Raw genomic sequence first — 56,463 nt, forward strand, 5'->3', positions numbered from 1 at the left:
ATTTCGGCCAGAGTGTCGGAAAAACTCACCGAGCGCCCGGCCTTTTGCAGCTCCTCGAAGCGCCGGCGCGCGCGCTCGCGCAGCGAGGCGTCGAGAAAGATTTTCACCTCGGCTTCGGGAAATACCACCGTGCCGACGTCGCGGCCCTCGGCCACCACGTTGCCGCGCATGCCCAATGCACGCTGCAACTCAAGCATGCGCTGGCGGACAATTTTTAACGCCGATGCTTTGGAAGCCATCTGACTGACTTCGGGAGTGCGAATCAGCCCTGAAACCTCTTCGCCATCCAGGTACACTTCGAGCCGGCCGTCCCGTTCGGCCAAATCGATGGAGGAATCCGCCACCAGTTGGGTCATGGCCCCATCATCCGCCAAATCCACACCTCGACGCAACACTTGCAATGCCAGAGCGCGATACATGGCGCCGGTGTCGAGATAGATAAACCCCAACTCCCTGGCTAATCGCTTTGCCAACGTGCTCTTGCCCGCCCCTGAAGGACCGTCGATTGCGACAATCAAGCTCGCACCTTTTCCGCAGGGACTATCCTCTGTATCTCGGTTTATTGCAAACAAATCTGCCCCAGCAAATCGAAAAATGTCGGAAACGAAATATCGGCGCAGGCGGCATCGTCGATCGCCACCGCGTCTTGCGCAACCAAAGCGGCGATGGCGAAAGACATCGCCACGCGATGGTCGGCAAAGCTGCGCACCGCGCCGCCGCGCACCGATTCCGCGCCATGTATGGTCATGGCATCTTCGCGTTCATCGACTTGCACGCCCAGCCGGCGCAGCCCCTCGGTCATGGCGGCAATGCGATCCGATTCCTTGTAGCGCAGCTCATGAATATCCGAGAACGTCGTCTTGCCCCTGGCCAGCGCGGCGGCGATGGCGAGTATCGGATATTCATCGATGGTGCGCGCGACATAGTCGGCACCGACGTCGATGCCGTGCAGCGCGCTGCCGATCACGCGCAGATCGGCGACCGCTTCGCCGGCGGCGCTGCGGACGTTTTGCTTTTCGACTTTTGCGCCCATCTGCTGCAAGAGCTCCAGCACACCGTCGCGGGTCGGATTACAGCCGACGTTGGTAATCGTCACATCGGAGCCCGGCACCAAAGCAGCGGCGACGAGAAAAAACGCCGCCGAAGAGATATCGCCGGGGATGCGCACCTCCTGGCCCGTCAACTCTTGCCCACCAGCCAAAGTAATGACCTTGCCCTCGACGCCTAGCTGCGCGCCAAAACCGCGCAGCATGACTTCGGTGTGATCGCGCGAGCGCAGCGGCTCCTGCACGACGGTGGTCCCGGCGGCTTGCAGCGCCGCCAGCAAAAGCGCCGACTTTACCTGCGCGCTGGCGATCGGCATAGGATATTCGATGCCGCGCAGGCCGCCGCCGTCGATCTCCAGCGGCGCCAGACCGTTAGCGGTCTTGCTGCGAATCTTCGCACCCATGCGCGATAGTGGATCGATCACCCGCTGCATCGGCCGTTGGCGCAACGAGCCGTCGCCGTCCAGTTCGCTGTGAAAGGGCCGCCCGGCCAGCAGGCCCGACATGAGCCGCATGGTCGTGCCGGAGTTGCCGCAGTCGATCGCCGCCGCAGGCGGGCGCAGGCCGCCCCAGCCTTTGCCTTCGATGACTAGCGCTTCACCTTGCCGCTCGATCGCCACACCCATCCGGCGAAACGCCTTGACCGTGCGCGAGTTGTCGTCGCCGCCGGACAGATTGAAAACCCGCGTCGCGCCCTTGGCGATGCTGCCCAAGATTACCGCGCGGTGGGCGATGGACTTATCGCCCGGCACTGTGATCGTGCCGCGCAGCGGTTTCTTGATTGGCTCGATGCGCTTCATTTAGCCAATACTTTCCCGCACTGTTTGCGCCCGGGCGAAAACCTTCTCCAGGACTGCGCCTCTGCCACCATCGATGGCACGCTTCAACTTTTCCAAGTTGCGAATGTAATTGCCCAAGGACTGTGACACCGCCTTGCGATTCGACAAACAGATGTCGCGCCACAGCTCGGGCCGGCTGCCGGCGATGCGCGTGATGTCTTTGAAGCCGCCAGCGCAATAGGTTTTTAGATCGATGCCATCGATCTTGGTCTGGTCAAGGGCGTTCACCAAAGCGTAGGCGACCACATGGGGCAAGTGGCTGACAATCCCCAAAACCTTGTCGTGCTGCACCGCGTCCATGGTTTGCACTTTAGCACCGACGCGGCGCCATAGAAGCTCCATTTTTTTTAAAGCCGCAGGATCGGTGCGGCGCGTCGGCGTTAGAATACAACGCTTATTGACGTAGAGATCGGCGCGCGCCGCCTGGGCACCCCACTGCTCGCTGCCGGCGATCGGATGGGCGCCAACAAAGTGAATGTCCGGCGGCAGAATCTTTTCCATGCCGCGCACGATCTCCGCCTTGACGCTGCCGACGTCGCTGACGATGCATCCTGGCTGCAATCTCGGCAGAAACGCTTCGGTCAACGGCACGATGGTTTGCACCGGCGTACCGAGCATTAGGAAATCGGTATCGGTCGGAATCTCCGCCTCACGCAGAAAATAGCTGTCGATCAAACGCGCCTTCTTGGCGACCTTGAGATTCTCTTCGGTGCGGCCGTAGCCGACGACTTGTTTGACCAATTTGCGCCGGCGCATATCCAGCGCCAGCGAGCCGCCGATCAGCCCGACCCCCGCCACGACCATTTTGCGAAACATGACAGCCAACGAAAACTCCTAGCTCGCCTTGATAATCTGCGCCAATGCGTCAATAAACTTGCGATTCTCTACTTCGGTGCCGACGGTAACGCGCACATGTTCAGGAAATTTGTAGCCGCCCATGGGCCGCACAATCACACCGCGCTTGAGCAGCGCGGTGAAAACCTCTTGGCCCTTGCCGACCCGCACCAGCACAAAGTTGCCATGGCTCGGCACATAATCGAGACCGAGCCGCTTGAATTCACCCGCCAAAAACTGCAACCCCTTGGCGTTTACTTCGAGACTGCGCTGCACATGCTCGCCGTCATCCAACGCCGCTAAGGCGGCCCACTGCGCCACCGCGTTGACATTGAAGGGCTGGCGCACCCGCTGCATCATGGCGATAATTTCTTTGGGCGCCACGCCGTAGCCAACCCGCAGACCCGCAAGGCCGTAGAGCTTAGAGAAAGTTCGCAGCGTCAGGATCGCCCGCCCGGCTTCGTGATAGCGCAGCGAGTCGGGATACTCCGAATCTTGGACATATTCAAAATAGGCTTCATCGACGATCAACAAAATGTCCGGCGAAACTCTTTTCAGAAACGCTTCCCACTCGGTGCGGCGAACAATCGTCCCGGTGGGATTGTTCGGATTGGCCAGAAACACAATTCGAGTGTTAGCTGTGATCGCATCGGCAATGCCTGCTAAATCGTGGGTGAAATTCTTCAGCGGCACCTGTTTGCTCTTGCCGCCCACCGCTTGCACGATGAGCTGATAGACCACGAACGCCTGTGCCGCCATCACCGCTTCGTCGCCGGCGCGTAGAAAGGTCCGCACCGCCAGCTCGATGATCTCATTGGAGCCGTTGCCGAACATCAACGTCTCCGGTGCAACCCCGAGTTTCCGCGCCAAGCCCTGCTTCAAATAGAAACAATCTCCGTCGGGATAAAGATGCAGTTGCTCGAGCTTGGCGCGCATAGCGGCTAGAGCTTTGGGCGAAGGGCCCAAGGGATTTTCGTTGGACGCCAGCTTAACCGAGTGGGCAATGCCGTATTCGCGCTCGACCTCTTCGATCGGCTTGCCGGGCTCGTAGGGAATCAACGAGCGGATGTATTCGGGTACTTGTTCGATGATCTTCATACACCGCTCGGATAGGAACCTAAGATTTTCAAGAACGTGCAGTTTTTTTCCAACGTCGCGATCGCGCGCTTCACCGTTCCCTGCTCGCGATGGCCGCGCATGTCGAGGAAGAACATATATTCCCAAGGTTTGTTCTTGAGCGGCCGCGATTCGATCTTGCTCAGATTGATGCGGCTTTTGGCGAAGGGCTGAAGCATGCGATAGAGCACCCCCGGCTTGTCCTTCACCGAAAAGACCAGCGAAGTCTTGTCGTCGCGGCTCGGGCTCGTCTGCATTTTGCCGATGACGAGAAAGCGCGTGATGTTGTTGCTGCGGTCCTCGATATTGGCCGCCACCGCTTTCAGATCGTAGACTTCCTTCGCCATCGCGCTAGCGACCGCAGCCACCGCGCCGTCCTGCGCCGCCGTTTGCGCGGCGTGCGCCGTGCTGGCAACTTCTTCCACCGCAACGTTGGGAAAACGGCTGGTCAACCAACCGCGGCATTGCGCCAGCGCCTGCGGATGGGACAGAATCCGCCGCACGTCTTCGGCGCGGCCGCTCTTTGACAGCAGATTGTGGTGAATGTCGAGAAAAATCTCGGCGCAGATCTGCAGCTCGGAATCGACCAAGCAATCGAGCGTGTGCGCGACCACACCTTCGGTGGAATTTTCGATCGGCACCACGCCAAAAGCGGTGCGTCCCTGGGTCACTTCCTGAAACACCTGCGGTATGCTCGCCGTCGGCAACAACGTCGTCGAAGCACCGAACTTCTCCCGCGCGGCCAAATGGCTGTAGGTCGCCTCGGCACCGAAAAATGCCACTTTCATCGGCGCTTCGAGGGAGCGGCAGCCGGAAACGATTTCGCGAAAGACGGAACGAATGGCGGTGGCAGAGAGCGGGCCGCGGCTCAACTCGGCGGCGTGTTGTAAGACTTCTTGTTCGCGATGAGGAACGTAGACAGGAGCGTTGCTTAAACTCTTGGTCTGACCAATCCTGCGGGCCAGGCTGGCCCGGTCGTTTAGCAGGGCGACTATCTTTCCATCAATCTGATCGATCTTTTTTCGAAGGGCATCGACCGACTCATTACGGCTCAATGACAACCTCACCAAGGCACACCGCAAGATGTGCCCACAAACTAGTACGCTGCGGCCGTAACTTATCTTAATCCCTAAAGAATTGCAAATATGGCCAAACTTTCCCTTGCCCCCAATGGGGCCACCAGCTATGACTTTAGTGCGATGCGCCAAATCGAGATCACGCCCGCCGACAACGGCAAGAAACTAGAGAATTTTCTCAAGAAAGAATTTCCCATCGGTTACGTCAGAAAATTGTTTCGCAAAAACGCTGTCCGCGTCAATGGTCAAAGAGTCAGGCCGAATTGCCTAGTCCGCTCAGGCGACAGCGTGCAACTCTACATTCAGTTCGAAGCCCAGACCAAATCCGGCCGCTCCGTTGCAGTGAAAACGCCACTGCCGATCGTCTTCGAAGACAACGAGATTCTCATCATCGACAAGCCTGCCGGGCTGGCGGTGCACGAAGCGAGCGGTATCCAGCGCCGCGACACCGTGATCGGCATCTTGGAAGCGCAATATCGCGCGCAGCCTATGCGACCGCGGCTGGTGCACCGCATCGATCAAGATACTTCCGGGCTATTGCTAGTAGCCAAAAATGACCAATCCAAAGAGACCCTTGAAGGACTCTTCGAGACGAAGAGAGTTGAGAAAATCTATATCGCGCTGGTGTCCGGTCGGCTGCCACAGCCCTCGGGAACCATCGACTTCCCGCTGCCGGGCCGCGACGACCAGCCGGTGCATGCGGTCACCCATTACAAGACAATTCAAAAATTCGCTGAAACGACACTGGTGGAAGCTCGGATCGACACCGGCAGAATGCATCAGATTCGCCTCCACTTCGCCAAGCTGGGCTATCCGGTGGTCATGGACGAGCGCCACGGCGACTTCGCCTTCAACCGCCGATTTCGCAAAGACTATGGTTTGAAGCGCCAGTTCCTGCACGCGGCGAATTTGTCGCTGGCTTATGGCGGAAAGAAAAAGAATTGGCACGCTTCGCTGCCGGAAGACTTAACCGATGTGCTGACGCAGCTATCCAAGGAAAACCGGGCGCGCTGAATCGCGCCCTTACCGCAGATTTCCGCAACGGCTGGAACAGCTGGAACGAGTTAACCCGTTAGACTTTGTACACCAGCATCAAGCCGTCGCGCACGGGCAATAAGACATTCTCCACCCGCGCATCGTCGCGAATCTTTTTATTCAGTGCATTGACTTCAGCCACCCCCGGATCTCTGGGGTCGAGGACCTTGCCGCTTTGGACCATGTTGTCGATGACGATCAAGCCGCGCGGCCGCACCAAGTCGACACAGGCATCGTAGTAGGCGCCGTAGTTCTCGCGATCGGCGTTAATGTGGCAGATGTCGAAAGGCCCGGTGACAACCTTGAGGAAGGTGAGCGCCGGCAGCAGTTTCAGTTGAATCTTCTCGCCGTGCTGGGTTTCGGCGAAATAGTGCTTGGCAAAGTCGGTGGTCTCGCGATTGGTATCGCAGGCGATCACCGTGCCGCCGCGCGGCAGCGCTTCGGCAAATGCCAGCGCGCTGAAACCCGTGAACAGCCCGAGCTGCATGATGCGCCGCGCGCCGGTCATTAGCACGAGCATCTTGAGAAACTCGGCTTCCAAGGCCCAGCCCATCATCTTCGTGCTGTGCCCCATATTGAAGGTTTCAAGCCAGAGTTTTTCCAAGGAGCTTGAGAGTGGCTTGCTGTAACGCTCAACGTAGTCTTCGATGCCTAAAGGTCGGAGCTCGATCATTGCCTCTTCCTACACCAATTACCGCGCAAGGGTTGCAAGCATCCGTTTTACCGAAACATTCGTTTCCGATTTTTTCCCGTTGCCAATTTTTCGGTCCTGCCTACGGTCCCATCAAGCGCTGTCCGCCGTCCACCGGCAGGATGGCGGCAGTGACGAACGAGGCCTCATCCGATGCCAGATAAACCGCGGCGTACGCAACATCCTCCGGCTCGCCGATGCGGCCCAGCGGCACGCGGGTTTTGTAGCGCGCCAGCTTCTCCGGCGTCGACGTATCCACCATCGGCGTGCGCGTCGGGCCGGGACAGATGCAGTTCACTCTAATCTTGTCCTTGGCGTGGTCGCCGGCCATCGCTTCAGTCAATCGCACCAAGCCCCCTTTTGATGCACAGTAGGCGGCGCGCCCCGCCTGGCCAAGCATGCCCGAGCGCGCCGCGATATGGAGGATCACCCCGCCGCCACGCTGCTGCATATACGGAATGGCGATGCGCGAGGTGACAAACGCGCCTTTCAAATTGGCATCGAGGGTTCGGTCCCAATCGTCTTCGGTAATGTCGGTGATGCTGCCGTTGGTGCGCACGCCGGCGCTGTTGACGAGAATGTCTAGACCGCCAAATCGCTGCGCGGTTTCGTCGATAAACGATTGCATTTGTTTGTAATTGCCCACGTTGCCAGCCCGGAAGAAGGCTTTGCCGCCGGCGCGTTCGATCAGCGCCACGGTTTCCAGCCCCTTCGATTCGGTCGTCGAAGTGCCACCTACGGCGGCGCCCTCTTTGGCAAACATCAGCGCGATCGCCTGACCCAGACCTGAACCAAAACCGGTGACGAAAGCGACTTTGCCTTTGAGTTTCATGCCGCCGAACCTCCGTTGGAAGACCTTGATATACAATCGTATCAAAGTTGACTCAACCGAAAGGCGTTGTTATTTTTTCGGCAACTAGGAGAAAAACATTCTATGGCTGAAGACCAACGTGTACCTGTAACCGTGCTGACCGGGTTTCTTGGCGCCGGCAAGACAACTCTGCTCAACCGCATCCTCACGGCTGACCACGGGCGGCGCGTCGCCGTGATCGTCAACGAGTTTGGCGAGGTCGGCATCGACCACCATCTTTTGATTTCTTCTGATCAGGAAGTCGTCGAAATGAGCAACGGCTGCATCTGCTGCAGCGTGCGCGGCGATTTACTGAAAAGCCTCTTTCAGCTCTTGGAGCACCGGGAGAAGTTCGACACGCTGATGATCGAAACCACCGGTCTCGCCGACCCGGCGCCGGTGGTGCAAAGCTTTTTTGTCGACGACCAGATCAAGAGCGAATATGCGCTCAACGGCGTCGTCACGGTGGTGGACGCCAAGCATATTTTTCAGCAGCTCGGCACCAACCCTGAGGCCAAGGAACAGATCGCCTTCGCCGACATGGTGCTGCTCAACAAGATCGATCTCATCAACCCCGAAGATCTGCCGGAATTAGAATTCAAACTGCGCAACTTAAACGGCGCGGCGCGCGTCTGCCAGACGCGCAATTCCGACATCGACATCAACTTGGTGCTCGATCTGCGCGCCCTGGACCTGGAGATCAAAGCCGCCAAGCACGACCACCATCACGCCCACACCGAAGACATCGAAACCGTCGCCATCGAGGTGCCGGGCGATTTAGACGGCGTCAAAATCAGCCAATGGTTCCGCGAGCTGCTCGCCGAATTCGGCGAGCGCATCATGCGCATGAAGGGCATTTTGAATCTGCGCAAAGACCCCGATCAGTTCGTTTTCCAAGGCGTGCATTTGCTTTTTGAAGGCCGCCCAGGGAGAGCGTGGGCCGAAACCGAAGACCGCGTGAACCGCCTGGTCTTCATCGGCCGCGACCTCGACAAAGAAAAAATCACCAAGGGTTTCATGGATTGCATCACCAACGACGGCGAATACGCCTCGGCGGACGACGTCGACCCATACGGCAAGAAACAAGATGTCTCGAAGTTTACCCTCGATCAGATTCGCTATTGGGTGCAGACGATCCTCACCTTCCCACCCGACGCCCCCATCGTCGTCAAAGAAGTCCCCTGCGTGAAGGCCGGCTGCCCGCCGGTGGAAACCGCGCTGATGGTGTTTCTGAAAAACGAGCCGCCCAAGACTTTCAAAATCCTGGCGCGCATCAACGACGTGACTTTCGATCATGTTTATAACTTGATCGAAAATCCGCTGCCGTGCTGTTAGTCAATAAACGCCGACGGCGGTGGCGCTAACAATCCCGCGGGATCTAACGCGTGTCCAGTGCTTTTCAAATATGCGCTCATCGCGTTCTCTGCGTCCTTGTTGTGCCAACGATCCAAATTTGGTCGTTTTCCGGCACGTGTTCGTACCCAAAGCGTTTCCGGCCTCCAGACGGGGTCCGAGTTGGCCAATGTGACAAACTATAGTTCAACTCCTCCACCGTGCGTACCCCTGCGACTTAGTCAACTAAATCACGTCCGTCCCGGATCGGTGCCCCGGATTTGCGCCCCGGCGTCGGACAGTGAGCCTCCGTTCGGCGAATTCCCGGGCTGCACGACAAACGCAAGCTTCGCCGCGGCACCTCGATTGTGGTTTGCGCGTTGTGAAGTTGAACGACTAGCCGAGAATCTTCTCGACGGCGACAACCAGACCGGGCACGCTGCTGGATGCTATCGTGTCGCTGCGGCGAAATTTTTCGATTTTGCGATAAACCCCGTCAACGGGATCAGTATGCTTTTCGATGCATTCGGCGGGAAGATCGGCCAGCCATGCTTCGGCAATGCCGGCACGGGCGTAAGCAGGAAATTTTGTTTCGCGGTCATACGTAACAGTTGTGTCGGCTACTTCAACGACTAGCAGGACATCCGCAACCTTCGACAACTCGCTTGCATAAAAATCGTCACGCGGTTGGAGAACGGCGATGTCAGGCTGCGGTTCCGAGAAATCATTGAGCAAAATTGGATTTTGGCCGCTGACAATCGCCCGATCACCGAGCTGGCGGTCAAACTCTCTGTGCGTACGATTTACTACCGCGACATGAAGGCTACCTATGGGGCTCATTTTCAGGATTTCACCTTCGATCAATTCAACGCGATCATCCTCGGAAAAAATTCCCGCCGCGCCCATGCGGTGGTATTCCTCTACAGAAAAACATCGGCGTGCGGGTTGAACTGACATGGCTAAACCTTAAACCTCATCGCTTTGTCAATTATACGCAACGCTGTATCAAAAAACTACCCGTCTCAGCGCGCCGGTAGCGGCCCGGCACCGACGAGCTTCTTAAACAATTCGACCACCTCGGGCTCACGCGGAATCGCCTTGATCGCCTTCTCGTGGTTCTCCGGCAAGAGCGGCGTCGGGTCGTCGCCAGTTAATTTCTTGTACTCGCGGAAGAACTCCTTGTCTTGAAAGGTTTTGCGGAAAGCCGCCTGAATGATTTCAATGCGGTCTTTCGGAACGCCTGGCGGCAGTACGAAGGGCGTGCCGGCGATGCGGAACGAACGCGACATGTTAATCACTTTCCGATCCAGGTCGGTTTTAGCGAAGGTATCCAGCTCTTGGAGTTTAGGGAAGTCTGGATTCTTGTCGCCCTTGGGCACTTCGATGATCGCATGAAAATCCACCGGCGAATTGGCGCCAAGCCAATCGCGGTTGGCCTGCACGATCGAATCGACGCCGGTGGCGCGGGCGTCGATCTCGCCGCGCAGCAGCGCCGGGTCCATTTCGGCACCGCTGTAGGAGGCAATGAAGCGCGGTTCTCTCAAACCGAGTATGTAGGCAAACAAGCGCCCTTCGTTGTAAGTGACAAACCCCACCGACTGGGCGCCGATGCGCACGCCGGTGGCGGCCTGCAATTTTGCGACGGTGTTTAAGCCGGCCTCTTTGCGCGTGAGAAAAACTGCGTGGTAGGTGCTGTAGGGCGAGCCCAGGTAGGAAAACTTGTCGATGTCATACTGCACGCCGGAATCGCCCAGGATGGCGCTCGAAATCGTGCCGATACTCGGGTTGCCGATAACAGTAGCATCGGCGCGCGCCACTTTGAAAAGATGATTGGCCGCTTTGCGCCCACCGGCACCGGGCATGTATTCCATAATAATAGTCGGATTGCCGGGAATGTACTTTTGCAGAAACGGCACCAACGACTTGGTGCGAAGATCGCCGGTGCCGCCAGGCTCGCGGCCCTGAATCAGAGTAATAGTCTTACCCTGAAAAAATGACTGCTGCGCTTGAGCAGAAGCGAATCCCAAGCAAGTCAGAAGTATCGTTGCCAACGTTGACTCTATGACCTGCAGTTTCATATTCATCCCTCTTACCTTTGCGTCCTTTGCGCCTTTGCGCGAGGCATATCTTCTACTACTCTACCACCAATTTCCGCACGATCTCATACATCGCGCGCACGCCCGACTTCAAACTCTCCACCGACATGCGCTCGTCGATGCCGTGCACCATTCCCTCGTTCACCGAACTCGCGCGATTGGGCAAAAAGCCTAAACAGGGAATCGCTTTCTCGCGAAAAAAATGGCAATCGGTAAAGCCGCTACCCATCGACTCGATGACCGGCGTGCCCGGGTCGGTGGCATTGGCATAATCCGTAATGACTTTCATCGCTTCCGGGCTATGGGGCGTCTTGGCCGCGTTGCGCGAAAGCATAATTTCGACTTTGATCGAATCGTCGCCAATCACCTTGCGCAAGTCCGCGATGAACGCCTGCGGGTCTTCGCCGGGCAGCAAGCGCACGTCGATCTCGGCGGCGGCAAATGCCGGTATGACGTTGATCTTGTCCGAGCCCTTGAGGCCGGTGATCGAAATCGTGTTGCGCACCCGGGCATTGTTCGAGCGATCTTTGACGAACTCAGCTAACACCGCCGGATCTTCCAGCGATTTGCGCAGATCGCGATAGCGCTCACGCCACGGTTGCGGCGCGGTTGCCGCGCTGTCGGCATAGAACTTTTGCACCTCGGGCACGACTTTGATCGGCGTCTGATAACTTGCGACGCGCTGCAGCGCGCCAATCAATCGCAGCACTGCTTGATTGGGCCCCGGCGACGCCGCATGCCCTGGCGCGCCCACCGCCGTTAGCTTCAACCAGAGCGGCACTTTCTCCGAAACCCCAACGCTGTAAACCCTCGCTGTTCCCTTCTCATCAACGCGAATACTGCCGCCCTCATTCAATACCACACCGACGTTCTTGAAAAGGTCCGCATGATTCTCGACCAAGAATCCAGCACCGAAAACACCGCCGGCTTCTTCGTCGGCCGTGCCCAGGAGAATCACATCGCCTTTGAGCGCGGTGTTCTGACGTTTCAGCCCCACGACGGTCATCAACCCGAGCACACCGCCGCCCTTGTTGTCGATGGCGCCGCGTCCCCAGACCGCGCCGTCTTTGACGACCCCGCTAAAAGCGGTTTCTTTCCAGAGCCGGCTCTCTGCGGGCACGACGTCCATGTGGTGCATGAGCACCAGGGCCTTCTTCGAACCGTCGCCGGGCAGCCGCGCGTAAAAATTGGCCCGGCCCGGCGCCGATTCGATCACGCGGTTCTCGATGCCTTCCTTGTCGAAGATGGCTTTGAGAAATTGCGCGGCTTTCATTTCGTTGCCCGGCGGATTGGTCGTGTCGATCTGCACGTAGCGGCTGAGCAAGCTCACCGCTTCGTCTTCCAGCGCTTTCCAGTTGAGGGTTTCGGCGCTATGCGCTTGACCCGTTAACGCTGCCAACAGCAGCGCCGCGCCAGCGAAATACTTTTTCATGCCGCCTCCTGCTTCGCCAAAAACTTTTGCGCTGCCGTGCGGATCTCCGCGCGCGCGCCGGGATGAAACCAGCGGACCTCGTTGACGCCGCGAAACCAGGTGAGCTGCCGCTTGGCAAGATGACGCGTATCTTGTTTCATCATCTCTAAGCCGCTCTCCGGCAACACTTCGCCGCTCAAAATCAAGCCCGCGTGGCGGTAGCCAACGCTTTGCAGCGGCTTAAGATTCAAGACATAGCCGCGCTGCACGAGGCTCGCAACCTCTTCGACCAGTCCCCGCGCCATCATCTCCCCGCAGCGTTGATTGATCGCTTCGTAAAGCGCCTTGCGGTCGCGGTCCAGACCGATGAGCAGATAATCGAGAGGGTTCTCGGCAAAAGCATGTTCCTTTTGCCATTCGCTCATGGGCCGTCCGGTCAGCTCAAACACTTCCAGAGCGCGCAGGATCCGTTGGCGATCGTTGGGATGAATCCACGAAGTCGCGGCGGCGTCGACGGCGGCAAGCCGCTGGTACAGCACCGGGAGCCCCTGCCGGTCGGCTTGCTCCGAAAGTCGCGCGCGGATTGGCTCATCCCGCGCCGGGCCGACAAACAAACCCTTCGTCAAAGCTTTGATGTAAAGCCCGGTCCCGCCGCAGACGATGACCGAGTGGCCGCGCTGCTGAATTTGCACAATCGCTGCCATCGCCAGGCTGCGAAAACGCGCCGCGCTGAATTCTTCATCGGGATTGACGACATCGATCAGATGATGGGAAATCCGCTGGCGCTCGGCCGGCGACGGTTTTGCCGTGCCGATGTCCATGTAGCGGTAGACCTGCTGCGAGTCGGCGTTGACGATCTCGGCGCCTAACACGCCAGCTAGATCGAGTGCGACTTCGCTTTTGCCTACTGCTGTGGGACCGACGACGATAATTATTTTTGGCTTCATAAAACTATGAAAAGCCTGAACACCATAGGCTGACAGCCTGTTCGGAGCCCTTCGACTGGGCTCAGGGCGAACGGATCGGAGGTCCGAATGGCTGGGGGAATCATCCGTTCATGCTGAGCTTGTCGAAGCATTCTTCCGAGTTCTTAGCGGCCTGCTAGACTATGCGCTTAAACAGCCGCTCCAGCTGCTCGCTGCTAAACTCGACCAGCACCGGCCGGCCATGCGGGCATTGAGTGGCAAACTCGATTTTGTCCAGCTCGGCGAGCAGCGCGCGCATCTCGGTCATCTCCAGTTTACGATTCGCTCTGATTACGCTGTGACAGGCAATTGTCGCCAGGCGATCTTCGAGATGTTGCCGCAACCGGTCCGACGCATCCACCTCCGCCAGCTCGGCAACCATCTGCTTGACCACTTGGGTGTAGTCGTCCTCTGGCAAGAGCGCAGGCGCGCTCTTGATGGCGTAGGAACCGGGGCCAAAAGGTTCGAGCACAAAACCGTAGCGTTCGAGCAGCGGCAGCTTTTGTTCCAACAGCATCATTTCACCCCCGGATAGATCCACCAGCTGCGATACCAGTAGGCGCTGTTTATCGATCGATCCGTGCGCGAGTTGAGCGCGTAGCTTCTCGAACGCGACCCGCTCGTGGGCGGCGTGTTGGTCCACCAAAGTCAGGCCGCGCGCCGAGACGCAGACCAAGTAGCAGCCGAGAATTTGCCCGAGCACGTGCAACGATGAAAAGAATCCCGACTGGTAGCGTTCCGGGGCTTCAGATGTTGGCTGTGTTGCCAGAGCGACACCGGCTGCCCCATCCGGCAAATCTACTCTGGGCCGCGCTGGTGGAATGAAATAAGGCAGCGGCGCTTCGCGCACAGCCCCCCAAGAAGCCATTGCAGTTGCCGCATACGGCGCCGGCGCGCGCGCCTCGACTTTGAGCGCCTGGCGCACTGCCCCGACCACCGCTTCGTGAATTTCCGACTGCCGGCGAAAGCGCACTTCATACTTTGCCGGATGAACATTCACATCAACGTCGGCAAACGGCACGTCGAGAAACAGCACGACGGCGGGGTACTGCCCTTTCATCAGCAATGTGTCATAGCCTTGCAGCACGGCGTGGGTGACGACTTTGTCGCGCACATAGCGCTGGTTCACGAAGCTAAAAAGATAGCGGGTGTTGGGAAAAGAAGTGGGTGCCGAGCTCAGATAGCCGGAGATCGTCAAATCGCCGCGCTGCCAGGAAAACGGCTTTAGCCCCCGGGCGACATCGCGCCCCAAAACTTGCTGGAGGCGATCCAGCGGATCTTTAACGGCAACGTAGTCGGCGACGTTGCGGCCGTCGTGCTGCAGGCGAAAATGCACCAGCGGATGGCCGAGGGCCATACGATTGACCACGTCGCAGATATGGTTCAACTCGGTTGCCGGCGATTTAAGAAACTTGCGCCGCGCCGGCGTATTGAAAAAAATCTCCCGGATATCAATCGTCGTGCCCTTGGCGGCGGCCGCCGCGTGCACTTCGCTCTTCTTGCCGCCATCGACGCGCAAGGAGAAACCGGCTTGATTGTGCGGCTCGCGGCTGACGATCTCCATTTTGGCGATGGAGCCGATGCTCGGCAGCGCTTCACCACGAAACCCTAAGGTGCCGATGCGAAACAGATCCTCGTCCTTCTTGATCTTGCTGGTGGCGTGGCGTTCGACCGCAAGTGACAGATCCTCCGCGGACATACCGGCACCGTTGTCCGTGATCCGAATCGATGCCGTGCCGCTCTTCTCGATGGCGATAAAGACTTCGCTGGCGCCGGCGTCAATGGAGTTCTCGATTAGCTCCTTGACGACGGATGCCGGGCGTTCGACCACCTCACCCGCCGCAATGCGGCTCGCCATCACTTCGGAGAGAATTTGAATTTTTGGCGGCAAGAGAAACCTCCAGCTTCAAACCATACCGACGCACTCAATGACGGTCAACAACGCCACAAACCGGGAATCGATCGCCCCAGGTGCATGCTGTCGTTAGTGCTAGCCCGGATTATTCACGCGGCGGGGACAAGCTGCGACACTGTGTCGGTCGAGGTGGAACTCTGGAGGAGCGAAGGCATCAGCGCAAATCGTTCGGTTTCATTCGCCAACGCGTGGTACCGCCTTCGACCCTTTCACTGCCATTCGCAGGGCAGGGCGACCAGCCGGTCGCCCCTAAAAGGCTGCGTCGGGGCGTAGGTCTGTCGCCTTCGCTCCGGAAGAGTTTCACCTCGACCGCGCCGCAGCCACGAATGATCCGGGCTAGCGCAGGATCGGCTTTTTCGCAGGGCCACAGTAGCAGATTCTTCGTCGCTGCTCTCCTCATCAGAATGACAATGCGGAAGATTCACCCAATCCAATCGCCAAAGTTTTTCTTGCTTTCGCCGCAAGCTTCTGCAAGAACCGGAGGAATCCTGTCGTAACCGAGGCCCCGCTGAACTTCTCTCTCAAATCTTTTTCACAACTCTTCTACGGCTGGCGCATGGTCGGCTTGGTTTCGGCGCTGCGCGTCCTGGGCGGGGGGTTGCACAACTACGGCTTCACCGTGTTCTTTTTGCCGATCAGCCATGACTTGGGTCTCAGCCGCGCCGAAACGTCCTTGGCGTTTTCCTTAGCACGCGCCCAGGGTGCCATCGAAGGCCCTTTTGTTGGCTATTTCATCGATCGCTTCGGGCCGCGCCCGATGATCCTGATCGCCACGCTGCTCTGCGGGCTCGGCTACATCGCTCTCGGTTGGGTGACCGACTACAAGACGTTTCTGATCGTTTATCTCGGCATCATTTCTCTAGCCTTCAACCCCGGATTTGTCCACGCGCCGATGGCGATAGGCAACACCTGGTTCATCCGCTGGCGCGCCCGAGCGATGACGGTGATCAGCTCCGCCGTGCCGATCGGCGGCACCATAATCACGCCTTTCCTCGCTCTCGCCGTGCAGCATTGGGGCTGGCGTTGGGGCGCGATCTTGGGCGGCATTTTGTTTTTGCTGCTCGGTATTCCACTGGCCATCGGCGTGCGCCACTCGCCCGAGAGCATGGGGCTGCTGCCCGACGGCGAACCGCCTCCAAAGCCCACCGAAGTTTCCGACACCAAGTCAAAATCCTCCTCGGAAGATCCCAGCGCCAGCAACGACCCAACTCTCAAAGAAGCGATGAAGACCTACATCTTCTGGCTCTTCGTCGTTGCGATGACCGTGCGTGTGCTGGCCTATAGCACCATCAGCGTGCACTTCGTGCCGATCATGGTTTGGAAGGGCATGGCCGAGGAAAACGCGGCGTTCTTGCTGGCGAGCTTCGCGTTTTTAAATTGGGCCGCCCACTACGTCATCGGCTGGTTCGCCGACAACACCAATCGGCCCAAATTGCTGGCGCATTGCTTGGTGATCGCGGCGCTGTCCGTGTTGGTTTTGATTTGGGGCAATGGCGCGCTCGCTCTCTGGGCGTTTACCATTGGCTTCACCGTCATCGATTCGTCCTTCCCCATCGTTTGGGCAACCATTGGCGACTTCTATGGTCGACAACACTTCGCCACTATTCGTGGCATGATGTCGTTTTTTTACACCTGGGGCAGCGTGCTGGGGCCGGTCATCGCCGGCGCAGCCTACGACCGCAGCCAAAGCTACTATGAAACTCTTTGGGGTCTGATGGTCATCTTAGCGCTAGGCGCGGCTCTCACAGCACTCACAATCGGTCCGTGGAAGAAGCTGCAGCCAATCACCGCCGCCGATGGTTAGCGATTGTTCGACAATTTCGGATCGAGCGCATCGCGCAATGCATCGCCGAGCAGATTGAAGCTCATCAGCGCGAAAAAAATAAACAGCCCGGGCAAAAAGACCTGCAGCGGCGCGATAAAAATATTGGTCGCCGCGTTGGTCAGCAGATTGCCCCAGCTCGGCGTCGGCGGCTGAATGCCGAGACCGAGAAAGCTAAGCGTGGTTTCGGCGCGAATCGCCGCGCCGGCATCGAGAGTGGCCGACACGATCAAAGGGCCCAACGAATTTGGCAACAAGTGACGCAGCATCACACGCCAGCGCGAGGCGCCCAGGCACCGCGCCGCCAAGACAAACTCCTGCTCTCGAAATGACAGCACCGCGCTGCGCGCCAAGCGCGCCGCGTTGGTCCACTCCAGCGCGACCAGAATGATAACGATGTTAAGCAGGCCCGGCCCGGCGAGCTTCGACAAAACCAACAACAACACGATGCGCGGAATCGTGTAAATCGTGTCGACCAGCCGCATCAAGGCATTGTCCAGCACGCCGCCAACGTAGCCGGCGAGTATGCCAATCAAGCCGCCGATGAGCACCGTGCTCAGCCCAACCACGAGCCCCACCGTCAAAGACACCCGCCCGCCATGCATGATGCGCACCCAGGTGTCGCGCCCCAACTCGTCGGTGCCGAACCAATGCTTTGCCGACGGCAAATGCATGCGCTCGGTGAGCGAAACCTGATCCAACGAGTACGGCGCCATGTAAGGTCCGGCGATTACCAGAAACAGCAGCAGCAAAAAGAAAAACGAACCGACGTAGGCGACCCGATGCTGCTTGAAACGGCGCCAGACCATCCGCCAATAGCCCGGCGAAGCGTCGGCGGTGTCGAGTGCGGCAATGTTAAGCGTATCGGTGGTCATAGACGGATACCTTTCACCACGAACGCACGAAGAGCACGAAGTTCGGAGAAAAGAACTCTTGTTCTTTGTTTTCTCGTCCCTTCGTGCTCTTCGTGCCTTCGTGGTGAATCATTCTTTTCCGAACTTTGCGCCTTTGCGCGGGATATCCTGACCGATTTCAACTGTGGTATCTAATGCGCGGGTCGAGCCAGCCGTAAATCACGTCGGCCAGCAGGTTAAAAAACACCACCGTCGCGGCGATGATCATCACCACGGTCATCGCGACCACGTAGTCGTTGCCCATGATTGACGTATAGAGCAGCCGGCCCATGCCGGGATAGGCAAAGACCGTCTCGACTACCGTGGAACCGCCGACCACCCGCGGCATAGTAACGGCAATAATCGTCACCACCGGGATCAACCCGTTCTTTAACGCATGGCGCCCGATCACCGCGCTCTCGCTCAATCCTTTGGCACGCGCTGTCGTCAAATAATCCTGGCGCAAGACTTCGAGCAGACTCGAACGCATGAAGCGCTGCACCTGGATAATTTCCGAGATCGCCAACACGGCCACCGGCAGGATCAGATGCTTGATCCAATCCCAGGTTGCCTCCCAGGTGCCGGGCGTAAGCTCGCTGTTGACGATGCCCGACGTCGGCAGCCAGCCCAGCTTGACCGAGAACACCACGATCAACATCAAGCCGAGCCAAAATGCTGGCACCGAATAGGCCACAAATGTGGTGGCGGTCAAAAAATAATCGCCGAATGAATATTGCCGCACCGCGGAGAAGATACCGAGCGCGATGGCGATCAGCTTGCCGATGATCACCGCCGAAATCGTCAAGATCAAAGTATTCTTGAGCGCCGGTAAGATGATATCGATGACCGGCTGGCCATACTCGCGCGAGTATCCCGGATTCAACTGCAGCAACTGCCAAAGCCATTTGCCGTATTGCACGACAATCGGATCGTCAAAACCGTAGAGCTTGCGCAGCCGATCATAGTCCTGCGGCCGCAAGTTGGGAATGCCTTCGAGCATCCGATAGAGCGGATCGCCGGGCATCAGTTGAAGCAAAGAAAAAATCAGCGCCGATATGACCAGCAGCAGCGGCACGGTCTGCAATAGTCGGCGGATGACGTAGAGCAGCATGATCGTTCGTTGCCCGTGCTCGTGACTCGTGTTCGTTCCAGTCCGTCACGAGCGCGAACCACGAGCTACGAGCACGGCTAAGCCTTGTCCCACCTATGGGTATTCCAGCTGCTCGAATTCTGTCCGCCGCTCTCCTGGCGCGGCGTCAGCCCCGTCAAGCCGCGCTTGGAGACCAACACTTCCGGCGAGTAGTAAATCGGCAGATGCGGCAGCTGATCGCTGAACATTTTGCAAAATTCGATCTGCAATTTTTCCGATTGCTGGTCGGTGATGATCGAATTGATATCGTCAAGAATCGCGTCTTTCTTCGGGTCCTTCCAACCCGAGACATTCTCGGGGGCGTATTTGTTTTCCGCCGTCGGAATATTCTTCGAGTGGAAGCGCTCGGGCCACTCCTCGACTGTGACGTTGTGCGAGCCGATGAAGGCGCCGGGCCAACGGCTGCGGTTCTCGGCCGAGTTGAGCAACCGGTTCGGCATGTTCTTGATATTCGTGCGCACGCCGATCTTCTTCCAATAGTCGGCGATGATCGCTTGGGCTTGTTCGTGATCGCGCCGCTCGGCGGTGACGCGAAATTCAAACTCGAGCTTCTCCCCTTTGTCGTTGGTCAAGACGCCATCGGGCCCCGGCTTCCAGCCGGCGTCGGCGAGCAGTTTCTTGGCGCGCTCGGCATCGTATTTATAGACGGTCGAGGCGGCCAGCGCTTTGTTGTAGGTCTTACGCGTGCGCGACAGCGGCAGATGGGAGACGACCTTCTCGCCCTTGAACATGTTTTGCACCATGGCGTCGCGGTCGATGGCGTGCAGCAACGCGCGCCGCACGCGCACGTCGTTGAACCAAGCATTGTCACGGCTCAGGCTGAGCCAGCTCCACGACGCCGGGCTGATGTGCACTTTGCCTTTGCCCTGCTTCTCCCACTGCTCGCGCAGAATCATCGCACCGTCGAAAGAAATCGTGCTGCGCATGCACAGATCGACTTCGCCGGCGAGCACAGCGGCAAGATTGGTGTTGGTGTCTTCGACGGTCTTCTAGGTCATGCGATCGATCTTGGGCCGGCCCAGGGCAAAATCGTTAAACGCCTCCAACTCCATGCGGCTGCCTTGATCCCATTCGACCACTTTGAAGGCGCCGGCGCCGACGAAGTTTTTGTTCCAGTAGGGCAGATTGGCAAAGGCTTTCATGTCGCCGCCGTTGAAAGCGTCGAGCAACAGATGGCGCGGAAAGGCGCGCACATGGGTGTACTGAATCGCGTGCGCCTCGCTATAGAGATCGTTCCAATGGATGACGATGGTGCGGTCGTCGGGGGTTTCGATCTTAGAAATCATCTCCGGCACTAAACGGTCCGGCATCGGAAACTGCGGGTGCTTGGCGATCTGCCAACCGAACTCGAAGTCCTGCGACGTGTAGGGCTTGCCGTCGTGCCATTTGAGGTTGGGGCGCAGCTTATAGACCGTCACCATGGTCTTTTTCTGCATATCGATTTTCCAGGTGCCCTTTTTCACCGACGGCAGTTCTTCAGCGAGCACCGGTACGCGCTCGAGGGTGACGGGATTTTGTGTCACTAGGCCAGCATCCACCATGGAAACATGCTCGGTTTCGCGCCGGTTGTGATATCCCAAACTGGTCACCTGCCGTTCGCCGTGAATGACGATGCGCTTGCGCCCGGCCTGGGCGGCAAACACCCGCGTCCATGGAACTGTCGCCGCGGCGGCACCCACGCCCGCAAGGGTAACGAACCGCCGCCGGCCCGGATTGAAAGTCTTCGCGATACGTTTTGGCATCTTGACACTCCTTCGTGGATCGAGTGACCCAACATCGGTATAACCGGCGAAAACCTTGGCTGTCAAATTAACGATGTTCCGATAAGGTTCCTTGACAAGCCGTCGAGCGTCCAGTTACATGAGGCACATATTGCATAAGGAGGCACGCCATGGCCGCTGATTTCGAAGATCATTGTTGGAAAGACATCGTCACGCCGGAGATACTGACAACCTACGTCCCCTATCACCGTGAAACCTACATCGGCCAGCGCCCCGCGCTGTTGGCCATCGACCTTTATAATCTCGCCTACGAAGGCGGCGCCAAATATCCGCACGAGCTGGTCGATACCTACAAGAGCTCCTGCGGCATCTACGCGCACCAGGCGATCAAACCAACAGAGGAATTGTTCGCCCTGGCACGCTCGCTGAAGATTCCCGTTTTCTATACGACAACGGAGACCCGCAAAGAGGCCAAGCCGGATTACATCTACGCGACCAACCGCCAGCGGGTGAAGATCGACCCCGAAGCCTTCGAGATCAAAGAAGAGTTCAAGCCGCAGCAAGGCGACGTGGTGATTTTTAAAGAACGCGCCAGCGGCTTTTTCGGCACGCCGTTAGTTGCCCACTTGACTCAGCTCGGCTGCGACAGCCTGATCGTCTGCGGCGAGAGCACCAGCGGCTGCGTGCGCGCCAGCTGCGTCGACGGCTATTCGCTCGGCTATCATGTGTCGATCGTCGAAGAATGCGTCTTCGACCGCAGCATCCTGTCGCACAAAGTGAACCTGTTCGACATGCATCACAAGTATACTGACGTGATGAAACTCGACGAAGTCAAAGAGAAGATCAAGCAGGAACGGCCAAGGGCGAAGAACTAAATTGTCATTTCGAGCCGAAGGCGAGAAATCTTCTCTTCGAAAGTGCGTGAAAAGAAAGATCTCTCGCTACGCTCGAGATGACAATCCGAGTTTTTTGCGCACAGCGACCCAATCTCGCGGACTTAGAACGCGCTGGGCTCAAAGCCGTTCCATCGCCTCCGCCAGCGTGCCGCGATAGGCGCGGTCGATCTCCATACAATCGTGCGCCGCTGCAAGCACCGCGCGCTGGGCTTCATCGGTATTGGCGTGGTTTTCGAAAACTTCCCACATCATGTCGGCGTGCTCGACGTCGGCGACGGAATGGACCTTCAATGACGGCGCTTTTTCGATCGACACGCCCAAATCTTCGACCCAGCGTCTGGCGATGCGCGCCGACAGGCCGCCGCCTTTGATGATCTCACCGTTATTGCGCCGCTCGAGCATGGTCGAGCTCGTGAACGCTTCGAGCCATGGCCGGTTGCGCGCGATGTGGAGCCAGGCGTACTGGGCCGCCCGCGCTCCGGGAATGGGCTCGCCGTTTTCAATCTTCTCGCGCGTCACACCGATCATCTGGGCCTGGCGCACCACCAGTGAATAGTGATCTTCTCCTTCGCGCTTGTCGGTGATCAACTCGTCCTCCTCATGTTTCCAGACGAGTTTCTTGACATCCAACGGCGCCGCACCCAGGACAAAGCCCCAACAGTCACGCCGATTCTTGTTGTAGTAGGCGTTGTGGATGATATAGAGGCGCGCCCGCGGCAGCGTAAAGCGACAGGATAACAAGCGCTGAAACTCCGGCGTTTCAAACTGCGCGTTGGCCATGCGGTTTAGCTCATCGCGCAAAGTCATTAGCGACCCCATAGCAAAAGTTCCTTTCGATTCGATCGCGCTTCTTCGAAGCCTTTGCGCGCTTTGCGCCTTTGCGCGAGAACGACCCCTGCCTAATCAAACATCGGCATCTGCGCCTTGGCGCCACGCCGTGGACTTTATTGCTTAGCGCATGCCGAGCTCTTTTTGCGCCTCGCGCAAAAGAGTGTAATCGCGCACTTCGTCCAACGGCCGTTTTTTTTCGGTGAGGAGCTCCATGTCGGCGTCGGGAATCTCGCCGTTGCGCGATAGAAACAACAGGGCCAGGTCGTAGGAGCGCGCCGCCACCTCGGGCGGCTGGCTGAGCCACTGCATCATTACGCGCGTGGTCTCTTGCTTGTTGTCGAAAATAAATCGGTGCGCCTTCAGCACGGCGCGCAGCGTGCGCTTGATCATCGCCGGCTTTTCCTTGAGCAGACTGTCTTTCAGTGCCAGGCCGGCCAAGGGCAATGAGCGCCTGAGGTCCTGCGGCCCGGCGAGGACGTTGTAGCCGCTTTTCATCAGCGCCATGTCGTGGGGCGCGTTCATGGCGATGGCTTCGACCAGTCCCGAGCGCAGCGCTTGCACCCGCACCGGCGCGTCGCCGAGCGCCACCGCCTGCATCGAGCTCGGGTCAAAGCCCTTACTGCGCATCATGTCTTCGGCAGCCAATTGGTCGGTGCCAAACAACGTCGAAATACCAAGCCGTTTGCCGCGCAGCTCCTGCACCGATTTGATCTCCGGCTTGGTGATCAAGAAGTGATCGGTCTTGCGCACCGAGATAGCGGCAAACTTGATCGGCAGACCGCTGACGATGCCGCGCAGGGTGCTTCCGAAGGTGGTGGTGAATTCGATGTCGCCGTTCATGACTGCCAGGCCGCCCAAGCGCGGATTCATCTGGATCATCTCCGGATCGAGCCCCTCTTCCTTGAAGAAACCGCGGGCGAGGGCAACTTGATAAACCGTCGTCGAATTGCTCCGACTAGAATAGGAAATGCGAATCTTCTGTAACTCCTGGCCAGAGACAGGGATCGTTGGCCAGCAAAGCATGACCAGACAGAAAATACCGAGCCGTTTACCCATGCGGCATGCTCTATCAAAACTTATCTCCGGATAGCAAGCCAAACTCAGCGGATAACCACTTTGGTCGCTTTGCTTGACAACAAAACGCCGCAGCGGATAGAAAAATCTATGCCTTACACCAATTCCAACGGCGTCAAAATCTATTACGAAATCTCCGGCGAGGGCTTCCCGTTTGTGATGGTCCACGCCAACCCCTTCGACCACAATTTGTGGATGTACCAGATCGCCCACTTCTCGACCTACTTCAAAGTGGTCGGCATCGACATTCGCGGCTACGGGCGCTCGGATAAACCGGAGACACCCTTCTCGTTGGCGCAAATGGCCGACGACGTGCTGGCGGTTTGCCGCGATTTGAATATCAAAGAGGCGATCCTCGGCGGTGTCAGCGTTGGCTCGGGCATGGCGCTGCTGCTCGGACTCGATCACCCCGAAATGTTCAAAGCGATCATTCTGGTCGGCGGCAGCAGCGGCCCCGGCGGTTCCATCGACGAGCGCATTCGCGGCTATACCAAAGACGGCATCGCACAGTATCACATCAAACACCTGCGCGAGTTGGTGGCACCGGAATTTGCCGATTCCAAGCTCGGCAGGTATCTGCTCAACACCTTTGTCGAGCGCGACCCATGGTTGTCGGGCGAATCCATCGGCCAGATCTTTCGCGCCCGCGGCGGCCTCGACATGACGCCGCGTTTGCCTACCATGAAAGTGCCAACGCTGGTGGTCAACGGCGAGTACGACAATTCACTCGCCGGCGGCAAGAAAACCGCCTCGCTGATTCCCGGCGCAGTGCACAAAGTGCTGCCCAAGACCGGCCACGCCTGTAACATCGAAGACCCGGCGACATTCGATGGCTTTGTTGTCGATTTTCTGCGGGCGAATAATCTCATGCCTTCGCGACCGTCGTAGAGAGGCAGGCTTGGCTTGCGCGTGCTGGTTGCGGATAAAACTTAAACTTCACCACGAAGGAGCACAGGAAGGGACCCGCAGTTCGGAGGCAAATTTTTCGATTTTCTTCTCTTAACTTCGTGAGCTTCGTGTCCTTCGTGAGCTCAGACTCCGGGAGCCAGCACACTAGAATGGGAAACTGCCATGGCCGTTAACATCGAAAAACTAAAAAGCATGGCGCCGCCCAAGGGCATGGAATTTCACATCGCCAAGGTCGGCCATGTCGTTTTGCAAGTCACCGAGCTTGAGCGCGCCACCGACTTTTACACCCGCGTGCTGGGCTTCAAAGTCTCCGATGTTTACCCGGAAGAGATGATGCCCGGTGGCATGGTGTTTTTGCGCTGCAACAGCGATCACCATTGCCTGGCTCTGGTCGGCCAAGGCGACGGCAAGAACAATCATCGCGAGCTGCACCATCTCGCCTTTGAAGTGCCGACGCTCGGCGAAGTGCTGCGGGCGCGCGATCGGCTGCGGGAGTACGGCGCCAAGATCGATTTCGAAGGCCGGCGCCGCGCCGGCTGCCAAATCGCGGTCGAGTTCCGCGACCCCGATAACAATTCACTGGAGATCTACTGGGGCGTCGATCAAGTCGGCAGCGACGGCCGCGTGCGCCCGCCGCACGAATGGCATGGGGTGACGTCGCTCGACGAGGCGATTGCCAAGCCCGTGCCTGGGCAAGACACGCACATTCCGAAATAGACTTTTCTCCACGAAGGAGACACGCAGATCACGAAGGTAAACAAAGAAAATAAAACCTTTTCCGAACTTCGTTTCCTTCGTGTCTTAGGGGTGAAACATCCCCCGACCTTCACGCACACTCTAACCCCACACACATGAAAGCAACAACAACCAGCGAATCTCTTGAAGATCTCATCCGCGCTTCCAAGCGCGTCCTCGTTATCGGTGTCGGCGGTGGCGGCGACGTGGTCGGCGCGCTAGCCGCCGCACGTTTTTTGGAATTCTGCGGCCTGGAATTTTCCCTCGGCGGCCTTTCCTGGGAGCGCAACGTTTACGATCCGATTCCTGGGCCACGCAAGCTGAGCGAAACCCGCAACGTAAAACCGCTGCATGAATTTGCCTGGCTCGCCAACGCGCAGAGTCAAACCAGCACCGGGGTTCCCTTCGCCGAAGCGAAGATGGCAGCGGTGCTAAGTCGCGAAGCACTGCTCGTCGACATCAACGGCGGCGCCGCGGGAGTAGTCGCGGGGCTCGAAGTGGCGATGAAAGAATTAAAGACCGACTTCTTGGTCGGCCTCGACGTCGGCGGCGATTCGCTGGCGCAAGGGCATGAGCCCGGTTTGCGCAGCCCGTTGGCGGACTCGATCATGCTTGCCGCGTTCGCGGAGCTGGAAAGGCGCGGTCACCGGACGATCTGGAGTGTGTTCGGCTACGGCAGCGACGGCGAGTTGAGCGTCGACGAAATCGAGTTAGCGTTGGCCCAATTGGCCAAAGCGGATGGACTGCTGGGCGCCTGGTCGCTGACGCCAAAGATCGCCGCCGAACTTACTGAGGTCATCAAGACTGTGCCCACCGAAGCGAGCGCCATTCCGGTCGAGTGTTTTCACGGTGCCTGGGGCGAACGACAGATTCGCCGCGGCGAACGAAGCCTCAAAATGACGCCCCTGACGGCGCTGACTTTCTTCATGTCAACCGCGAAACTTTATGCTACATTGGCCCGGCCCGCTCACGCCGTGCGCCCGAGCACGTCACTGGATCAAGCCAACGACGCCCTCCACGCCATCGGCATCCGCACCGAGTTGGATTACGAGCGCGAGTACTACGAAAAGAACCGAGCTAAATGATCCAGCGCCTCTTCGGCAATCTGCAGCGCGATGTCCTCGTGCTCATGACTTCGCGCGGCATCCGCGCCTTCGCATTCTCCTATCTCGGCGTCATCTTCGCGATCTATCTCAGTCAGCTCGGCTACTCGACGGTCACCGTCGGCCTGATTATCTCCACCGCCTACGGCAGCAGCGCCGTCATGACCGCGGTTTGGGGTTATCTTTCGGATCGCTACGGCCGCAAAAAGATTCTTATGCTCTTGGCCGTGCTGACGATTGTCTCCAATTTGATTTACATTTTTTTCAGCCATCTAATTTTTATCTTTGCCGCGGTGATCATCGCCAACGTCGGCGCCGGCGGCTCAGGCGGCGGCGGCCAGGGCGGCGGGCCGATGAACCCGGTGGAGCTCGCGTTGCTAGCTGAAAAATGCACGCCGGAAGAACGCAATAAAGTTTTCAGCACCAACTCTTTTGTCGGCTCGATCATGGGCTCGTTGGGCGCGCTGGTCAGCGGCCTGCCGCATTATCTGCAACAGAGTTGGGGCTGGCAGCCGATCGCTTCCTACAAGCCGCTGTTTGTTCTAACCGCGCTTTTTAGCGTCGTCCTGCTGCTCGCCTACAGCACCATCGAAGAGCACCATGTGCCCCAGGCGCGGGTGAAAAAAACCGCCACCGTGCGCACCCGCTTCGGCTTCGTCACCAGGATGTCGCTCCTCGGTATGATCGACAATCTGGGCGCCGGCATGATCGGCCCGCTCTTGTCCTACTGGTTTTTCATTCGCTACGGCGTCGAGCTCACGTCGCTGGGCTTCATGTTTTTTCTCTCTTATTTGCTGGCCGCCATGTCCTTTCTTGCCGCGCCGGTCATCGCGCGCAGGGTCGGCGTGGTGCGCACCATGGCAGGGTCCCATGGCTTAGCCTCGCTGCTCTATCTTTGTCTGCCGCTGGCACCGACGTTTACCGTGGCTGCGGCCATGATGGTGCTGCGCTCGTTTTTCGCCTACATGGACAATCCGCTGCGCAGCTCTTTTATTATGGGTGTGGTCCGGCCCGAAGACCGCGCCTCAGCGGCAGGCATCACAACCCTGTCGCGTCACGTGCCGGTATCGATTAGCCCAACGCTGTCGGCCTACATGATGCAAGCGTTTTCGCTGAACGTCCCGATCGCCTTGGGTGGCTTTTTGCAGCTGGCCCATGACGGCATCTTCTACTATCTATTCCGCAATGTCCGGCCGCCCGAAGAACAGGCCAAAGCCGCAGCTGCGTGACCATGAACCTCCTCGCTGAGCTACACCGCGACGCCAAGCTGTTGATGGCCTCGCGCGGCATCCGCGCCTTCGCCTTCTCCTATCTCAACGTCGTTTTCGCGATCTATCTCGACCGCTTGGGCTACTCGACCATCACCATCGGCGTCATCTTTTCGGTTGCGTATCTGAGCGGCGCTTTGCTGACGGCGGTCTGGGGCTATCTGTCCGACCGCTATGGCCGGCGAAAAATTCTCATGCTGCTCGCCGTGCTGACGATCGTCTCCAACGCGATATTTGTCTTCTTTAGCAGCCTGTTTTTTATCTTGTTGGCCGTAATCATCGCCAACGTCGGCGCCGGCGGATCGGGTGGCGGCGGCTCCGGCGGCGGGCCGTTCAACCCAGTCGAAGAAGCCCTGCTCGCGGAGAAATGCCGGCCGGAAAATCGCAATCAGATCTTCGCCTTCAACTCCTTCGTCGGCTCGGTCATGGGCTCGCTCGGCGCTTTGGCGGCGGGCTTGCCGCAGTATCTGCAAGAAAAATGGTCCTGGGACGCGGTGGCTTCCTACAAGCCGCTGTTCATTTTCACGATCCTTTTTAGCGTCGTGCTGCTGTTGGTCTACAGCAAGATCAGCGAACAAGTGCAGGTGCGCACCGCCGAGAAAAAAATCTCCAAGGCTACCGGCGTCTTCGTCACCAAGATGTCGATCCTCGCCTTCGTCGATAACTTCGGCGCAGGCTTAGCCGGCTCGCTGGTGGCCTATTGGTTTTTTCTGCGCTTCGGCGTCGAGCTCAAATCCCTTGGCTTCATGTTTTTCATCGCAAATTTTTTGGCCGCCCTATCGTTCCTCAGCGCGCCGATCATTGCCCGCTACATCGGCATCGTGCGCACCATGGCCTTTTCCCACGGCCTGGCTTCGATCATTTATCTTTCCATCCCCTTCGCGCCGACATTCTTTAGCGCCGCAGTCTTGTTGTCGATCCGTTCCTACTTCGCCTACATGGACAATCCGCTGCGCGCTTCGTTCACCATGGCCATGGTGCAGTCAAACGAGCGCGGCTCGGCAGCCGGGGTCACCAGTCTCGCGCGCGTGGTCCCGTTTGGCATTAGCCCAACCATCGCGACCTATCTGATGCAAAGCGGCCTACTGGCCCTTCCCTTGTTCATCGGCGGCGGGTTACAATTGGTCAACGATGTGGCGTTCTTCTTGATGTTCCGCCATGTGAAACCGCCGGAAGAAATGAACCCGAAATAATGCCTACCCGACGCTTCAACCCGCCCACTGGCGCCGTCGGCTTCATCGAACGGCTCGCCGAGCAGCGCATTCAAGAAGCCCAACGCAACGGCAAGTTCGACAACCTCGCCGGCAAGGGTAGACCCCTGGAGATCGAGGACTACAGCAATCTCCCGGAAGATTTGCGGATGGCCTATCACGTTCTCAAGAACGCCCGCGTCCTGCCGCCCGAAGCCGAACTGATGAATGACATCCACATCCTCGAAGATCTGCTCAAGCATGTCGAAGACGAGGGCGAGCGCCAATCGCTAGCCAAAAGCCTGCAATGGAAGATGATCCGCCTCGATATGATGAAGCGGCGCTCGCTCGACGAGAACAGCTTGCGCGGCTACGGGCGCAAGCTGTTGGCGAAGTTTGGTCGGAGATAAATCAAGGCAACAGGCGAGAGGCAACAGGCAACAATTCGGAACATCGAATGAGTTTTGGCGCCTTTCCGAATCTGTTGCCTGCTGCCTAGTGCCTCTCGTCGATTTCGCCTCCTTTGCCTTGCCCATGCCCTCCGTGGTAAAAGTGCTTCACATTTAGCCGCTTTTGCGGTCGAACAAGCTGAAAGGAGCCAAGTTATGGCAAGTGAAAAATCCCCGATCAATGTCAAAAAAATCGGTCATGTGGTCTACGCGTGCAGCGACATCGAGCGCACCGCGAAGTTCTGGACCGAGATCATGAACTTTAAGTTCTCCGACAAGAACGAGATCGGCATGGTCTTTTTCCGTAACGCCACCGACCATCACACCATCGCGCTCATCCAGGCGACCGAGAAAAACCAGCTTCCCAAGCGCGGCCAGGTCGGCTTCGATCACATGGCGTTGGAAGTCGCCAGCGTCTCCGAGCTGTTCAAGATTCGTGACTTTTTGAAATCAAAAGGCGTGGAGATCTTCTACGAAGGCCGCCGTGGCCCCGGCGGCAACCCCGGCGTCGAATTTTACGATCCTGATGGTTACAAGGTTGAAATCTATGCCGCCATGGATCAAATCGGCACCGACGGCCGCAGCCGCCCCGCCAACGAGTGGAGCCGGGCGACCACGTTGGAAGACGTGGTGAAGAATCCGCTGCCTAACTCGGACTACCATTAATCCAATGGTTTTGAGTTTCGGGTTTCGTGTTGCGGGTTTGTCGAATTAACCCGCAACACGGAACTCGAAACCCGAAATATTTCTGCGCCGTAACCTACCGATCACATGCCCAGCCGCACGCCGCCAGATTGATATCCTAGGCAACCGATGATTTCGATCCGCCGTCTGCAAAAACGTTTTACGGTCAGCGACGGCGTCGTGGCGGCGATCCAATCCCTCGATCTGGAAATCGCCGAGGGCGAGCTGTTCGTCATCGTCGGCGCCAGTGGTTCGGGCAAGACTACTCTATTGCGCTGTATCGCCGGGCTCGAAGTGCCGGACGGCGGCGCGATCGCCATCGGCGGCAAAACGGTTTCATCGGATCAGCCGCCCGTCTGGATACCGCCGCAGCAGCGCGGCTTGGGGATGGTGTTTCAGTCCTACGCCGTTTGGCCCCATCTCACCGTCTCTGAAAACATCGCCTTGCCGTTGGCCGAAGGAGCGCAGCGCATCCCGAAGAGCGAAGTTGCCAGCCGAGTAAAAGAAGCGTTGCGCCTAGTGCAGCTCGAAGAACAAGCCGACCGTCCGGCGACGCTTTTAAGCGGCGGCCAGCAACAGCGCGTCGCCTTGGCGCGCGCCATCGCCGTCAGCTCGAAGTTATTGTTGATGGACGAGCCGCTCAGCAACCTCGACGCGCGTCTGCGCGAGGACGTGCGCGGCCGCATTCGCGACCTCGCCAAGCAGCTTCATTCGACGGTCCTCTACGTCACCCACGATCAGATCGAAGCGATGGCGATTGCCGATAAGATCGCCCTCATGCAAGCGGGAGAGCTTTTGCAAGTCGGCACGCCGGCCGAGATCTATCACAAGCCTAAGAGCGCCGATGTCGCCGATTTCTTCGGCTCGGTCAACTGGCTCGACGGCGAGATCCTCGAGCGAGGCATGGTCGCGTCGCCCATCGGCAAACTAAGAATTGAAACTTCAAGCGTTTACGGAAAGCAAATTAAACTCGGCTTTCGCCCGGAATCGTTGTTGATCGCCAACGGTGCCGCCACCGACAACACGTTCGTTGGCAAGATTACTTCGAGCACATTTCTCGGCGATCAGTTCACTTTCAACGCCGAAGTGAATGGCCAGCTGCTCTGGGGCAAGAACCGCTCCTTGCCGCAGTCTAACGACGGTGTGCTGAGGTTTCGAGTCGAACCGGCGGATATTATGGTCTTTGCACGTTAAACGATGGGAGGTTTTATGAAGGTCGTTAGAGTTTTGGCAGGCGCGCTAAGCCTACTCACGCTGGCATCTTATGCTCGGGCAGCCACTTTGGCTGAGCTGATCGAAGGCGCCAAGAAAGAAGGCGTGCTGCGCGGTCAGTGGGGACAGGCGAGCTTTGGCGGCAGCGAAGGCTTCAAAGAGATCGTCTCCGCTATGAACAAGAAATACAAGACCGATATCAAAGGTCAGTACACCCCGGGCCCTGACATGCAGGCGCTCATGCTGCGCGTGATCCAAGAAAACGCCGCGGGACAACCCGCTAGCACCGACGTTTATCTGGGCAACGCCCAGGCGATGCTCGACGGCTTGAACGCCAAGGTCATGAGGCCGACGACCTACAATCAATTTATTCAAGACAAGCCGGCCACCGAAGGCAAGTTCAACCCGATCGCGGCGGACGGCACCCACGTGGCCTTTGCCACCGCCGTCGTCGGCGTGCAGTACAACACCAACTTCGTCAAGGGCAATGACATTCCGAAAAAGATCGAAGATGTGTTGAACCCCAAATGGAAAGGCAAGATCGCCTCGACGCCTTATGCTGCCGGCATCCGTGAGTTTGCCACGCCGGATTTTCTCGGCCGCGAAAAGGTCGTCGACTTTACCCGCAAGCTCTCCAAACAGATCGCCGGTCTGATGCGCTGCGGCGAAGTCGAGCGCATCACCAGCGGCGAGTTCATCATGCTGGCCTTTACCTGCGGCGGCAACGACGTCAACGTCGCGCGCCGCACCGGCGCGCCGGTGGGCCATGCAGTCATGGAAGAAGGCACCGTGCTGCACATGCGCTACGCGGCCATACCGAAAAACTCTCGCTCGCCCAACGCCGCCGGCCTGTTTATTCATTTCCTGATGAGCGCCGAGGGCCAGGAACTGCTCTGGCGCATGGACGGTTTGGACTTGCACCTTTTCCCCGGCTCCCAGACCAAGCGCGAGCTCGATCGCGTGCGCGCTGCCAAGGGCAAGGTGATCATCAACTCGCCCGAGTGGCTGGCGTCGTTCAAGGACTACACGGCGATCCAGAAGGAGTTGGAAAACATACTGAGGCAGAAGTAGAAAAATTCCAGATTACAAATTACAAATTATCCAGATCCCTAAGCTGTAATCTGGAATTTTGAATCTGGAATTATCATTCCTATGACCTCCCGCATTCGCGGTCTTTTCAGCGGCGGTACTTCCCCGGCGCTGCTCTCGCTCGCCGCCCTGCCGATGGCGGTAATCCTTGTGCTGGTCATCGCCATGTTCTGGGTCAGTGTGCAAAAAGGCGCCCTCGGCACACCGAGCGCGGTCTATACGCTCACCAACTACAGCGCAGTCTTTGGCGATCCCTTTGTTGTCAGCGTGGTTGTCAACACCCTGATCTTTACCATCAGCGCAACGCTGGTGGCCTTAGCCATCGGTCTACCGATCGCCTGGTTGGTGGAGCGCACGACGCTGCCGGGGAAAACTTTTCTCTATGCGATCATGACGCTGGGCTTATTGATCCCAGGTATCTATACGGCCATGGGCTGGACGCTGATCGCCCATCCGCGCATCGGTCTGTTAAACCGCTGGTTGGTCGATCTTTTTGGTCTCGACGACGGGCCGATCAATATCGCCACGCCCATCGGCATGGGCTTTGTCCAAGGTCTGAGCCTGGCCGCCCTCGCCTTCATTCTAACTTCCCAAATGTTTCGCGCCATGAATCCGTCGCTGGAAGAAGCGGCGCGCGTGCACGGCATGGGCTATGGCAAAATTATTCGGCGCGTGACATTGCCGCTGGCGCGGCCAGGCATTCTTGCTGCAGTGATCTATATTTTCACCATCGGCATCGCCACATTCGACATCCCGGCGATACTCGGCCTGGGCAATCGTGTCTACCTGCTCAGCACCTTTATCTATCTGAAAGTCCACCCCCAGGGCGCTGGCTTGCCAGAATACGGCATCACCGGTGTGGTCGGCGCTTTCATGATCGTTGTCGCAGGCATGCTGACTCTCTGGTACGGCCAAGTGCTGCGCCAAGGCCATCGCTTCGAAGTCGTCACCGGCAAAGGCTACAAGCCGGCGCTGATTCCGCTCGGGCGCTGGTCGATCTTCGCCTGGGCTTTGATTCTTGGATACGCTCTCATCTCCAAGCTCATCCCGCTCCTGCTCATCGCCTACGCCGCGCTCATGCCCTACTTCGTGCCGCCGTCGCTCGAAGCGATGCAGCAGTTTTCCATGACCCACTTTTACGGCATGGATTGGGAGCTGGTTTCGCGCGGGCTAAAAAACACGGTGGTGTTGGTGGCGGTCGTGCCGCTGGCGGTTTTACTGTTGGCCTTCACGATTTCTTGGCTGATCGTGCGCTCGCGCAGCCGGGTCCGCTATCTGCTCGAGTTCGGCGCGTTCCTACCCCAGGCGCTGCCGGAAGTAATTCTCGCGATTGGCGCACTGCTCTTGGCGCTGTTCGTGATTGGCAAGAACGTGCCGCTCTATGGCTCGGTGTGGATTATCGCCATCGTCTATATCGTCGCACGCTTGGCTTTCGCGACCCGCGCGCTCAACGGCTCGTTATTGCAAATCCACCGTGAGTTGGAAGAAGCAGCGTTTGTCTCGGGCCTGTCGACGGCGCGCACCGCTTGGCGTGTGCTGTTTCCGCTGATTCGCCCAACGCTATTTTCAGTTTGGATCTGGACGGCGCTGTTGGTTTACCGCGAACTGACCGCCGCGGTTTTTCTCGCCGTGCACGACAACATCACGCTGCCGGCGGTGATCTGGAGCTACTGGTTCAGCGGCAGTATCAACAAAGCATCGGCCGTGACTTTGCTCATGACCCTCGTGCTCGCACCGCTGATCTTTATTGCCTGGTGGTTCGGCCGGCGCAGCCAAGTCTCGCTCAACTAGTGCGCTGTCTCACGCTGATTGAACCTTATGCCAAATTTGTCGCTGGAGCCCGAAGAGGGATTTTCACCGCGAAGGGCGCGAAGTGCACGAAGGTAAGAGAAGAAAACAGTAAATTCTTTTCCGAACTTCGTGTCCTTCGCGCCTTCGTGGTGAAAAATTCTCCCGCTTTAGCTCGTGCTAATCTCGTACTGCTCGTGGCGCAGCTCGGCGCTGACTTTGATAATTATTTTGTGATCGATCTCATCCTCTAAGTTGTCGAGGCTCTTGCTGCGGTCATCGTAGAGAAAATTGGCGATATCGGGATGCATGCGCACGATGACGTTCTTGCCCGCTTCGAAGCTCGCCTGCTGCTTTTCGATCGCGCGCAAAATATCATAGGCCACCGTCACCGGCGATTTGACTTTGCCCCGTCCTTCACAGTGCGGGCACGGGCTCAGCAGCTGATTCTCCAGACTTTCGCGGCTGCGCTGGCGCGTCATTTCGATCAAGCCGAGCTCGGAGATCTTGAGAATATTGGTCCGCGCTTTGTCTTTCTTGAGCGCCTCCCTGAGGGCGTCGTAGACCTTCTTGCGGTTGGCCTCTTTCTCCATGTCGATGAAGTCGATGATGATGATGCCGCCGACATTGCGCAGCCGCAGTTGACGGACCACCTCCTGCACCGCTTCCATGTTGGTCTTGAGAATGGTCTCTTCCTGGTTGCGCTTACCGACGAAGCGGCCGGTATTGACGTCCACGGCCGTTAGCGCTTCGGTGCGCTCGATGATCAAGTAGCCGCCCGAACGGAGCCAAACCCGCCGCTCCAGCGCTTTGGTGATTTTTTCTTCGATGCCTTGGCTGTCAAAAATCGGCGTTTTATCTTCATGGGGTTCGATCTTCGACTTCAAGCGCGGCATGAAGTGGTGCACGAAATCGATGATACGCTTGTGGTCTTTGGCCGAATCGATCGCTACGCGCTCGGTATCGGTGGTAAAAAAATCGCGGATGGTGCGGGTAATCAGGTCGAGGTCCTGGTGGATTAACGCCGGCGCCGGGGCGCCCGCGGCCTTCTTTTGGATGCCCTTCCAGAGCCGCGCCAAAAACGCCAGATCGCGCTGGATCTCCCGCTTGCTGCGCCCCTCACAGGCGGTTCGCAGAATAAAACCGCCATGGCTCGTACCCATGTTCTGAGCAATCTCTTTTAAGCGCTTGCGCTCCTCTTCGCTTTCGATGCGCCGCGAGATGCCGATGTGCTTGGTGCCCGGCATGAAGACCATATAGCGGCCCGGCAGCGAAATGTGCGATGTCACCCGCGCTCCCTTGGTGCCGAGCGGATCTTTGGCGACTTGGACCAAAATATCCTCGCCGCGCGAGAGCCGTTTCTCTAGGGGCAGCCGGCGTGAGAGGTGCTGGCGCTTGGGCGCCGGCCGCTTGACCTCCTCCTCCGCGTCCTCCTCGGACTCTTCAAGCTCACCATCGCTTTCGTCGCCGCCCTCGCTCTCGGCCGGGCCTTCGATGATTTGCACATCTTCGGGCACTTCGTAGAAATCCGACGCGTGCAGGAAGCCCGCCTTGTCCATGCCGATTTCGATAAACGCCGCCTGCATGCCCGGCAGCACACGGGCGACCTTGCCTTTGTAGATATTGCCGGCGATGCCCCTTTCCTCTTTGCGTTCTATGAGAAACTCGGCCAGCAAGCCATCTTCCATAATGGCGATGCGGCTCTCCTGGGGCGTCGAATTGATAAAAATCTCTTGCTTCATGTTCTAGTGATTTTAGGTTCCGTGAAAAAAAAAGAGGCGCCGAGAGATGCGGACCTCATAACCGTGAAGTGGAGATCCGTGACGGTCATCGGGTGGTGGTTGCCGCTACATTAGAGCAAAAGGTCCTTAACTTCAAGTATGATTTACGCGTCACCTGCGTAATTGACATTGCCGGCCACGACCGCTACCCTCAAAGGCAGTAACTCTGAATAAGACTGACTTCGAATAAGTCAACAGGAAGGCTACTCTATGAGTTTTCCGGCCACCGCGCCAACATATTCGATACTTAACACCAAGGTCCTGATTCTCAATCGCTCCTATCTGCCCATTCACGTCACCTCGCTGCGCCGCGCCTTCACCTTAATGTATCAGGGGATTGCCGAGGCTGTAAACGAACAGTATCAGACGTTTGACTTCGCCAGCTGGAGCGAGCTGGCGATCGCCGCCAACGATGAAACCATCGGCCTAGTCAATCGGGTTATCCGTGTGCCAAGAGTGGTTCTGTTGGTTGGCTATGACCGGGTGCCCAAGCGCCAGGTGCGCTTCAGCCGGTACAATATCTATGCTCGCGACAATTGCACCTGCCAATATTGCGGCCGCCGTTTGCCCAGACAGGAGTTAAACCTCGACCACGTGATTCCGCGATCTCAGAACGGCACCTCAACCTGGGAAAACGTCGTCTGCTCTTGCCACGAATGCAATCGGCGCAAGGGCGGGCGCACGCCGCAGCAAGCGAGCATGCCGCTCATCCGCAAGCCCTTCAAGCCCAAGTGGACACCGTTCATGCAGGAGACCTTCAGCCTGTCGCGCTACCGCGAATGGATGCCGTTCCTCAACACTGTGGATAGCTCGTACTGGAACACCGAGCTTTTAGAAATCTAAAATCGTTTCGCAAATCCGGTCATAACTAGCGGATAAGCGATTTGAAATGCCTAGCATCGCTGCGTCCGGCTCGGCTGCTATTGCCTATTCGTCGACCAGTTATCAACATATTGTGGTGACTTATCCACAGCGCATACTTTATGTTGTGATCTTGCTTGACAGGGTCGATTCATTGTGAAATAAGTTTCGGTGAGCCAAGCGCCTCCCCGTTGGCGCAATAGCCTGTCACAAAACTTAGCTATGCGACTCAAACGTCTTGAAATGTTGGGCTTTAAGTCTTTTGCCCAAAAGACCATCCTGGAGCTTAACCCAGGGGTCACCGCGGTGGTCGGCCCCAACGGCTGCGGCAAATCGAACATTGTCGATGCCCTGCGCTGGGCCATGGGTGAGCAGAGTGCGCGCCATCTGCGCGGCCATCAGATGGAAGACGTAGTCTTCGCCGGTAGCGATTCCATGCCGGCGACGGGCATGGCTGAGGTCTCCTTGACCTTCGACAATGAAGATGGCCGCGGGCCGGCTGACTATGCCAATTATAGTGAAATCTCGATTACGCGGCGGCTGTTTCGTTCCGGCGAATCGGAGTACGCCATCAACAAGACGCCATGCCGCTTGAAAGACGTGGTCGAGCTGTTTCTGGGCACCGGTATCGGCAATAAGGCCTATTCGATCGTCGAGCAGGGGCGGGTCGACGAATTGGTCAATTCCAAGCCGGAAGACCGGCGTGTCTTGATAGAGGAGGCCGCCGGCACCAGCAAATATAAGAGCCGCAAGCTCGTCGCCGAGCGCAAGTTGGAACGCACCCAGCAAAATCTGTTTCGCGTGACCGACATCGTGCGCGAGATCGAGCGCCAGATCCGCAGCATGGAGCTGCAAGCGCGCAAAGCCGAGCGCTATCGCAGCCTGCGCGCCGAGCTCCGAAAGAAAGACTTGACCTACGCTGCTTTGCAGCGCCAGAGCTTCGAGCAAGAGATCGCGCACCAAGAAAACCAACTAAACGAAACCGAAAACCAATTGGCAGCGCACATCGCTTCCCTGCGCGGCAAGGAAGCCCAAAGTGAAACGGTGCGGCTGTCGATGATGGAAGCCGACCGCGAGATCGGCGCGCAGCAAGAGACTCTCTACGCGCGCAAGGCCGATATTCAGGGCCACGAACAAAACATCGATTTTGCTAAGCGCGACTTGCTCCAGCTCCAGAACAGCGAAAGCGAAGCGCGCGCGGCCCTGCGGCAGTTGGAGCAGAAGCTCCAGAGCCTCGCCCAGGAGATTAACGATCTTAGCAGCGCCAAAGAAAGCTTCGTGCAGCTATCATTGTTCGAGGCTTCTTTTCTACAGGAAAAAGAAGATGAGCTGGCCAAACTTCACGCCGACATCCGCTCCCAGAGCGCCGAAATTGACCAGGAAAAAAACGAGCTGATCGAGATCGCCAACCAGATCGCCTATCTGAAAAACGATCTGCGCGCCAAAGAATGGCGCTGCGGCGAGCTGCGCACCGAGCTCGTGCGCAGCCAAGAAGAGCAGCTGAACGCCGAAACGGCGGCGCAAACCTCGGCCCAAAAGCATGACGAAGCGGAGCGCGCCTTGGCCAACTGTCTCGATGAGGCACGCCAAAGGGAGTTGGAAGTCGAGCAGGTGGGCGCCAGCATCCACACCCTAAGCGCGACCCGCAGCGAGCAGGCGCGCAAGATCGCCGGCCTCAAAGAACAGGGCCAGCAAAGCCGCTCGCGCCTCCTATCCCTCGAGGACTTGCAGAAAAACTACGAGGGCTATCAAGAGGGCGTGCGCGCGATCATGCTCAAGAAACAGCAAGAGAATCAGGCCAACGGCATTTATGGCTTGGTCGCCGAGGTGATCGACGCGCCGGAGTTCTACGAAAAAGCCCTCACCGCGGTGCTCGGCGATCGCCTACAGTACGTCATCGTCAGAGGCCATGAACAGGGGATTGAGGCAATCGAGTATTTAAAGCAGCAGGCTTCGGGCCGCGGCAGCTTCATCCCGCTCCATCTCGCGCGCAAGCAGCACAAACCGCTGCCCTTGAGCGAGGCGGAGGTCGTCGGGCCGTTGATGGAGATGGTTTCGGTTAAAGAGGGCTACCGCGATGTTGCCGAATATCTGCTCGCCGATGTTGTGGTCGTGCGTGATCTTATCTCTGGTTTGGCCCTGTGGAACCGCAACGGCTTTTACTGCACCCTGGTCACCCCTGACGGCGAAGTGATCGACTCCATGGGCATCGTCACCGGCGGCAGCAACAGTTCGCTGGAAGGCAGCTTTCTCACCCACCGCCGGCGCATTCGCGAGCTAAGAACCCAACTGGATGAAATCGACGAGCAGCTCTGCGGCGAAACCGAGAAGAGCACCCTCGTCGAAGCGGAGCTGGCGCAGGCCCAGGAACGCCAGGCAATCCTGCGCGGCGAATTGCACCGCTTGGAGATCGAGCGGGTTCGGCTCGAACATGAGCATCGTGCCGCCAAGAGCGACAGCGAGCGGCTGGAGCAAACCGTGCGTGCCTTGACTAAAGAACAGAGCGACCTCAGCTCCACCCTGGAAAAGCTCCACGAAGAAGTTCACCAAGCCCAAAGTGACAGTGAAAGCCGCCTGCAGGAAAAAATCGAGCGCGAGCAGGCGCTGGCAGCCAAACAAGAGATCTGCAACGCGCTGCGCCAATCGGTGCAGCGCTTGGACTCCGAAGTGACCCAATCGCGTATCCGCAACGCCGCGTTGGGAGAGAAGAAGCAAAACACCCATCACAATCTGGAGAACCGTTTAAAGCTGCAAGAAGAGACCGGCGCGCAAATCGAATCGCGCAACGGGCAGATCAACGAGGTGCTAAAACGCCGCGCCGAGGTCGAGGCCGCGCTGGTCGAATCCGAACAAGAACTCGGCTCGCTGCGCAGCGGGTTGCAGGAGATGGAAGAACGGCTGCAGGCGGACCGGCAACGCTACCGCAACATCTCCATGAACCTGGCAGAAATCGATGAGACCATCAAGGAGCTCCGTCCTCTTAGCGAAAGCTGCCAAGAAGAACGCAACCGTGTGCAGCTCCAGTTGGCGGAGAAACGCATCAATTTTCAGCATGTGGCGGACAATCTGCGCGAAAAATACGATGTCGATCTGATGAGTTTGATTCCCCTCTCTGCCAATGAAGCCCCGGTGCGCGATGACCTGGTGGCGGAAATCGAAGACTTGCGCAGCCGCCTGGAACGTATGGGCGAGGTCAACCTGGCGGCCATCGGCGAATATGAAGAGCTGACGACCCGCTTTCAGTTCATGAGCCAGCAGAAAGATGACCTGGAAAAATCCATCGCCGACCTGCAGCAGACCATCGTCAAGCTCAATCGCATTTGCCGCCTCCGTTTCAAAGAGACCTTCGAAGCGATCAACGAAAAATTCGAGGCCATCTTTCCGCGGCTGTTCCGCGGCGGCAAAGCCAAGCTCGTGCTCACCGACGAGAACGATTATCTGGAAACCGGCATCGACATCGTGGTCCAGCCGCCAGGCAAGAAACTGCAGTCGATCTCACTGCTCTCCGGCGGTGAAAAGGCGCTCACCGCGGTCAGTCTGTTATTTGCGATCTTCCTCACCAAACCGAGTCCGTTTTGCTTCCTTGACGAAGTCGACGCGCCGCTCGACGATGCCAACGTCGACCGCTTCAACGAGATGATCAAAGAGATGAGCGAGCACTCGCAGTTCGTCATGGTCACCCACAACAAGAAGACCATGCAAGCCGCCGAGATGCTCTACGGCATCACCATGGCCGAGCCCGGCGTCTCCAAAGTGGTTTCCGTGCGCATGCAATAGCGTCAGCCCCTTCTAAGCCTAGCTTTTTAGGTTCGAAGTTCATCTTGAATTTGAACCCGGCATTCGCCGCAAAAGCGTCACTTCCAATCCGCGGCCAAAACGTCTAGAACATCTGCATGGCCGGGCTATCTCTCTTCCAAAGACTCAAACAAGGTTTAACCAAGAGCAAAGAAACCTTCGTCGAAAAAGTCACCACTGTCTTTAAAACCAGCCGCTGGGACGCCGCGACTTTGGACACCATGGAGGAAGTGCTGATCGGCGCGGACGTCGGTGTCAAAGCAACCGACAAATTGATGGCCGCCCTGCGTCGAAACGTGCCGGCCAATGGCGAGAACGTCGGCGAGGAGATGGCCAAACGTCTGCAGCAGGCGATGATCGGGATGCTGCAAAGCAAAACCAACGGCGCGCAGAAGCCGGCACTTTCGGTGCGCCCCTGGGTGATCCTCTTTCTCGGCGTCAACGGCGTGGGCAAGACGACCACCATTGGCAAGATCGCCGCCCAGTTCCGCGCCCAAGAGAAAAAAGTCTTAATGGTTGCCGGCGACACCTTTCGCGCCGCCGCCATCGAGCAGCTCGAGGCCTGGGGCCAGCGCGCCGGCGTCGAAGTAATCAAACACAAAGCGGGGGCCGATCCATCGGCTGTGGTCTACGACGGCCTGCAGGCAGCCAAGAATCGCGCCGTCGACGTTGTCCTGATCGATACCGCCGGCCGGCTCCACACCAAGGTCCACTTGATCGAAGAGCTCAAAAAAATCCGCCGCATCATCGTCCGCGAACAGCCGGACGCGCCCCATGAAACTCTGCTCGTCATCGATGCCACCACCGGCCAAAATGGCATGCAGCAGGCGCGGGTATTCAAAGAAGCCACCGCCATTAGCGGCATCGTCCTGACCAAGCTCGATGGCACCGCCAAGGGAGGTGTCATCATCGGCATCCAAGAAGAGCTCGGCGTGCCGGTTCGATACGTTGGCGTGGGTGAAGACATCGAAGACCTGCAGCCCTTCGAGCCGGCTCGGTTCGTCCAGGCGCTCTTCGAAAACTGAGCTGCCGCCCGCCTTGACTAAAAGCGCGCCCGGACTTACCATTTTCACATATGGAAAACCAGGTTGACCTTTCGCTCACGGAAAGCGCGGTACGCCAGGTAAAGACCCTGTTGGCGCGCGACCGCAAAGATGACCAGGCGCTGCGGGTCTCGGTCACCGATGGCGGTTGTTCCGGGTTTTCTTACAAGCTGAGCTTCGATCACGAACCGAAACCCGAAGACATTGTCGTGGATGCCGACGGCGTGAAAGTCTACGTCGATGCCAATAGCGCACCCTACCTCAAAGGCACCGTGATCGACTTCGTCAGCGGCCTCTATGGCGGCGGATTTAAATTCACCAATCCCAACGCCACCGGCACCTGTGGCTGCGGCACGTCATTTTCCGCCTGACAAGTTCGCCGCGTGTCAAAAGCGCATTGCATGCGGTGCGCCGTTTCCGCTTTCCGCGTTTCCGGTTTCGTAGTTCGCCTCGCCTTTGACACTATTTTCAGTTCTTGCTAACCAAAAATGATCCGCACAGGAGTCGCCGCTGAACGCCGTTCCGAATCACACGCAAATCCTTGCACAGCCCGGTCTTGGCAATATCGTGATCGCGATGCGCGCAGTCGCCCTGGGCCAACACGCCCATGGCCGCGCGGGCATCGTGGTTGAGACCGGCGCAGCGGTGACTCACTTGAAGCCCGGCGACCGCGTCGCGCTCTCCCCTGCCGCAGCCTGTATTAACGCAATCGGCGAGCGCGAATGGACGACCAGCGCACAAAACTGTTGGTGCTTTTCCGCTGACATTTCTTGGGCGCAAGCGGCCGCTGTTAGCTCAGCGCATGCTACGGCCTGGCGCTTGCTCGTAAGCTTGGCTCGTCTGCAACCAGGCGACATCGTTTTGCTCACAGGCCTTGGCGATGCCGTGGCAGTTGCCGCCTTGCAAATTGCAATGCAGATGGGCACCCATGTCATCGCTGCGTCCGACAATGCCAATCATCTAACAGCGGCTCAGGCGCTGGGCGCCGCTTACGCCATCGACTGGAGCAAGGCCGATCTGCCAAAGGAAGTGCGCGGCGTCACGGCCAAACATGGCGCTGACGTTGCGATAAACTTCGCGGGCGGCGACAGCTGGAGCCAGACGCTCGCTTGTTTAGCGCGCGGCGGCCGCCTAGCGACGGCAGGCGCACTAAATGGCGCCCAGCCGCAAACCGACCTGCGCCGGATCTTTTGGAACCATCTGCAAATCTTTGGCGCCGCTCACGGCAGCCACCGGGACTTCGAGCAGGTTTGGCGCTGGCTGGAATCGACCGGAGTACGACCGCTAATCGACAGAGTTGTTCCCTTCGACCAGGAAAAAGCTGCGCAGCAGCGCTTTCAAAGTGGCGCGGCCTTCGGTAGTGTCGTTGTGAGCGATGAATCATGCGCGTCATAGCGGGAAACGCGCGCGGCCAACGCCTGAAAGCACCCAAAGGCAATAGCGTTAGGCCGACGGCCGATCGCGTCAAGGAATCTTTGTTCAATATTCTTGCCCACGAGTTATCTGGAGCGCGGGTTTTAGATCTGTTCGCTGGGACGGGAAATCTGGCCATCGAAGCTTTAAGCCGCGGCGCCGCCCACGCCGTGTTGGTGGAGTCGTCCAAAATTACGGTGCAGTGGATGCGCGAGAATATCGAGCGGCTTGGCTTGCAAGAAAAAGCTACCGTCATAAACGCGCCGGCCCAACGCGCATTGAGAAAACAGGCGGAGTTACGGCGGCAGTTCGATATTATTTTTCTCGACCCGCCCTATGGTGAAGCACTGGTGCCGAAAACCCTCGCGCAAATCGCGCAAGATAAAATATTGAGCGCCAGCGGCGTGATCGTCGCCGAACATAGCGTGCGCGACAAGGTCGAGGCGAGCTACGCCTCGCTTGCGCGCAGCGACCAGCGGCGCTACGGCGACACGGTGCTATCATTTTTTCGCAGCAATCTTGAAACTCTTTCAGAGCGAGGAAACCTTAACCATGGCCAGTGACAGCGTCGCGATCTATCCGGGGTCCTTCGACCCCATTACCAACGGGCACGTCGACTTGGTGCGCCGCACGCTGCGGGTGTTCGATCGAGTTATCGTCGCCATCGCCACCAACCCGGACAAAGATCGCTCGCTATTTACCGTCGACGAGCGCATTCAAATGATTCATGAAGTTTTTCGCGACGAAAAAGATCGCCTGCAGGCAGACTCGTTCCAGGGCCTGCTGGTCGACTATGCCGAGCGCAAGAACGTCACGGTGATCATCCGCGGCTTGCGCGCGGTTTCCGATTTCGAGTACGAGTTTCAGATGGCGATGATGAACCATCGCTTAAAACCCAAACTGGAGACTTTTTTCATGATGACCGGCGAGTCGGAGTTCTACATCAGCTCACGCCTGGTCAAAGAAGTGGTAAGTCTGGGCGGCAACGTCACCGGCCTCGTGCCCGACAACGTGCTTAGAAAGCTGCAGAAGAAATTCAGCCGTTAAGGATTCCTCCGCATGACTCAACTAGCCGACCGCACCAAACTGATCAAGCCATCGGTCACCCTGGCGATCGCCGCCAAAGCCGGCAAGCTCCGCTCCGAGGGCGTCGACGTCGTGAATTTTTCTGCCGGCGAACCGGACTTCGACACGCCCGAACATATCAAGGCCGCCGCCATCGAAGCGCTGCGCAAAGGGCTGACCAAATACACCGATGTCAAAGGCATCGAGCCGCTGCGCCAGGCAGTCGTCGATAAATACAAAAACGAGTACAGCCTGGAGTATCGCAAAGACGACGTGCTGGTCAGCGTCGGCGCCAAACATTCGCTCTACAATTTGTTGCAAGCCACGGTGAACCCGGGCGACGAAGTGTTGATTCCGGCTCCCTATTGGGTGAGCTACGCCGACATGGCGCTCCTCGCCGGCGGCGTGCCCAAGTTGATCCCCACCGATGAGTCGACCGGCTTTCGCATCAAGGCCGCGCAGTTGGCGGCGGCGTTGACACCCAAGACACGCGTGTTCTTCTTGAATAGCCCGTGCAACCCCACCGGCGCGACCTACAATCGCGAAGAGCTAGTTGCTATTGCTGCGGTGCTACAAAAACACGACTGTCTGATTTTCGCCGACGACATCTACGAAAAAATCGTTTACGGCGATTTCCAGGGGCACAACATCGTCGCGCTCAATCCGGCTTTGCGCGAGCGCACGATTATTATCAATGGCGTATCGAAGACCTATGCGATGACCGGTTGGCGTATCGGCTATGCCATCGGTCCGAATGACGTCATTGCCGCAGCCGGCAAAATCCAAAGCCAGAGCACCTCGAATCCCACGTCCATCGCCCAATATGCCGCATTAGAAGCAATCCGTGGCGCGCAGGACGTGGTCACCCGCATGGTCGAGCAGTTTCACAAGCGGCGCGACGCGATCGTCGCCAAGCTCAACGGCATCGAAGGCATTACCTGCTTAAAACCCGAAGGCGCATTTTATGTGTTCCCGAACATCAGCGGCCTGCTCGGAAAAACTGCCAACGGCAAGAAACTCTCAACCCCCTGCGACGTAGCCGACTACTTTCTAGAGGAAGCCAAAGTCGCCGGCGTGCCGGGCGAAGATTTCGGCTCGCAGCAGCACATTCGTTTTTCCTACGCGACTTCGCTTGAAGACATTGAAAAAGGCTGCAACCGCATCGCGGCAGCGGTGGCAAAACTGAGCTGAGATCTCAAGGCCGCGGCCGCTGGCCGGTCTTTTTGTATTCGAAATACTCGCGCAGGATGCGCGGGTGATCGAAGACAATCGGACTCGGCAAATTATTTTCATTGAACACCCGCGCCACTTTGGCGTCGTCGGCGCCGCGCGGCGTGCCACTCGCCGTCGCAATGTAAACCGTGGCCAGCGTGTGATGACGCACATCGCGCTGCGGATCGGAGTAGGTGTAAAACTGCTCGACGAGGGTGACAGCCAACGATGTTTCCTCTTTGGCTTCGCGCACGGCCGCGGTCTCAAGGCTTTCGCCGTAGTCGACAAACCCTCCCGGCAGCGCCCAACCGTGCGGGATGTTTTTGCGCTCGATGAGCACGATTCCCTCGTGCAACTCGATGATAATGTCGACAGTGGGCAACGGATTGCGGAAATTTTCGGCCATTCTCTCTTCTCCTAACTTGACTCTCGGTGCGACGCAGGCTACATCTATCGTTCTAACATTCTTTTGTGTCGCGGGGTGGAGCAGTCTGGTAGCTCGCAAGGCTCATAACCTTGAGGTCCCGGGTTCAAATCCCGGCCCCGCAACCAGTTATTTTCGGGGATACCGTTGGCCGGTATCCCCTTTTTTTTGCGCGATCGTTGCCGCTAGCAAATGCCGCCCGTTGACGTCTAATGCTACCATGAGCTTGGTTCTCGGCAACTATTTCGCTAAGCTAGTCGGCGTGAAGAGGCGAAACGGCTGGAATATTTTGGCGGCGGCTGTGCTCGGCATGATATTTTTGCCGATGTTGGCCAGCGCCGCGCGTTACACGCCCAAGCAGCTCGATGCCTTTGCCACGCGGGTTGGCAAAACCTTTTGGGCCGTACCGCTGGACAATCGACTGCCGACTTTTTATGCCAGACCGGCGGCCAACGCGCCTGCATTTCAGCCCAAAGCGAACGAGGCGTTTGATATTACCGAACTCGTCGGCCGCGCCACTGACAACCCATTCTACAAGGTCCACTTCGAATCCGGTAAAGACGGCTACATTCGACCCGAAGCATTTCACGAACATCTCAACGCGACCATCGTCACTCAAGATCCGCTTGCCAATGAGCGGCTCAAGGGAGAGCAGGCTGAGGCCGAAGAAAGCCAGCGGGTCGAATGGATCAAGTCGCAACCCTGGTCGGCGGCCATGAAAGAGGCCGCGCTCAAGCGCCAACCGATCGCCGGGCTAAACACCTTCGAGGTGCGAAAGATCATGGGGGAGCCGGTGCGGGTAACCCGCACGCGCAGCGCCACCAACACAGGTGCAGCCAAGCCAAACAGAAACCAGGTAAGCAACAGCAACCAACGTGAAGAGCAATGGCTCTATGCCGATGGATCGATCTTGGTATTCAACGGCGGATTGCTGTCACGGATCGATGCGGCGCCACCGGCGCAAAAATAATCAATCACAATCGAGGCGCACCATGATCAAACTAACACTGATTGCCCTGTGCTTGTTTGCTTCGGCTGTGGCCGCCGCAAGTGCCGATCTCTACCAATGGACCGATGCGCAGGGTGTCGTCCATTTTAGCGACAACCCTCAGGCGGTACCGAAAGAAATGCGCGGCAGCGCTCAAGTGAAAGTGCGCAAGGACTTTTTCACGATCACGTTAAAGGCGGCGCCGGCGCCGGCCACACAGGCCGAATCTTCAACGACCAGCGCTAGCAATCCCCACGCGTCGGCCAACGTGCACCCCGCTCCAGAGACTCCGCTACAAGTGATTTACGCGCCGCAGGAAAGCACCGTCGTGGTCATTAACAACGGCGGACACCGCGCCAAGCATCATCACTATCAACCTTGCCATGGCTGCGCGCCGGCGTTTCGTGCCGATTTCAACGATCGCCGCTACGTGCATCCCAGTGTCTTCAGTGGCGGTGCGCGTCAATACATTCGGCCGTAGCTAGCCAACGCGCAATTTCTTCAGTTTGTCCTGACGATTTCTTTCCGCCTTGGAAAGTTGCCGCGGGTTGCCTTTTTTAGCCCTTGCCTGCTTGTCATCGCCATCGTTGCCAGAATCTTCAAGTGTGTGCTCGACGCTGCGAAGAATTCGATTGAATTCGTCGGCATAGATTGCAACCGCGCCGAAACGCTCCACGGCGCTGCGAATCTCGCGGTCCGAGGTCACCACCACGCAGCCGCTGCCTTTTTCTTTGGCGAGGCGCACGACGACCGCGTCAGCTTTTTCGCCGTAGCGTGAATAGACGATGCGCAGGCCTTCGCGTTTTTCTTCGGTTTCTTTTCCAGAGCCAGTTTGCCAGCCATCGAAAACGATCGTAATCGCGAAGTTTTTGAGTCTCTGATAGGCCGCAACCTGTTGAATCAACCAATTGCGCTTGTGTTCAAGCGCGCCTTGCATGCCGCGCTCGGCGCCGATCGCGTTGTAGCCGTCAACGATGACATCCATGCCCATAAGCTTAATAATTGGTTCGAGATTATCAACAAAATTTACAGTTTTTTCGCAAGGTTGTTAAAAGCACAAAAAACATGTAAATACAGAGCGACTTTTCAACGGAAGGTGAAGCAAATTGCCGCTCAGCATAAAAAAAGCTAGACGAATCAACGACTTACCCCCCTACCTTTTCGCTGAGATCGATCGCAAAAAACGTCAGGCCATCGCCAAGGGGGTCGATATCATCGACCTGGGTATCGGCGACCCGGACATTCCCACCCCGACGCCTGTCGTCGAGAAGCTTGTCGAATGCGCCACCAAACCCGCTAATCATCGCTATCCGAACAGCTCGGGCATGGGTGAGTTTCGCGAGGCGGTGGCGAGCTGGTATCAACGCCGCTTTAACGTCAAGCTCGATCCCGCAAAGGAAGTCTGCTCGCTGATCGGCTCGAAAGAAGGCATTGGCAATATGGCGGTGGCTTTCGTCGACCCTGGCGACGTGGTCCTGGTGTCGAGCCCCTGCTATCCGGTCTATCACATCGGCACAGCGTTCAACGGCGGCAAGAACTATTTTTTGCCGCTGCGCAAGGAAAACAAATTCTTGCCCGACCTGGATTCGATTCCGGCCGATGTGGCCAAACAGGCGAAACTACTTTGGATCAACTATCCGAACAACCCCACCGCAGCCGTAGCAGACAAAGACTTCTATAAGAAGGTCATCGACTTCGCGAACAAATACAACGTCATTGTCTGCCACGACGCCGCCTACACCGAGATGGGCTACGACGGCTATCGGCCCATGAGTTTTCTCGAACTGGATGGAGCTAAAGAAGTCGGCATCGAGTTTCATTCGCTGTCAAAGACCTTCAACATGACCGGTTGGCGCATCGGCATGGCGGTGGGCAATCCCGACATTGTCGGCGGCCTGGCCCAGGCGAAATCGAATTTGGACTCGGGCATTTTTCAATCGGTCCAGGAAGCCGGCATCGAAGCGCTGCGCCTCGGCGATGCCATTGTCGACCCGTCGCGCAGGATCTATCAGGAGCGGCGCGATATATTGGTCGACGGACTGCGCGCCGTCGGTCTGCAATGCGAAAAGCCCAAGGCGACATTTTACGTTTGGGTCGAGTGCCCTAGAGGACTCTCGTCCGCAGATTTCACAACCAAGCTTTTAGAAGACGCTGGCGTCGTAACAACACCGGGCAATGGCTTCGGCGAAGCCGGCGAAGGGTTTGTAAGGTTCACCGTTTGCGTCGACAAAGAAAGGTTGAAGGAGGTCGCGGAAAGAATCCGGCGCGTGAAACTCTAAGGAATCTTTCTCACGAAACAGGCTCCGTGGCCAACGCCGTAGCCCATCAAGTATACGTCGGTATCGGCTCCAACATTGGGGACCGGAAAGAAAATTTTCTGGAAGCCTTGACCCGGCTCGCCAAGCTGCCCGACACCAAGATTCTCAAAGAGTCCTCGCTCTATGAGAGCGAGCCGCTCGGGGAGTCGAAGGACTGGTACGTCAACGGCGCCATCGAGATCGAGACCAAATTCAAGCCCGACATGCTGCTCAAAAAATTCCAGAACATTGAGCGGACGATGGGCCGCAAAAAGGTCAAAAAACGCTGGGGCGCACGCATCATCGATCTCGACATTCTGTTGTTCGATGCCTTGGTCGTGAAGAAAAAAACTCTGCGCATCCCCCACCCGGAAATCGTCAACCGCAAATTTGTCCTGGTGCCGTTGAGTGAAATTGCGCCGCAGTTGATCCATCCCGAGCTCGGCGTGACGATTTCAGAATTGTTGATCCACGCCAAGGACACCAAAAAGATTCACCTCTTCCACTCTTGAATTAAAGCACAGCGCACAGGGAAGGTCGTTGCTACTTCGACTGATCGTACTAGTTCTGGTCTGCTACGTTTTGATGTGCGTCATCAGGGCGTATTTCAACAATCGCCGCGCGGGCCGGAGGCCAGCTTCGGTGTCGGCCGAAGGCGAAGACATGGTACAGGACCCGCAGTGCTTGAGCTACCTGCCCAAGAGCGATGCGATCTCACAAGCGGGAAAATACTTTTGCAGCAAAGATTGCGCGAACCTCTACCTAACACGCTAGCGCCTGCAGGATCTTTTCATGAATGCCGTCAAAGCCGCCGTTTGACATAACCAAGATCAAATCGCGGGCGGTGGCGTGCTGAGCCAAGTGCTCGGCGATGTCCTCGGCACGGTCAATGCGCAGCGCCGAGCCCACGCGCAGTTGATTGACTCCGGACACCACGCGATCCACCGACAATCGATCGGCTTCGGGAATTTTTTCCGGCTGATACAAGTCGGCAACGATCGTCCGTTCGGCATGGCTCAAGGCCTCGGCAAATTCCTTTTCGAAAATTTTTCGCCGGCTGGTGGCGCTGCGCGGCTCAAAGACCGCCCACACTCGGCGTCCTGAATACGCCTGTTGAACGGCGTCGATGGTTTCACGCACAGCTGTCGGGTGGTGGGCAAAGTCATCCATCACCAACACCTCACGCCTTTCGCCGCGCACCTCCTGGCGGCGCTTGACGCCTTCGAACGTCGCAAAGCCGTCGAGGATCCGGCTGCGCTCCATGCCCAGGGCGCGCGCCATGGCGTAAACTGCCAAGGCGTTCTGGACATTGTGGCGGCCGATCAATGCCGCTTCGACACGGCCTTCCGAGGAGCCGCGGTAGCAGGGTTCGAAGAAACTCCGGCCACTGCGCATCTCGAGGTTTTTGATTGTCCAGTCGCAGTCCGCCGCCGATCCGTACGCCGCCGTGCGGCACTTGGCCAACGCCGCCACTTCCAAGCCCGCGGGATAATCGCCGCAGACGACGAGCTGCCCGTCTTGCGGGATGATTTCCATCAGGCGGCGAAACGATTGCTTGAGATGATCTAGATCTCGGTAGATATCCGCGTGATCGAACTCGACGCTGGTCAAAATCACTTGTCGCGGCCGATAGTGCAGAAACTTGGGACCCTTGTCGAAGAATGCGGTGTCGTACTCGTCCCCTTCCAGGACCACATGGTTGCCGTCGCCGGTGCGCCAGCCGCTGCCATAGTTCACAGGCACACCGCCGACGAAATAACCGGGCGCCAAACCGGCCTGGTCGAGCACCCAAGCAGCAAGCGCAGTGGTGGTCGTTTTGCCATGGGTTCCAGCAACCACCAACGCTTGCCGCTCTCCGATCAAGAACTCGCCGAGCGCCTGAGGAAACGACATGTAGGGCAGGTTCTGCGCGAGCACGGCTTCAGCCTCAGGATTACCTCGCGAAACCGCGTTGCCGATGATGACGAGATCGGGGTGCGGCACGACATGCTCGGCACGAAAGCCGGGCTCCACCGCGATGCCAATGCTCGCCAAATAGGTGCTCATGGGCGGGTAAACGTTCTGGTCCGAGCCAGTGACGCGGTAGCCCTGGGCCTGCAACAGCCCCGCCAGAGATGCCATGCCGACTCCACAGATTGCGATCAGATGGATGTGACTACCGGCGGCGGGCCGTTGGTTCATGGAAAAAGTGCTTTCATAATAAGGTCGTGGATCAGTGGGCGGAACTCGCGGATCTTTTCGTTTTTGCGGGTCGGATGGACGCGGTTCGTGAGCAAGATAACGTGACAATTCTTTTGCAGGTCCCACCAAACCGAGGTGCCGGTGAAACCGAGATGACCGACGGAACGGGGCGAAAAATAACTGCCGCTCGATGAACCGCTCGGCGAGGGCGTGTCCCAGCCCAGCGCATAGGTCGAGTTGGCAACCGACATATCGCGCGACAAAAATTCTTCTAGAACCGAAGCCGGCAGAAACTCGTCCTGACCGTGCAGGCAGCGGTTCAAGCGCGCCAGCAGATTGTGAATATCGCGCGCCGAGGCAAAAAGACCCGCATGTCCCGCAACTCCGCCCATGGCGTAGGCGTTATCATCGTGCACTTCGCCGCAGAGAACCTTTTTGCGCCAGGGACAGTGCTCCGTCGGCGCGATCATCTCGACGACTGGCTTGAGGCGTCGCGTGCGCAACTGGCTCAAATCGACGAAGGCGATCGAGCGCAGCGCCAGTGGCTTGAAAATCCGCTCCCGGCAAAAGCGATCCAAGGGCAAGCCGCTGATGATCTCAACCATCTCCGCCAGCAGCATGAAGCCAAGATCGCTATAGAGCAGCTGCGTCCCCGGGGCGCTCAGCGGTTTCTCGCGGTGAATCTCGCCAAGCACCCAATTCTTTGCCGCTTGGCTGGCGACAAAGTTAATGCGGCCGGCTTTTTCGTTCTTGGCGATCATCTCGTAGAACGGCTTATGGGCCGGCAATCCGGAGGTATGATTCAATAGCTGGCGAAACGTGGTCGCGCTCTTGCCGAAGACGCCAAACATCGGCACGAAACGGGTCACCTGATCGTCGAGACGAATTTTTCTCTCGCGCACGAGCAGCATGATCGCCAGCGTGGTCGCCAGCGGCTTGGTGAGCGAGGCCAAATCGTAGATTGTCTGGGGCACGAGCGGACTTTTTTCCGGAACCAAAGAGCGAAAGCCAAAGACCTGCTCATAAAGAATTTCGTCGCCGGCACCGACCAACAATGACGCACCGGGAAAGACGCCGTCGGCAACGGCGTCTTGGAAGGCTTTCTCTACGGCTTCAAAGTCCATCAATTTTGTCGTTACTGGCGCACCGGCGACTCAAGCAAAGCAAGACGCGCGTTGTCGCCGTCAAGGCGCATGGCAACACCCAATGGCAGGGTTAAGTTCTCGTCGCCGTGGCCGGCCGCCAAGCCCATCACCACGGGATAGGGCGCGCCGTCGAAAATCTCGGCGACGATCGCACCGATATCCCGCGGACCGCTGGCGTCGCAGTCAGTGAAATCGCCCAACACCACACCCGCCAATGCGGCGAATTTCCCGGCCAACTTGAGCTGGGTCAACAGCCGCTCCAAACGATAGGGCTTTTCGCCGACGTCTTCGAGAAACAATATATGCCCGCGCGTGTCGATCTCATAGGGCGTACCCAGGGAGGCCGCCAGCAGGGTCAAACACCCGCCCATGAGCGGCGCTTCGGCGACGCCGGGGCGAATCACTCGACCCAACGGAAGGTTCCACTGTGATTCGACGGCGCCGGTCAAGGTGCCCCAAAACTGTTGATGGGTGCGACCGCTGATCCCCTTCGCTAAGTCCATGGCAACCATGGGCGCGTGAAACGCCACCATCGCGCGATATTGGTAAAACCAGTTGAGTAGCGTCGTAATGTCGCTGTAGCCGGCGAATATTTTCACCGGAATTTTTCTCTCTTGCGCCAACAGCGGCAACAGCTGCATGGAGCCGAAACCACCGCGGGCACAAAAAATCCCGTCGACGTCGTCGCGGCGAAAGGCCTGAAGGAGATCGCGCGCGCGCAGCCGCTCATCACCGGCGAGATAGGCTTTACGCGCCAAGACATCGTCCGACCAAACCGGCTCGAAGCCTTGGCTGCGAATCGCCTCGATCCCCGCCATAAGCTCAGTTTCGCGGACGCAGCCGGCCGGTGCCACGATTGCTATGCGGCTACCGGTGCGTAGAGGCGCAGGCTTATGCACAACCAACGGGCTTTTCGGCCTTTTCATGGGACTGTTGAAAACCCAGCTCCCAGCCCGGTTGTGGACAACCGTCTCTGGCGCCGTGATTCGTTTCTCAAGCAGTTTGTAACGGAAATCGTATATTTGCAAAAAAGCAGCGGTTTCACAAGTTTTTTTCGCCCACACCGTCAGGTCTGGGCGCTGGTTGACACCCCACGCGGACACGGCTAGAACAATGCTAAACGAATTCTGCAGCGGGCTTTTCCACAACCGATTGGTGAATTGTCCACAGCTTGTGCACAAGCTATGAAAATCAAGCCGGACCAATTAGAACGCCTAGCGCAAGTGGTGCTGGCCCGCTATAAGAGCAAAGAACTGCTGGTCAGCAAATGCTCAGAAGAGCAGCTCAAGGGGCAGATCATCGCAACGGTGGCGCAGAACTTCAACGAAGAGGAAGCCATCGAGGAAGAAGCGCGCAAGCTCTTGGCCGGCCATCCGCAGGCGGGCCGTGAGATCGACTCCTATAAGATGTTCCTATTGGCGAAACAAAAATTGGCGCAGAAGAAGGGCTTTGTTCTGTAATGCATCTTTCGGAAAGCCGGCTGTCTCACCTCGCTCATCTGATTGTCAACGGGCTGCGCCAAGGCGGGCTCGTGCAATTTCCCAGCGAGGGCCGCGCGTTGGCGGAAACCAAACAAGCGCTGCACGAATTTTTTCAGCGCGAGGACAACGTTGACGAGATCGTGCGGAAAAAGATCCAATCGCTTTCCCGTCCCGTGCCGGTGGGCAGCCGCGAGTACGATATTCTGTACCGCAAGTACTTCGAGGAGGAGAGCCGTAAGCAGCGCCGGTAGTTAAGCGCCCAGCCGCCGCCAGTGAATCGCAAGATTTTTCTGCTAAAACCTTGACTTGAGACGATTCATGCTTAGATTGACGGGCGTTCGTGCGGTTTGGCCCCCGGGCCGCGACTCTACTCCGACGGGCAAAGTTTTTTAAAATCATATATTTAAATTCATTTTTGAAAGGAGGCAGGAAGTGAAAATTAGGCCTTTACAGGATCGGGTCATCGTCAAGAGAATTGCGGAAGAGGAGAAAACCGCTGGGGGGATCATCATCCCCGACACGGCAAAAGAAAAACCCCAAGAAGGTAAGGTCATAGCCGTTGGCAAGGGCAAAGTCAGCGACGATGGCAAGATCACTCCGCTCGACGTCAAGGTCAACGACCGCGTGCTCTTCGGCAAATACTCAGGCAGCGACATCAACATTGATGGCGAAGAACATTTGATTATGCGTGAGGAAGACATCCTCGGTATTGTCGAAAAGTAACTTTCAAAACGAATTTAGGAGGAAGCAGAGATGGCAGCGAAAATAGTAAAGTTTAACCGCGACGCGCGCGATGCGATTCTCAAGGGCGTCAACATTCTCGCCGACGCCGTGACCGTCACCCTTGGCCCCAAAGGCAGAAACGTCGTGCTGGACAAATCCTTCGGCGCACCCAACGTCACCAAAGACGGCGTCACCGTCGCCAAAGAAGTCGAGCTCGAAGACAAGTTCGAGAACATGGGCGCGCAAATGGTCAAAGAAGTCGCGAGCAAGACCTCCGACGTTGCCGGCGACGGCACCACCACCGCGACCGTGTTGGCGCGGCAAATTTTCGCCGAAGGCGTCAAGCTGGTCGCCGCCGGCCATGATCCGATGACGCTCAAGCGCGGCATCGACAAAGCGGTCAACGCCATGATCGGCGAACTGAAAGATCTCTCCAAGCCGACCAAAGACCAAAAAGAAATCGCCCAGGTGGGCACCATAGCGGCGAACAATGACTCGACCATCGGCGACGTCATTGCCGAAGCGATGAATAAAGTCGGCAAAGAAGGCGTCATCACCGTCGAAGAAGCCAAAGGTTTAGAGACCACGCTCGACGTCGTCGAAGGCATGCAGTTCGACCGCGGTTATCTCTCCCCCTATTTCGTCACCGATCCGGAAAGAATGGAATGCGTGCTGGAAAATCCTTACCTGTTGATCCACGAAAAAAAGATCAGCACGATGAAGGATATCCTGCCGATCCTCGAACAGATCGCCAAGTCCGGCAAGCCTTTCATCATCATCGCCGAAGAGATCGAAGGCGAAGCGCTGGCGACGCTGGTCGTCAATAAGATTCGCGGCACGCTACAATGCGTTGCGGTCAAAGCCCCGGGCTTTGGCGACCGGCGCAAAGCGATGTTGGAAGATATCGCGATTCTCACCGGCGGCAAACTGATCGCCGAAGAGTTGGGCATCAAGCTTGACAACATTGGCCTCAATGACTTGGGCCGCGCCAAACGGGTGGTCGTCGACAAAGACAACTCGACGATCGTCGACGGCGCCGGCAAGAAGTCGGACCTCGAAGGGCGTATCAAACAGATCCGCGCGCAAATCGATGAGACCACCTCGGATTACGACCGCGAAAAACTGCAAGAACGCTTGGCCAAATTGATTGGCGGCGTCGCCGTCATCAACGTCGGCGCGGCCACCGAAGTCGAAATGAAAGAGAAGAAAGCCCGCGTCGAAGATGCGCTGCATGCGACCCGCGCGGCCGTAGAAGAAGGCATTGTGCCGGGGGGCGGAGTCGCTCTGCTGCGCACCTCTTCGGTTCTCGATAAACTGCGCGTCTCGGAAGAAGAAAGATGGGGCGTTAACATTATCAAGCGCGCTGCCGAAGAGCCGCTGCGCCGCATCGCCGGCAATGCCGGCGTCGAGGGCTCCATCGCCCTGCAAAAAGTCCGCGAGGGCAAAGGCTCCTTCGGCTTCAACGCCGCTTCAGAAGAATACGGAGACCTGCTCAAGGCCGGCATCATCGATTCGGCCAAGGTCGTGCGCACGGCGCTGCAAAACGCTGCGTCGGTGGCTAGCATGCTCTTGACCACTGAGGCGATGGTCGCCGAGAAGCCGGACGACAAGCCGGCGATGCCGCCAATGCCGGGCGGTGGTGGCATGGGCGGAATGGGTGGTATGGGCGGCATGGGCGGCATGATGTAACGTAACTCCCGTTAGTCAAAGCCCGCTAGGTCTTTCGTGGATCTAGCGGGCTTTGTTTTTGGCGCACTCTAACTTCGCCTTGACTCCCCTCTTGTTTCATATTAATTTACCTTTTCCCTGAAATTATCAGTGTTTAGCCTGGCGTTGCATGTTTGAATCACTGACCGAAAAACTCGAGCTCACCTTTAAGCGGCTGCGCGGCCAGGGCAAGATCAATGAGAAGAACATCGACGACGCGCTGCACGACGTGCGTTTGGCGCTGCTCGAAGCCGATGTGCACATCACGGTGGTCCGATCTTTTCTTGACACGGTCAAGAAAAAGGCCCTCGGTCAAGAAGTCCTGCT

56 protein-coding genes and 1 tRNA gene (2 of these 57 cut by a window edge) are annotated in these 56,463 nt (G+C 57.8%); 33 read left to right on the forward strand and 24 right to left on the reverse strand.

Annotated features, from left to right (window positions below):
* The 5 genes in view from FJ145_09555 to pheA are tightly spaced (at most 41 nt apart) and all read right to left on the reverse strand, a layout consistent with a single transcriptional unit that may run on beyond the window.
* Window positions 1-518: the 5' portion of a (d)CMP kinase gene (locus FJ145_09555; protein ID MBM4261663.1), read on the reverse strand. It extends 151 nt beyond the left edge of the window; 518 of the gene's 669 nt are visible here — the first part of the coding sequence; it begins with the start codon at window positions 516-518; its stop codon lies off the left edge, out of view.
* 41 nt (window positions 519-559) lie between these two features.
* Window positions 560-1,846 carry a 3-phosphoshikimate 1-carboxyvinyltransferase gene (aroA, locus tag FJ145_09560; GenBank protein ID MBM4261664.1) on the reverse strand — a complete coding sequence of 429 codons (1,287 nt, stop codon included), beginning with the start codon at window positions 1,844-1,846 and terminating at the stop codon, window positions 560-562.
* The gene (locus tag FJ145_09565; protein ID MBM4261665.1) at window positions 1,847-2,710 is read right to left on the reverse strand and encodes a prephenate dehydrogenase/arogenate dehydrogenase family protein; all 864 of its coding nucleotides are present in this window, start codon (window positions 2,708-2,710) and stop codon (window positions 1,847-1,849) included.
* 9 nt (window positions 2,711-2,719) lie between these two features.
* Window positions 2,720-3,817, reverse strand: coding sequence for a histidinol-phosphate transaminase (locus tag FJ145_09570; protein ID MBM4261666.1), 1,098 nt, complete (start codon window positions 3,815-3,817; stop codon window positions 2,720-2,722).
* Window positions 3,814-4,890 carry a prephenate dehydratase gene (pheA, locus tag FJ145_09575; protein ID MBM4261667.1) on the reverse strand — a complete coding sequence of 359 codons (1,077 nt, stop codon included), beginning with the start codon at window positions 4,888-4,890 and terminating at the stop codon, window positions 3,814-3,816. The genes FJ145_09570 and pheA overlap by 4 nt, the downstream gene beginning before the upstream one ends.
* 90 nt (window positions 4,891-4,980) lie before the next feature.
* Here pheA and FJ145_09580 point away from each other — a divergent pair, with 90 nt between their 5' ends.
* Window positions 4,981-5,925, forward strand: a complete 945-nt coding sequence (locus FJ145_09580) for an RluA family pseudouridine synthase (protein ID MBM4261668.1) — start codon at window positions 4,981-4,983, stop codon at window positions 5,923-5,925.
* Window positions 5,926-5,983: 58 nt separating this feature from the next.
* Here FJ145_09580 and FJ145_09585 read toward each other — a convergent pair whose 3' ends face one another.
* A complete protein-coding gene (locus FJ145_09585; GenBank protein ID MBM4261669.1) occupies window positions 5,984-6,619 on the reverse strand; it encodes a methyltransferase in 636 nt (211 codons plus the stop codon).
* A gap of 100 nt (window positions 6,620-6,719) precedes the next feature.
* Window positions 6,720-7,469 (reverse strand): SDR family oxidoreductase, encoded by a 750-nt coding sequence (locus FJ145_09590; protein ID MBM4261670.1) that lies wholly within the window; start codon window positions 7,467-7,469, stop codon window positions 6,720-6,722.
* A 102-nt stretch (window positions 7,470-7,571) separates the two neighbouring features.
* Here FJ145_09590 and FJ145_09595 point away from each other — a divergent pair, with 102 nt between their 5' ends.
* Window positions 7,572-8,822, forward strand: a complete 1,251-nt coding sequence (locus tag FJ145_09595) for a GTP-binding protein (GenBank protein MBM4261671.1) — start codon at window positions 7,572-7,574, stop codon at window positions 8,820-8,822.
* Between the two features lie 393 nt (window positions 8,823-9,215).
* Here the strand turns inward: FJ145_09595 and FJ145_09600 are convergent, their stop codons facing one another.
* The 5 genes from FJ145_09600 to mutL form a co-directional block, all read right to left on the reverse strand.
* Window positions 9,216-9,776, reverse strand: coding sequence for a Uma2 family endonuclease (locus FJ145_09600; GenBank protein ID MBM4261672.1), 561 nt, complete (start codon window positions 9,774-9,776; stop codon window positions 9,216-9,218).
* A 65-nt stretch (window positions 9,777-9,841) separates the two neighbouring features.
* Window positions 9,842-10,897 (reverse strand): hypothetical protein, encoded by a 1,056-nt coding sequence (locus FJ145_09605; GenBank protein ID MBM4261673.1) that lies wholly within the window; start codon window positions 10,895-10,897, stop codon window positions 9,842-9,844.
* Window positions 10,898-10,952: 55 nt separating this feature from the next.
* Window positions 10,953-12,347 carry a M20/M25/M40 family metallo-hydrolase gene (locus tag FJ145_09610; protein MBM4261674.1) on the reverse strand — a complete coding sequence of 465 codons (1,395 nt, stop codon included), beginning with the start codon at window positions 12,345-12,347 and terminating at the stop codon, window positions 10,953-10,955.
* Entirely contained in the window at window positions 12,344-13,273 is a 930-nt protein-coding gene (gene miaA / locus FJ145_09615) for a tRNA (adenosine(37)-N6)-dimethylallyltransferase MiaA (GenBank protein ID MBM4261675.1), read from the reverse strand. The genes FJ145_09610 and miaA overlap by 4 nt, the downstream gene beginning before the upstream one ends.
* A gap of 154 nt (window positions 13,274-13,427) precedes the next feature.
* Entirely contained in the window at window positions 13,428-15,182 is a 1,755-nt protein-coding gene (mutL, locus tag FJ145_09620) for a DNA mismatch repair endonuclease MutL (GenBank protein ID MBM4261676.1), read from the reverse strand.
* A gap of 580 nt (window positions 15,183-15,762) precedes the next feature.
* On the opposite strand from mutL, the gene FJ145_09625 reads away from it, so the two are divergent.
* Window positions 15,763-17,010 carry an MFS transporter gene (locus FJ145_09625; protein MBM4261677.1) on the forward strand — a complete coding sequence of 416 codons (1,248 nt, stop codon included), beginning with the start codon at window positions 15,763-15,765 and terminating at the stop codon, window positions 17,008-17,010.
* Here FJ145_09625 and FJ145_09630 read toward each other — a convergent pair.
* The 4 genes from FJ145_09630 to FJ145_09645 all read right to left on the reverse strand — a co-directional run bounded on the left by FJ145_09630 (window position 17,007) and on the right by FJ145_09645 (window position 20,813).
* Entirely contained in the window at window positions 17,007-17,903 is an 897-nt protein-coding gene (locus tag FJ145_09630) for an ABC transporter permease (GenBank protein MBM4261678.1), read from the reverse strand. The two genes, FJ145_09625 and FJ145_09630, sit on opposite strands and share 4 nt — an antisense overlap.
* Window positions 17,904-18,060: 157 nt before the next feature.
* A complete protein-coding gene (locus tag FJ145_09635) occupies window positions 18,061-19,032 on the reverse strand; it encodes an ABC transporter permease (protein MBM4261679.1) in 972 nt (323 codons plus the stop codon).
* Window positions 19,033-19,109: 77 nt separating this feature from the next.
* Window positions 19,110-20,024: a hypothetical protein gene (locus tag FJ145_09640; protein ID MBM4261680.1), complete on the reverse strand. Its 915-nt coding sequence runs from the start codon at window positions 20,022-20,024 to the stop codon at window positions 19,110-19,112.
* Between the two features lie 36 nt (window positions 20,025-20,060).
* Window positions 20,061-20,813 carry a hypothetical protein gene (locus tag FJ145_09645; GenBank protein MBM4261681.1) on the reverse strand — a complete coding sequence of 251 codons (753 nt, stop codon included), beginning with the start codon at window positions 20,811-20,813 and terminating at the stop codon, window positions 20,061-20,063.
* A gap of 149 nt (window positions 20,814-20,962) precedes the next feature.
* Here FJ145_09645 and FJ145_09650 point away from each other — a divergent pair, with 149 nt between their 5' ends.
* Entirely contained in the window at window positions 20,963-21,667 is a 705-nt protein-coding gene (locus FJ145_09650) for an isochorismatase family protein (protein MBM4261682.1), read from the forward strand.
* 138 nt (window positions 21,668-21,805) lie between these two features.
* On the opposite strand, the gene FJ145_09655 is transcribed toward FJ145_09650, so the two are convergent.
* Both FJ145_09655 and FJ145_09660 read right to left on the reverse strand, forming a co-directional pair.
* Entirely contained in the window at window positions 21,806-22,507 is a 702-nt protein-coding gene (locus FJ145_09655) for a hypothetical protein (GenBank protein ID MBM4261683.1), read from the reverse strand.
* A gap of 132 nt (window positions 22,508-22,639) precedes the next feature.
* Window positions 22,640-23,575 (reverse strand): ABC transporter substrate-binding protein, encoded by a 936-nt coding sequence (locus FJ145_09660; protein ID MBM4261684.1) that lies wholly within the window; start codon window positions 23,573-23,575, stop codon window positions 22,640-22,642.
* Between the two features lie 108 nt (window positions 23,576-23,683).
* Here FJ145_09660 and FJ145_09665 point away from each other — a divergent pair, with 108 nt between their 5' ends.
* The 10 genes from FJ145_09665 to FJ145_09710 all read left to right on the forward strand — a co-directional run bounded on the left by FJ145_09665 (window position 23,684) and on the right by FJ145_09710 (window position 34,023).
* Window positions 23,684-24,481, forward strand: a complete 798-nt coding sequence (locus FJ145_09665; GenBank protein ID MBM4261685.1) for an alpha/beta fold hydrolase — start codon at window positions 23,684-23,686, stop codon at window positions 24,479-24,481.
* A 183-nt stretch (window positions 24,482-24,664) separates the two neighbouring features.
* Complete coding sequence (locus tag FJ145_09670; GenBank protein MBM4261686.1) at window positions 24,665-25,219, forward strand: hypothetical protein; 555 nt, start codon at window positions 24,665-24,667, stop codon at window positions 25,217-25,219.
* Window positions 25,220-25,353: 134 nt separating this feature from the next.
* The gene (locus FJ145_09675) at window positions 25,354-26,322 is read left to right on the forward strand and encodes a DUF1152 domain-containing protein (protein MBM4261687.1); all 969 of its coding nucleotides are present in this window, start codon (window positions 25,354-25,356) and stop codon (window positions 26,320-26,322) included.
* Window positions 26,319-27,569, forward strand: a complete 1,251-nt coding sequence (locus FJ145_09680) for an MFS transporter (protein ID MBM4261688.1) — start codon at window positions 26,319-26,321, stop codon at window positions 27,567-27,569. The genes FJ145_09675 and FJ145_09680 overlap by 4 nt, the downstream gene beginning before the upstream one ends.
* A gap of 2 nt (window positions 27,570-27,571) precedes the next feature.
* Window positions 27,572-28,801: an MFS transporter gene (locus FJ145_09685; protein MBM4261689.1), complete on the forward strand. Its 1,230-nt coding sequence runs from the start codon at window positions 27,572-27,574 to the stop codon at window positions 28,799-28,801.
* Window positions 28,801-29,208 (forward strand): DUF1992 domain-containing protein, encoded by a 408-nt coding sequence (locus FJ145_09690; protein ID MBM4261690.1) that lies wholly within the window; start codon window positions 28,801-28,803, stop codon window positions 29,206-29,208. Before FJ145_09685 ends, FJ145_09690 begins: the two co-directional genes overlap by 1 nt.
* A gap of 195 nt (window positions 29,209-29,403) precedes the next feature.
* Window positions 29,404-29,913: a hypothetical protein gene (locus tag FJ145_09695; protein ID MBM4261691.1), complete on the forward strand. Its 510-nt coding sequence runs from the start codon at window positions 29,404-29,406 to the stop codon at window positions 29,911-29,913.
* A gap of 147 nt (window positions 29,914-30,060) precedes the next feature.
* Entirely contained in the window at window positions 30,061-31,125 is a 1,065-nt protein-coding gene (locus tag FJ145_09700; protein MBM4261692.1) for an ABC transporter ATP-binding protein, read from the forward strand.
* A gap of 3 nt (window positions 31,126-31,128) precedes the next feature.
* Complete coding sequence (locus FJ145_09705) at window positions 31,129-32,214, forward strand: extracellular solute-binding protein (GenBank protein ID MBM4261693.1); 1,086 nt, start codon at window positions 31,129-31,131, stop codon at window positions 32,212-32,214.
* Between the two features lie 81 nt (window positions 32,215-32,295).
* Window positions 32,296-34,023 (forward strand): iron ABC transporter permease, encoded by a 1,728-nt coding sequence (locus tag FJ145_09710; protein ID MBM4261694.1) that lies wholly within the window; start codon window positions 32,296-32,298, stop codon window positions 34,021-34,023.
* A gap of 167 nt (window positions 34,024-34,190) precedes the next feature.
* Here FJ145_09710 and FJ145_09715 read toward each other — a convergent pair whose 3' ends face one another.
* Window positions 34,191-35,762 (reverse strand): Rne/Rng family ribonuclease, encoded by a 1,572-nt coding sequence (locus tag FJ145_09715; GenBank protein MBM4261695.1) that lies wholly within the window; start codon window positions 35,760-35,762, stop codon window positions 34,191-34,193.
* Window positions 35,763-36,044: 282 nt separating this feature from the next.
* Between FJ145_09715 and FJ145_09720 the strand changes: the two genes are divergently transcribed.
* The 8 genes from FJ145_09720 (at window position 36,045) to FJ145_09755 (ending at window position 45,169) form a co-directional block, all read left to right on the forward strand.
* Window positions 36,045-36,644 carry an HNH endonuclease gene (locus FJ145_09720; protein MBM4261696.1) on the forward strand — a complete coding sequence of 200 codons (600 nt, stop codon included), beginning with the start codon at window positions 36,045-36,047 and terminating at the stop codon, window positions 36,642-36,644.
* A gap of 240 nt (window positions 36,645-36,884) precedes the next feature.
* Window positions 36,885-40,439 (forward strand): chromosome segregation protein SMC, encoded by a 3,555-nt coding sequence (smc, locus tag FJ145_09725; GenBank protein MBM4261697.1) that lies wholly within the window; start codon window positions 36,885-36,887, stop codon window positions 40,437-40,439.
* A 116-nt stretch (window positions 40,440-40,555) separates the two neighbouring features.
* Window positions 40,556-41,482 (forward strand): signal recognition particle-docking protein FtsY, encoded by a 927-nt coding sequence (gene ftsY, locus FJ145_09730; GenBank protein ID MBM4261698.1) that lies wholly within the window; start codon window positions 40,556-40,558, stop codon window positions 41,480-41,482.
* Window positions 41,483-41,532: 50 nt separating this feature from the next.
* Window positions 41,533-41,871: an iron-sulfur cluster insertion protein ErpA gene (gene erpA / locus FJ145_09735; protein MBM4261699.1), complete on the forward strand. Its 339-nt coding sequence runs from the start codon at window positions 41,533-41,535 to the stop codon at window positions 41,869-41,871.
* A gap of 196 nt (window positions 41,872-42,067) precedes the next feature.
* Window positions 42,068-42,895 (forward strand): zinc-binding dehydrogenase, encoded by an 828-nt coding sequence (locus FJ145_09740; protein MBM4261700.1) that lies wholly within the window; start codon window positions 42,068-42,070, stop codon window positions 42,893-42,895.
* Complete coding sequence (rsmD, locus tag FJ145_09745; GenBank protein ID MBM4261701.1) at window positions 42,883-43,476, forward strand: 16S rRNA (guanine(966)-N(2))-methyltransferase RsmD; 594 nt, start codon at window positions 42,883-42,885, stop codon at window positions 43,474-43,476. The genes FJ145_09740 and rsmD overlap by 13 nt, the downstream gene beginning before the upstream one ends.
* Window positions 43,466-43,960: a pantetheine-phosphate adenylyltransferase gene (gene coaD, locus FJ145_09750; GenBank protein MBM4261702.1), complete on the forward strand. Its 495-nt coding sequence runs from the start codon at window positions 43,466-43,468 to the stop codon at window positions 43,958-43,960. The genes rsmD and coaD overlap by 11 nt, the downstream gene beginning before the upstream one ends.
* Before the next feature lie 12 nt (window positions 43,961-43,972).
* On the forward strand, window positions 43,973-45,169 hold the full coding sequence (locus FJ145_09755) for a pyridoxal phosphate-dependent aminotransferase (GenBank protein MBM4261703.1): 1,197 nt from the start codon (window positions 43,973-43,975) through the stop codon (window positions 45,167-45,169).
* Window positions 45,170-45,173: 4 nt separating this feature from the next.
* On the opposite strand, the gene FJ145_09760 is transcribed toward FJ145_09755, so the two are convergent.
* Window positions 45,174-45,596, reverse strand: coding sequence for an NUDIX hydrolase (locus tag FJ145_09760; protein MBM4261704.1), 423 nt, complete (start codon window positions 45,594-45,596; stop codon window positions 45,174-45,176).
* A gap of 69 nt (window positions 45,597-45,665) precedes the next feature.
* Between FJ145_09760 and FJ145_09765 the strand changes: the two genes are divergently transcribed.
* From FJ145_09765 to FJ145_09775, 3 genes are all read left to right on the forward strand, one after another.
* Window positions 45,666-45,742: transfer RNA gene (locus FJ145_09765), tRNA-Met, on the forward strand.
* A 92-nt stretch (window positions 45,743-45,834) separates the two neighbouring features.
* Complete coding sequence (locus tag FJ145_09770) at window positions 45,835-46,584, forward strand: hypothetical protein (GenBank protein MBM4261705.1); 750 nt, start codon at window positions 45,835-45,837, stop codon at window positions 46,582-46,584.
* Window positions 46,508-47,083, forward strand: a complete 576-nt coding sequence (locus tag FJ145_09775) for a DUF4124 domain-containing protein (protein ID MBM4261706.1) — start codon at window positions 46,508-46,510, stop codon at window positions 47,081-47,083. The genes FJ145_09770 and FJ145_09775 overlap by 77 nt, the downstream gene beginning before the upstream one ends.
* On the opposite strand, the gene FJ145_09780 is transcribed toward FJ145_09775, so the two are convergent.
* Window positions 47,084-47,593: an NYN domain-containing protein gene (locus FJ145_09780; protein ID MBM4261707.1), complete on the reverse strand. Its 510-nt coding sequence runs from the start codon at window positions 47,591-47,593 to the stop codon at window positions 47,084-47,086.
* 127 nt (window positions 47,594-47,720) lie between these two features.
* Here FJ145_09780 and FJ145_09785 point away from each other — a divergent pair, with 127 nt between their 5' ends.
* Genes FJ145_09785 through FJ145_09795 form a run of 3 tightly spaced genes read left to right on the forward strand, consistent with a single transcriptional unit; the run spans window position 47,721 to window position 49,673 of the window.
* Complete coding sequence (locus tag FJ145_09785; protein MBM4261708.1) at window positions 47,721-48,881, forward strand: LL-diaminopimelate aminotransferase; 1,161 nt, start codon at window positions 47,721-47,723, stop codon at window positions 48,879-48,881.
* The gene (folK, locus tag FJ145_09790) at window positions 48,821-49,411 is read left to right on the forward strand and encodes a 2-amino-4-hydroxy-6-hydroxymethyldihydropteridine diphosphokinase (GenBank protein ID MBM4261709.1); all 591 of its coding nucleotides are present in this window, start codon (window positions 48,821-48,823) and stop codon (window positions 49,409-49,411) included. Before FJ145_09785 ends, folK begins: the two co-directional genes overlap by 61 nt.
* 28 nt (window positions 49,412-49,439) lie before the next feature.
* Window positions 49,440-49,673, forward strand: coding sequence for a hypothetical protein (locus FJ145_09795; GenBank protein ID MBM4261710.1), 234 nt, complete (start codon window positions 49,440-49,442; stop codon window positions 49,671-49,673).
* On the opposite strand, the gene mpl is transcribed toward FJ145_09795, so the two are convergent.
* The 3 genes from mpl to FJ145_09810 are packed head-to-tail and all read right to left on the reverse strand — an operon-like array spanning window position 49,662 to window position 53,151.
* Window positions 49,662-51,080 carry a UDP-N-acetylmuramate:L-alanyl-gamma-D-glutamyl-meso-diaminopimelate ligase gene (gene mpl / locus FJ145_09800; GenBank protein MBM4261711.1) on the reverse strand — a complete coding sequence of 473 codons (1,419 nt, stop codon included), beginning with the start codon at window positions 51,078-51,080 and terminating at the stop codon, window positions 49,662-49,664. The genes FJ145_09795 and mpl overlap by 12 nt on opposite strands.
* The gene (locus FJ145_09805) at window positions 51,077-52,204 is read right to left on the reverse strand and encodes a serine hydrolase (GenBank protein MBM4261712.1); all 1,128 of its coding nucleotides are present in this window, start codon (window positions 52,202-52,204) and stop codon (window positions 51,077-51,079) included. The genes mpl and FJ145_09805 overlap by 4 nt, the downstream gene beginning before the upstream one ends.
* A gap of 11 nt (window positions 52,205-52,215) precedes the next feature.
* On the reverse strand, window positions 52,216-53,151 hold the full coding sequence (locus FJ145_09810) for an LD-carboxypeptidase (GenBank protein MBM4261713.1): 936 nt from the start codon (window positions 53,149-53,151) through the stop codon (window positions 52,216-52,218).
* A 258-nt stretch (window positions 53,152-53,409) separates the two neighbouring features.
* Between FJ145_09810 and FJ145_09815 the strand changes: the two genes are divergently transcribed.
* The 5 genes from FJ145_09815 to FJ145_09835 all read left to right on the forward strand — a co-directional run.
* Window positions 53,410-53,685, forward strand: a complete 276-nt coding sequence (locus tag FJ145_09815; protein ID MBM4261714.1) for a DUF507 family protein — start codon at window positions 53,410-53,412, stop codon at window positions 53,683-53,685.
* Complete coding sequence (locus FJ145_09820; protein ID MBM4261715.1) at window positions 53,685-53,957, forward strand: DUF507 family protein; 273 nt, start codon at window positions 53,685-53,687, stop codon at window positions 53,955-53,957. Before FJ145_09815 ends, FJ145_09820 begins: the two co-directional genes overlap by 1 nt.
* Before the next feature lie 181 nt (window positions 53,958-54,138).
* Window positions 54,139-54,429, forward strand: coding sequence for a co-chaperone GroES (locus FJ145_09825; protein ID MBM4261716.1), 291 nt, complete (start codon window positions 54,139-54,141; stop codon window positions 54,427-54,429).
* A gap of 30 nt (window positions 54,430-54,459) precedes the next feature.
* The gene (gene groL, locus FJ145_09830) at window positions 54,460-56,118 is read left to right on the forward strand and encodes a chaperonin GroEL (GenBank protein ID MBM4261717.1); all 1,659 of its coding nucleotides are present in this window, start codon (window positions 54,460-54,462) and stop codon (window positions 56,116-56,118) included.
* A gap of 148 nt (window positions 56,119-56,266) precedes the next feature.
* Window positions 56,267-56,463 carry the 5' portion of a signal recognition particle protein gene (locus tag FJ145_09835; protein ID MBM4261718.1) on the forward strand. 1,147 nt of this gene lie beyond the right edge of the window, so the window shows 197 of its 1,344 coding nt (coding positions 1-197); the start codon lies at window positions 56,267-56,269; its stop codon lies off the right edge, out of view.

It is taken from the genome of Deltaproteobacteria bacterium (assembly GCA_016874755.1).
GTDB lineage: Bacteria > Desulfobacterota > Binatia > UBA9968 > UBA9968 > DP-20.

Excerpts from the sequence above, each read along its gene's own strand:
- FJ145_09660 (MBM4261684.1), bottom strand. The coding sequence starts at position 23,575 with ATGGGTAAACGGCTCGGTATTTTCTGTCTGGTCATGCTTTGCTGGCCA.
- FJ145_09710 (MBM4261694.1), top strand. The coding sequence starts at position 32,296 with ATGACCTCCCGCATTCGCGGTCTTTTCAGCGGCGGTACTTCCCCGGCG.
- FJ145_09570 (MBM4261666.1), bottom strand. The coding sequence starts at position 3,817 with ATGAAGATCATCGAACAAGTACCCGAATACATCCGCTCGTTGATTCCC.
- FJ145_09625 (MBM4261677.1), top strand. The coding sequence starts at position 15,763 with ATGGTCGGCTTGGTTTCGGCGCTGCGCGTCCTGGGCGGGGGGTTGCAC.
- FJ145_09635 (MBM4261679.1), bottom strand. The coding sequence starts at position 19,032 with ATGCTGCTCTACGTCATCCGCCGACTATTGCAGACCGTGCCGCTGCTG.
- FJ145_09805 (MBM4261712.1), bottom strand. The coding sequence starts at position 52,204 with ATGGACTTTGAAGCCGTAGAGAAAGCCTTCCAAGACGCCGTTGCCGAC.
- rsmD (MBM4261701.1), top strand. The coding sequence starts at position 42,883 with ATGCGCGTCATAGCGGGAAACGCGCGCGGCCAACGCCTGAAAGCACCC.
- FJ145_09650 (MBM4261682.1), top strand. The coding sequence starts at position 20,963 with ATGGCCGCTGATTTCGAAGATCATTGTTGGAAAGACATCGTCACGCCG.
- erpA (MBM4261699.1), top strand. The coding sequence starts at position 41,533 with ATGGAAAACCAGGTTGACCTTTCGCTCACGGAAAGCGCGGTACGCCAG.
- FJ145_09580 (MBM4261668.1), top strand. The coding sequence starts at position 4,981 with ATGGCCAAACTTTCCCTTGCCCCCAATGGGGCCACCAGCTATGACTTT.
- FJ145_09680 (MBM4261688.1), top strand. The coding sequence starts at position 26,319 with ATGATCCAGCGCCTCTTCGGCAATCTGCAGCGCGATGTCCTCGTGCTC.
- FJ145_09590 (MBM4261670.1), bottom strand. The coding sequence starts at position 7,469 with ATGAAACTCAAAGGCAAAGTCGCTTTCGTCACCGGTTTTGGTTCAGGT.
- FJ145_09780 (MBM4261707.1), bottom strand. The coding sequence starts at position 47,593 with ATGGGCATGGATGTCATCGTTGACGGCTACAACGCGATCGGCGCCGAG.
- miaA (MBM4261675.1), bottom strand. The coding sequence starts at position 13,273 with ATGAAGCCAAAAATAATTATCGTCGTCGGTCCCACAGCAGTAGGCAAA.
- FJ145_09810 (MBM4261713.1), bottom strand. The coding sequence starts at position 53,151 with ATGAAAAGGCCGAAAAGCCCGTTGGTTGTGCATAAGCCTGCGCCTCTA.
- groL (MBM4261717.1), top strand. The coding sequence starts at position 54,460 with ATGGCAGCGAAAATAGTAAAGTTTAACCGCGACGCGCGCGATGCGATT.
- FJ145_09585 (MBM4261669.1), bottom strand. The coding sequence starts at position 6,619 with ATGATCGAGCTCCGACCTTTAGGCATCGAAGACTACGTTGAGCGTTAC.
- aroA (MBM4261664.1), bottom strand. The coding sequence starts at position 1,846 with ATGAAGCGCATCGAGCCAATCAAGAAACCGCTGCGCGGCACGATCACA.
- FJ145_09670 (MBM4261686.1), top strand. The coding sequence starts at position 24,665 with ATGGCCGTTAACATCGAAAAACTAAAAAGCATGGCGCCGCCCAAGGGC.
- FJ145_09760 (MBM4261704.1), bottom strand. The coding sequence starts at position 45,596 with ATGGCCGAAAATTTCCGCAATCCGTTGCCCACTGTCGACATTATCATC.
- FJ145_09755 (MBM4261703.1), top strand. The coding sequence starts at position 43,973 with ATGACTCAACTAGCCGACCGCACCAAACTGATCAAGCCATCGGTCACC.
- FJ145_09715 (MBM4261695.1), bottom strand. The coding sequence starts at position 35,762 with ATGAAGCAAGAGATTTTTATCAATTCGACGCCCCAGGAGAGCCGCATC.
- FJ145_09690 (MBM4261690.1), top strand. The coding sequence starts at position 28,801 with ATGCCTACCCGACGCTTCAACCCGCCCACTGGCGCCGTCGGCTTCATC.
- FJ145_09820 (MBM4261715.1), top strand. The coding sequence starts at position 53,685 with ATGCATCTTTCGGAAAGCCGGCTGTCTCACCTCGCTCATCTGATTGTC.
- FJ145_09655 (MBM4261683.1), bottom strand. The coding sequence starts at position 22,507 with ATGGGGTCGCTAATGACTTTGCGCGATGAGCTAAACCGCATGGCCAAC.
- FJ145_09770 (MBM4261705.1), top strand. The coding sequence starts at position 45,835 with ATGAGCTTGGTTCTCGGCAACTATTTCGCTAAGCTAGTCGGCGTGAAG.
- smc (MBM4261697.1), top strand. The coding sequence starts at position 36,885 with ATGCGACTCAAACGTCTTGAAATGTTGGGCTTTAAGTCTTTTGCCCAA.
- FJ145_09610 (MBM4261674.1), bottom strand. The coding sequence starts at position 12,347 with ATGAAAAAGTATTTCGCTGGCGCGGCGCTGCTGTTGGCAGCGTTAACG.
- FJ145_09815 (MBM4261714.1), top strand. The coding sequence starts at position 53,410 with ATGAAAATCAAGCCGGACCAATTAGAACGCCTAGCGCAAGTGGTGCTG.
- FJ145_09675 (MBM4261687.1), top strand. The coding sequence starts at position 25,354 with ATGAAAGCAACAACAACCAGCGAATCTCTTGAAGATCTCATCCGCGCT.
- FJ145_09695 (MBM4261691.1), top strand. The coding sequence starts at position 29,404 with ATGGCAAGTGAAAAATCCCCGATCAATGTCAAAAAAATCGGTCATGTG.
- FJ145_09685 (MBM4261689.1), top strand. The coding sequence starts at position 27,572 with ATGAACCTCCTCGCTGAGCTACACCGCGACGCCAAGCTGTTGATGGCC.
- FJ145_09775 (MBM4261706.1), top strand. The coding sequence starts at position 46,508 with ATGCCGATGGATCGATCTTGGTATTCAACGGCGGATTGCTGTCACGGA.
- ftsY (MBM4261698.1), top strand. The coding sequence starts at position 40,556 with ATGGCCGGGCTATCTCTCTTCCAAAGACTCAAACAAGGTTTAACCAAG.
- coaD (MBM4261702.1), top strand. The coding sequence starts at position 43,466 with ATGGCCAGTGACAGCGTCGCGATCTATCCGGGGTCCTTCGACCCCATT.
- FJ145_09665 (MBM4261685.1), top strand. The coding sequence starts at position 23,684 with ATGCCTTACACCAATTCCAACGGCGTCAAAATCTATTACGAAATCTCC.
- FJ145_09600 (MBM4261672.1), bottom strand. The coding sequence starts at position 9,776 with ATGTCAGTTCAACCCGCACGCCGATGTTTTTCTGTAGAGGAATACCAC.
- FJ145_09605 (MBM4261673.1), bottom strand. The coding sequence starts at position 10,897 with ATGAAACTGCAGGTCATAGAGTCAACGTTGGCAACGATACTTCTGACT.
- FJ145_09645 (MBM4261681.1), bottom strand. The coding sequence starts at position 20,813 with ATGCCAAAACGTATCGCGAAGACTTTCAATCCGGGCCGGCGGCGGTTC.
- FJ145_09705 (MBM4261693.1), top strand. The coding sequence starts at position 31,129 with ATGGGAGGTTTTATGAAGGTCGTTAGAGTTTTGGCAGGCGCGCTAAGC.
- FJ145_09700 (MBM4261692.1), top strand. The coding sequence starts at position 30,061 with ATGATTTCGATCCGCCGTCTGCAAAAACGTTTTACGGTCAGCGACGGC.
- FJ145_09630 (MBM4261678.1), bottom strand. The coding sequence starts at position 17,903 with ATGACCACCGATACGCTTAACATTGCCGCACTCGACACCGCCGACGCT.
- mpl (MBM4261711.1), bottom strand. The coding sequence starts at position 51,080 with ATGAACCAACGGCCCGCCGCCGGTAGTCACATCCATCTGATCGCAATC.
- FJ145_09595 (MBM4261671.1), top strand. The coding sequence starts at position 7,572 with ATGGCTGAAGACCAACGTGTACCTGTAACCGTGCTGACCGGGTTTCTT.